Source organism: Aurantimonas sp. E1-2-R+4 (assembly GCF_036549515.1).
Lineage (GTDB): Bacteria > Pseudomonadota > Alphaproteobacteria > Rhizobiales > Rhizobiaceae > Aurantimonas > Aurantimonas coralicida_A.
On sequence record NZ_JAZHLK010000026.1, the window covers coordinates 1 to 55,617 of the forward strand.

Here is a 55,617-nt window from a genome sequence, read left to right on the forward strand (position 1 = left end):
GTGCCCTGGGCTCGTCGTCCTCCGCCTGAAAACGCGCGGGACAGAAACGCCTCCAGATCTTCATTGCTCGAAAAACCGTCCTGTGCGGCGTGCGAAGCGTAGGCGGGGCCGTCTGCGAAATCGCGATAGAACCGCTCATGCGGGCGCTCGGCTCCGCTGGCGTCGATTTCGCCCGCATCGAAGCGCCGGCGTTTTTCCGGGTCCTTGAGCAGGTCGTTTGCCGCCGAGAGGTCCTTGAACCTGCTCTCAGCCTCCTTGTCGCCCGGATGCAGATCCGGATGGTGCTTGCGCGCCAGTTTCTTGAACGCGGCCTTGATCTCCTTGCTGGTCGCGGAGCGGTCGACGCCGAGGGTCTCGTAAGGGTCCTTCATGCAACTGATTCCATGCCAACCATGCTTCGAATGCCCGTGTTCTTTATCGGTACTGCGCAACGCTCCGACGCCTCTGTTGCGGCGCCGATGGATGGCAGGCTCAAGCCGCCGCAGTCGGCAACTTGTCACGCACCCATTGCACGATCTGATTGGCCGACATCGCGCCCGAGGTTCTTGCCGTCTCCCGCCCATCCAGGAACAGGATCATCGTCGGAATGCCGCGAATGCCGAGGCGAGAGGCGGCTCCCTGTTCGGCTTCCGAATTGAGCTTGATCATGCGGACCCGCGGCTCCAGATCGCGCGCCGCGGCCTCATAGGCGGGCGCCATCGCCAGACATGGTCCGCACCAGGGGGCCCAGACATCGACGAGAACCGGCACGGTGCCGCGCGCGATCTGGCGGTCGAAATTCTCAGCACCGACATCCTCGGGATGGCCGGCGAACAGCTTCGCCCCGCATTTCCCGCATTTGGCGCCGCTGGCCGATCGCGACGGCGGCAAGCGGTTGACGCCGCCGCACTTGCTGCAAACCACACGGGTCTTGGTCATTCCGCTCTCCCTCCGCCTGGTTGGGTGCGATCTTCGCCCTGAAACGTCACCCGGCCGGCGCTCGCGCGATCGAGTCCTCCCATGATGTTGAGGAGTGTCGACTTTCCCGAGCCGGACGGACCCAGCATGACGACGAATTCGCCGGCCTCGAGTTCGGCGTCGACGCCGCGCAAGGCCCAGACCTCGACACCGCCGGTCCGGTAGACCTTGGTGACCCCCTGCATCTGGAAGACTGAAGTGACGCTGGCCATGCTGATCAGCCTATCGGTCGCGCGGCCTCGGCACGTTGACCTCCGTCAATTCCAGTTGCCGAGCGGCGCATCGGGCTCGCGGAAGCTCGCGTCTTAGCCGGACATCGCCCTGAGCGTGATCGCGAGCGCATATCGTCATTCACCGATCTCCAGAAGAGCCCGTCGTCGCAGAATGCGGATATCGCGCGAATCGACCAGCTCGATGAGCCGCTGTTCCTTGAGCCTGGTGAACGTCCGCGATACCGTCTCGATGGTCAGGCCGAGATGGTCCGCGATATCCATTCGCGACATCGGCAGATGGACGTGCTCGAGGTCGCCCTGCCGCTCGGCCATCTCGGCGAGGAAGCTCGCAACGCGTTCGAAGGCGGAGTGCCGAGCGAGCACTAAAAGATACCGTTGAGTCGTTCTCAGGCTCTGCAACGCCAAAGACAGTATGTCTGGATCGACACCATCACTGGTCGAGAGATGACGGCGGCAGATCCCGATGGCATTGATCGCCTCGGCAAAGAATTCTCGCTCCACGCCGGCTTCGAAGCCGAACGTTTCGCCAGCCAGATGGAATGCGATGATCTGCCGGCGGCCATCGGCCAGCAAGCGATAGACGCGAACCGCGCCGAACTCGACCCGGTAGAGATTGCCGGCCGGATCGCCCGCGGCGTAAATTTCCGCGCCCGCCTGGAAGAAGCTGACGATCTGCGGGCGGGGCGATGCGGCAGCAGATGGAAACGCCGGGTGATCGATCGTGAAGGGATGCGACCGCAAGGGCGCCTGGGCGAGCGTGGAAGCGAGCATTGTTGTTTCCCTTTCCGTTCTGGTGGGGGAAACCATGGCGCCGATCATGGTTGCGCGAAATTCGGTTATGTCCTTAGGGGAATTACGTAGCCTCAACGCGTTGCCGGACTTCCGGCAATGTTTTCAAGCTTTTGAATCAAAGCGTTGGGGCGAAGGCCGCACGTGATTTCACAGTGGCCTTGTTCAACCGCAAGGACCGAGAACTCCGCCGAACCGGGCTCGAGCTGGAAGGCCGCCCTCGGCGCGGCTCCCAGCACCGACTATCCGGCGATCATCACGCGCTTGCCGGGACCGGTTCTGGGTTCCTCCGCATTGATCCCGTGGCGGCATCTGGTGTTAGGTCTGGGCGTTCGATGATCCCAAACCATAATCGGAGAAACCAATGCACCAGGAAGGCGATTGGCAGATTGCAAAGGGGTCCATCCTCTTGGGCAGTGTACCCGAGGATGTCGCCGACATGATCCTGGCGCGGTCCGACGTCCGGAAGTTTGGCCGATCGGCGACGATCTTCCTGCAGGGCGATACCGCCAACAGCGTCTATATCGTGCTGGAAGGATGGGTGAAGCTGTTCCGGATCGCGCATAACGGGGCGGAGGCGGTGGTCGGAACCTTCACCAAGGGCCGAAGCTTCGGCGAGGCGGTGGCGTTTCGCGGCGACGTCTATCCGGTCGCCGCCGAGGCGGTCACCGATTGCCGGCTGATGCAGGTTCCCGCGGCAGTGGTGCTGCAGATGATGAAGTCGCAGCCGGAGCTTTGCATCTCGATGCTGGCGGCGACCTTCAAGCACCTGCACGCGCTGGTCGAACAGGTCGAGCAACTGAAGGCCCAGACCGGCGCGCAACGGCTGGCCGAATTCCTGCTCGACCTCTGCCACGTCGCCGAAGGCGCATGCACCGTGATCTTGCCCTACGACAAGGTGCTGATCGCGGGGCGGCTGGGCATGAAGCCCGAAAGCCTGTCCCGCGCCTTCGCGCGATTGAAGCAGAACGGCGTGGCGATCAGCCACAATCACGCAGCCATCGCGGATGTCGGACGGTTGCGCGGCTTTGTCGAAGAGGATCGCGCCGATGCCTGGAGCAAGGCCCAATGAGCGGGCGATTCGAGGCAGTCATCGCCGCGATCGACAGGGCCAATTCCGCCGATCCGACGCTGGAAGCGGAGACGCGGGAACCGGCGGCGCTTGTCTATGGCCGGCGGATGTCAGGGGAGCTCGACCGAATCTGCCCGGATGCGTCCGAGCATTTGCGGATTGCGGCGCGCGGACAGCACATCGAGCGTTGGAAGCTGCCGCGAAGCGCGTATCCCGACAGCCGCGAGGGCTATCACGCCTGGCGGAAAGCGCAGGCGCTGGCGCATGGCGCGCGGGTGGCGGAATTGATGATCGCGGCGGGCTATTGCGAGGCCGACGGGGCGCGTGTGGCGCAGATGCTGCGCAAGGAGGGGATCAAGCGCGACCCGGAGGTGCAGATGCTGGAGGACGTGATCTGCCTGGTGTTCCTGCGCTGGTATTTCGCGGATTTCGCCGCCAGGCACGACCATGAAAAAATCTTCGGCATCGTCGCCAAGACCGCGCGCAAGATGTCGGCCAAGGGACGCGCGCGCGTCGCCGCCGAATTCGATCTGCCGCCGGAGCTTGCGCCCGCGCTTGCGGTCTGAGGAACTGGCGGGCGGCGGCAAGGCAGGTCAAGAACTGCCCCGTCTTTGGTTCGTGCGCCTCTCAACGATCACAGGTCAAAGGATTGCTTCGAGCGATACGTTCGGATGGGCCTGCAGGACCGTTTTGATCGCATGGCGGGGCATCAGGCAGAAGGCGGTCGACAGGCCGTCGGCCAGCGCCGCGCTGTCTGCCGCTACCGACACCAGCCGCCAGCGGGCTTCGGCGTGCCCCGTCCGCGGATCGAGGATGTGACCGACGCGGCCGGCCTTGTCCAACGGCGTGCCGAGCGGCGCCGAGGTAGCCAGCGCGCGATCGCCGAGCGGGACCTCGCCGACGATCTCGCCGTCCGGCGTCGCGATCGCGGCGCGCCAGGGCGTTCGATCGGGGCGGCGGCCGAGAGCGGCGATCTCGCCCATGTCGATCAGAACGTCGGTCAGTCCGCGTGCGCGGACCAGCGCCGCCACCCGGTCGGCGATGTACCCTTGCGCGATGCCGTTGAGCGTCAAAGCCATGCCGTCGCGCCTGAAGCCGACCGCGTCCGGGCTGTGACGCAGATGCACCCAACCCGTCCGTTTCCTGGCCTCGGCAATCTCTTCGGCTTCGAGCCGCCGTTGCTCCTGCGCGGCCAGAGCGTGCAATTGCCATAGGGGCTGGATCGTCGGATCGAAGGCGCCGCCGGTCACGCGATGGAGCGAATCCGACAGGGCGAGGAGTTCGACCAGCTCGGCGGGCGGAGTATCCAGCCGTCCTTCAAGGTTCAGGCGGGCCAATGCCGAACCGGCGCGATACAGGCTGAAGATTCCCTCAAGCCGGTCGATCTCGGCCTGTGTCGCGGCAAAGATCTCGTCGGCGGCGTCACCCTTTATTCCGACCAGTGAAATGGAGGCCTCGGCGCCCAGTGCCGCGCCCCGCCAGCGTGTCATCGGCGCCCCGGCTAGAGCTTCACGAGGCAGGGCGGCGGCGGCGCAGATCGTCATGAAGCGGCGCCGGGTCAGGCATGGTGTCATGGTGAGTTCTCCCGCGCGGTCGGGGCCGTCGGACGGGCGCGTCGCTTCAGCACCAGGCAGGTGTTCGGATCGTGGTAGATCGTCTGGCAATGCAGGCAAAGCACGCATTCATTGGGATTGATCCGACCGATCGGATCGATGGCGCCAACCATGCATTTGGTTTCGCAAAGCCGGCATTCCCGTCCGCATTGGGGGCGGCGGCGAAGCCAGTCGAACAGCTTGAGCTTGGCCGGGATCGCCAGCGCCGCGCCAAGCGGGCAGAGATAACGGCAGTAGAACCGCTCGATGAACAGTCCCGCGACGAGAAGCGCCACGACGAAAAGAACGAAGGGCCAGGCCCGCATGAAGCGCATCGACATGGCGGTCTTGAAGGGCTCGATCTCGGCCAGCACCAGCGCCTGATCCATCGAATAGAACGACAGGCCGAGGATGGCGACGAAAGCCGTGTACTTGATGGCCCAGAGGCGCTCGTGAACGCCGAACGGCACCGCGATCTGCGGAATGCGGAGGCGCTTGGCGATCTCGTTGGTCAGCTCCTGCAGCGCGCCGAAGGGGCAGAGCCAGCCGCAATACACACCGCGGCCCCAGAACAAGAGCCCGAGGGCGACGAAGCCCCAGAGCATGAAGATCACCGGATCGATCAGGAAAGTTTCCCAACGAAAGCCGGTCAACAGCGATTGCAGGAACGCCACCACCTGAACAACGGACAATTGCCCACCGGCGATCCAGCCCAGCCAGACCAGTGTCACCGAAAGGAATGTGATCCGGCCCCAGCGCCAGAGCGCGGGGCGGCGCACGAACGCCTCCTGCAGGAAAAGGATCACCGCGAGGGTGGTCAGCATCAGGCCGACGCCGACGATCTCGAACCGCTTGCGCTGCCAGGCCGAGACCCACAGCGGCTCGGTTTCCGGCGCCATCTCCGGCGGCAGAAGAAACTGGGCCGGTAAGGTATAATCGACCGATATGCCCATCGAGACAGGTTCGCCGCCGGTGTCGCGGCTCGCCGTCACCTCGACCCGGAACGATAGGGCCGGATCGAAGCGGCCGGCAGGCAGCCGGAAGAGACTCATTTCCTTGACGTCGGGTGCGCCGGCGGCCGCGAGGCGGTCGATCCGGAGATAGTCCCCGCTTTCGAAGGTGATGGTTTTCTCATCCTGAATCACCGCGATCCGGTCGAATTCACCGGTGCGACGCCAGTCTGTGCCCCGATGCGAATGCAGGCCGCGAGAGGCGACGAACAACGCCGTCTCGCCGGGGCCCAATACCGCCATCGCCCGGGTGAAAAGCGCTTGGCCGAGGAGGTTTCGCCCGATCGTCGGCGGGTCGAGAATCCCGACCCAGAGATCGAGGAACGGCGCCTCGCCCGGCGGTGGCGGCATCTTGGCGGCGCTCAGCGCCACGCGCGCCTGATCGAGACTGACGGTGGTGCGCGCGAGCGCCCCTTCGGCCAGCAGCGCATCCCAGGACATCGGTCTGAAGCCGATCTGGTCGATCGCCGTTCCCCGCCCTTGCGCCAAGGCAAGCGTGCGGGCGGTCCGCAGAATGGCGTCGCGGATCACGCCGGTCGACACGGTCGCGCGCGAAATCACATCCGGAAGGTCGGGACGGTCGGCGAAGTCGATGGTCGGCTGGCGAGTCAGATCGACACCGGCAAAGCCGTCGACATAGTCGGCGATGTCCGATTCAGAAATTCCCAAGGTCAGGACCGGTTCGCTTTGACGGATGAGCCGGGCGCCCGCGATGCGGCCGTCGCGCGTCACGGCGACGAGAATATCGATCGGCCGCCCCGAATAACCGACGGATTCGGTGATTTCCCAGGTCGAGGCGATGTGGCCGATCAGGCCGTCCGGTGTCGTGACCGACCAGCCGGGCACCGCCCCCTCCTCGCGCGTCAAGGCAAGGGGACCGTCACGAGCGAACAGGCGGGCGGCCAACGCCAGATCGGGTTTTGCCGCCGCCTCCTCGCTTTTGACTTGCAGCAGGCCATCGGCCAGCGCGCCATCTCCCAAACCCGGGGAGGCGAAGGCCATGACGAATATGATCAAGGCCTGCCTCAGCCGCATCACTGAACATCCTTTCGCTTTTCGCCACGATGATGCCGCTTCCCCATCGGCACCTTGATGAAAGTCAAGGAACGTCGTCGGCCGGGGGGGCATCTTCCGCTTTGAACCTACCCGCCAACGGAGGCCGCCCCATGAAAACCATTCGCGAAACGCGGAGCTTGAAGCTCTTAGCCAGCATCGCGTTGCCGCTTGCGCTCGCGGCGACGGGCGCTGCCGCACAGGAGAAGCCGAAGGGGCATGGCGATTCGCCAGCCGCGAAATACGTCTACAGCGCCACCTCGCTCGGCGAGATCGGCGTGGAAATCCCGGGTCTCAAGCCTGACGATCCGGTCATCACCCAGGACGAATTCAATACGGCCGCCACGATTTACTTCGAACGCTGCGCCGGCTGCCACGGCGTGCTGCGCAAGGGCGCGACCGGCAAGGCGCTGACCCCCGACATCACCCGCCAGAACGGCTACGAATATCTGCGGGATTTCATGACCTACGGGTCGCCCGCCGGCATGCCGAACTGGGGCACCTCAGGTCAGCTCTCCGAAGAGCAGATCGACATGTTGGCCCGTTACCTGCTGATCGAGCCGCCGGCGCCGCCGGAGTTCGGCATGCCGGAGATGCTCAAGACCTGGAAGGTCCTGGTCGCGCCGGCGGACCGGCCGACGGAAAAGATGAACGACATCGATATCGACAATCTGTTTTCCGTGACCCTGCGCGACTCTGGCCAGATCGCGCTGATCGACGGCGCGACCTACGAGATTCACACGGTGATCGACACCGGCTACGCGGTGCATATCAGCCGCATCTCGGCCTCCGGCCGCTATCTCTTCGTCATCGGCCGCGATGCCAAGGTCAACATGATCGACCTGTGGATGGAAACGCCGGCGACGGTGGCCGAGATCAAGATCGGCGCCGAGGCGCGCTCGGTCGAGACCTCCAAGATGGAGGGCTGGGAAGACAAATACGCCATCGCGGGCGCTTATTGGCCGCCGCAATACGTCATCATGGACGGTGATACGCTGGAGCCGAAGAAAATCGTCTCGACGCGGGGCATGATCTACGACAGCCAGGAATATCACCCTGAGCCACGCGTGGCGGCGATCGTCGCGTCGCACTACCGCCCCGAGTTCATTGTGAACGTCAAGGAGACCGGCAAGATCCTGCTGGTCGACTACTCCGACATCAAGAACCTCAAGGTCACCGAGATCGAGGCCGAGCGGTTCCTGCACGATGGCGGCTTCGACTCCACCAAGCGCTATTTCCTCACCGCCGCGAACGCGCGCGGCAAGGTCGCGGTGATCGACACCAAGGAAGGCGAGCTAACCGCGTTGCTGGAGACCGGCGGTCAGACCCCGCATCCCGGCCGCGGCGCCAATTTGAACCATCCCGTCTACGGGCCGGTCTGGGTGACCTCGCATCTCGGCGACGAGACCATCGCGCTGATCGGGACCGACCCGGAAGGACATCCCGACAACGCCTGGAAAGTGGTGCAACAGCTCGAGGGGCTGGGCGGCGGTTCGCTGTTCGTGAAGTCGCACCCGACCTCGAACCATCTTTATGTCGATGCGCCACTGAATCCCGACGCTGAGGTGACCGCCTCGATCGCGGTCTTCAAGGTCGACGAACTCGACAAGGAAGAGCCCGAATACACGGTGCTGCCAATCGTCGAATGGGCGGGCATCGCGGAAGGCCAACCCCGCGTCGTGCAGGGCGAGTTCAACAAGGCGGGTGACGAAATCTGGTTCTCGGTCTGGAACGCCAAGGATCTGGAATCCGCCATCGTGGTCGTCGACGACAAGACGCTGGAGCTGAAACACGTGATCAAGGATCCGCGGCTGATCACACCGACCGGCAAGTTCAACGTCTTCAACACCCGCCAGGACGTCTACTGACGCGCGCCCGGGGCGGCGGCACACGCCGCCCCAACTCGATCAGTCCGGGAGAAAGCTATGAAGACGCGTGGACGGGTGTTTCTGGTCGGGGCGGGTCCAGGCGATCCGGAGCTTTTGACGTTGAAAGCGGCGCGCGTGCTGGAACTGGCGCATGTCGTGGTCCATGACCGCCTGGTGTCGCCCGAGGTGCTGGCGCTGGCGCCGCCGACGGCTCGGCTTGTCCCGGTCGGCAAGGCGCCGACCTCCCATCCGGTGCCGCAGGAGCGTATCAACGAAATCCTCGTCGAGCTGGCACTCGAAGGGCAGACGGTGGTGCGATTGAAGGGCGGCGATCCTTTCATCTTCGGTCGCGGTTCGGAAGAGGCCGAAGCCTTGCGGGCAGCGGGAATCCCGGTCGAAATCGTCCCCGGCATCACGGCGGCGCAGGGGGCGGCCTCCGTCACCGGTGTGCCGCTGACCCATCGCGGGCTGGCGACAGGCGTGCGCTACGTGACCGGACACTGTCGAAGCGACAGGCCGCTCGACCTTGAATGGCTGGGATTGGCGGACACCCAGACCACGCTGGTCGTCTATATGGGGGCCGCCAACATCGCCGAGATTTCCGAACGGCTGATCGCGCACGGCATGCCCGTGGCGACGCCCGTGCTGGCGATCGCCAATGCGACGACGCCGCGCGAGCGGCGGCTGACCTCCCGTCTGGACCGGATCGCCAGCGACATGGCCGAGGCGCGTCTCACCGGCCCGGTGCTGTTTCTGATCGGCGATGTCGTCTCGCTTTACCGCTCGTCACCCGCCGAAATGTTCACGCATCTTGCCGCCGTTCATGCGCCGTTGGCTCATGCGTGAGGTTCTGGTGGCCCTTTTGCTCGTTATCGGGGCACCGGCCTTGGCGCAGGAGCTGCCGCCGGGCCGGGCGGCCGAACTTGAGCGTTTGGTGCTGCAGGATTGCGGCTCATGCCACGGAATGACGCTGAAAGGCGGGCTCGGACCGGATATCCGCGCCGAGACGCTGGCCGGGACGCAGCCCGACGGGCTTGTCGCCATCATTCTCGATGGCGTTCCGGGAACCGCGATGCCGCCCTGGCGCCCGCTCCTCAGAGATGAAGAGGCGGCCTGGATCGCCGGCTATCTCTTGGACGGAGGCAACGAATGAGCCGTGGCTTTTCCCTTGGCCTGATCATGCTGGCGTCGATTTCCGCGGTCTTCCTTGGCGTTGCCCAAGCGCAGGAGCCCCGCGCCACCGGCGATCTGGGCGTGGTTGTAGAACGGGCCTCGGGCTCGCTGCTGATCATCGACCAGTCCGAGCACGCCGCGATCGGGCGGGTCGAGGGCCTGGGCGATCTGTCCCATGCTTCGGTAGTATTCTCGGCGGACGAGCGTTTCGCCTTCGTCTTCGGCCGCGACGGCGGGCTGACCAAGGTCGATCTGCTGACCCAGTCGATCGCTGGCCGCGTCGTGCAATCGGGCAACGCCATCGGCGGCGCAATTTCCGACGACGGGCAACTCGTCGCGGTCTCGAACTACGAGCCGGGCGGCGTGCGCGTCTTCGATGCCGAAACGCTGGAGAGCGTCGCCGACATCCCGACCGGGTCGAAGACCATCGGCCTGGTCGACGCGCCGGGGCGGCGCTTCGTCTTCACCCTGTGGGACGCGGGGGAGACGTGGATCGCGGACTTTTCCGGTGAGGAGCCGGCGATCACCCGGATCGGCGGGATCGGGACGAACCCCTATGACGCGCTGATCACCGGCGACGGGCGGCACTACATCGCGGGGTTGTTCGGCGAGGACGGGCTGACGGCGCTCGATCTCTGGCAGGAACCGCCGGTTCCGCGGCGGATTCTGTCGGGCTACGGAAAGGGCAAGGAACCGCTGCCGGTCTACAAGATGCCGCATCTGGAAGGCTGGGCGCTGGCGGGCGACCGTTTTGTCCTGCCCGCCGTCGGACGACATGAAGTGCTCTGGGTCGACAGCCGGACATTGGCTGAGGTGGGGCGCACAGCCACCCATGGCCAGCCAGTCTTCGCCGTCGCCCGGCCGGACGGGCGCCAGGTCTGGGTCAATTTCGCCCACCCCTTGAACGATACGATCGAGGTAATCGATACGCTTTCGGGCGAGGTGATCCACACGCTGACGCCGGGACCCGCCGTCCTGCACATGGAGTTCACCGCCCGCGGTCACGAGGTCTGGGTCTCGGTCCGCGATGCCGGGCGTGTGGACATCTACGACGCGCGCAGTTTCGAGAAGCTGGGCGAGATCGCGGCGGAGAGCCCGTCGGGGATTTTCTTCACCGCGCGCGCCCACCGGACGGGGCTCTGAGCGATGAGCTTGACCGTCGACATCATCGACCGCGCGCTGCTCGACAATTGGCAGCGGGATTTTCCGCTGGTACCCCGGCCGTTTGCCGCGATTGCCGAGCGGATGGACCTTCGCCAGAAGGACGTTCTGAGCCGGCTCGCCGAGATGGAGGCCGTTGGCGCAATCAGCCGCGTCGGCGCCACCTGCCGGCCGGGCACCGCGGGCGCGAGCACGCTGGCCGCCGTCGCTGCTCCCGAATGGCGGATCGACGAGATCGCCGCCCTCATCGGCGGCGAGCCGGGCGTGAACCACTCCTATCTGCGCGAGAACCGCTGGAACATCTGGTTCGTGGTGACCGGCCCCGATCGGCTCCATGTCGACGCGACGCTTGACCGCATTCGTGCGCGCACGAAACTTGAGGTCCTCGATCTGCCGCTGGTGCGCGCGTTCAATGTCGATCTGGGCTTCTCGCTCGACGGCGCCGGCCACGTGCCGCCGGCGCGCGAACATATCGACGCCGGCGTACTGGAACCGGAGGACCGGCCGATCATGCAGGCGCTCTCGACCGGCCTGGCGCTGGTGCCCCGTCCTTTTGCCGAATTGGGCCGCGCGCTCGGTCGGTCCGAGGCGGACGTGCTGGCACGGGTCAAGGCGCTTGCCGCGGCCGGTATCCTGTCGCGGATCGGTGTGATCGTGCGCCATCGCGCACTCGGCTGGCGATCCAATGCCATGGTGGTCTGGGAGGCGGACGAGGCCGATCTGGGCCGCATCGGACCTGCGCTGACCGCCGTGCGCGGCGTCACGCTCTGTTATCAACGGCGCGCGGCGCCCGGCGTCTGGCCCTATACGCTCTACTGCATGATCCACGCCCGCAGCCGCGACGAGGCGATGGCGGTGCTCGATCGCGCCAGCAGCGAGGTCGGCCTTCAGGATGCTCCGCATCAGGTGCTGTTCAGCATTCGCTGCTTCAAGCAGACGGGAGCGTTGGTGGCGTCCACGGAAGGAGCAGCGGCATGAAGCGCTCCGCGCTCGAACTCGACGCGACCGACCGGCTGATCGTCAACGCTTTGCAAGAAGGGTTTCCGCTCACGCCGCGTCCCTATGCGGAGGCGGCGACGCGGCTCGGCCTGAGCGAGAGCGAGCTGATGTCGCGGCTGGGACGCATGCGCGAAACCGGCGTGATCACGCGCTTCGGCCCGTTCTACGACGCGGCCGCGATCGGAGGGGCCTTCTGCCTGTGCGCGATGGAGGTCCCGGCCGAGCATTTCGAGGCCGTGGCGGATGCGGTCAACGCCCATCCGGAGGTCGCGCACAATTACCAACGCGAGCATCGTCTCAACATGTGGTTCGTGCTGGCGACCGAAACGGCGGAGGCGGTCGAGGCCGTCGCCGATGAAATTGAGGCGGAGACGGGGATTGCCGTGCTGCGGTTTCCGAAGCTGCAGGAATTCTTCATCGGTTTCAGGGTGGCGGCATGAGCATCGACGCGATCGACCGCGGGATCATCGAGGCCACCCAGGCGGGGCTTCCGCTGACGCCCGCGCCCTATGCCGCGATCGCGGCGGAGTTGGGACTGGACGAAGCTGAGGTGATCGCGCGCATGACGGCCATGCGGGAACGCGGCGTGATCCGCCGCATCGGGGCAGCGCCCAATCATTACGCGCTCGGCATGACCGCCAACGGTATGACGGTCTGGGACGTGGAGGACAGCGCCGCGGCGCGGATTGGCGCCGAGGTGGGCGCGCTCGACTTCGTCTCGCACTGCTATCTGAGGCCCCGCGCGCAACCCGTCTGGCCTTACAATCTCTTTGCCATGGTGCATGGCAGCGATCGCAACCAGGTCGAGGCGAAACGCGAGCGCATCGCGGCATTGCTCGGTCCCGCCCGCCGCAGCGGCGACATCCTCTATTCGACCCGCATCCTGAAGAAAACCGGTCTGCGGCTCGGCCGCAAAGGAGGGCGCTGATGTTCCGCCTCTCGCATTATATGCGTCAACTGGTCGACCCGACCCCGGTGCGCGCGCGCCGCGGGCCGGTCAAGCCGGTGGTGATCTGGAACCTGACCCGGCGCTGCAACCTGCGCTGCCGCCACTGTTACACCAGTTCAGCGGATGTGGCGTTTCCCGGAGAACTGACCCATGAGCAGGCGATGGGCGTCTTGGAGGATCTCGGCGATTTCGGTATCCCCGCGCTGATCCTTTCCGGCGGAGAACCGCTGGCCCGCCGCGACGTCTTCGAGATTGCCGAGCGGGCGCGGCAGATGAAGATGTATCTCGCGCTCTCGACCAATGGCACCGCCATCGTCGGCGCGACGGCCGACCGGGTGGCCGAGATCGGCTTCGACTATGTCGGCATCAGCCTCGACGGGATCGGCGAGACCAACGACTGGTTCCGGGGCAAGGTCGGCGCCTTCGACGAGGCGCTGGCGGGCGTGCGGGCCTGCAAGGAGCGCAACATCAAGGTCGGCCTGCGCTTCACCATCACCGAGGACAACGCCCATCAGTTGTCCGAAATGCTGGCGCTGGCCGATGCGGAAGGGGTGGACAAGTTCTACCTGTCGCATCTGGTCTATGCCGGACGGGGCGACAAGCACCGCGGCGAGGACGTTGGCTGGTCGCGGACGCGCCATGCGATGGAGCTTCTGATCGATCGCGCGTGGGTCGCGGCGGCCGAAGGCATGCCGCTGGAGATCGTCACCGGCAACAACGACGCTGACGCGGTCTATTTCCTGCGCTGGGCCGAACGCCTATTCCCGGCCGAGCGGGTCGCGCATCTGCGCGCGCATCTGGAGGCCTGGGGCGGCAATTCCTCCGGTCTGGGCGTGGCCAACATCGACCCGCAGGGCAACGTGCATCCCGACACCTATTGGTCGGACTACACCATCGGCAGCGTCAAGGAGCACCGCTTCTCCGAACTGTGGACCGGTGACGACCCGATGCTGGCGCAGCTCCACCGCCGTCCGCGCCCGCTGAAGGGCCGTTGCGGGGCTTGCGCCTATCAGAGCGTGTGCGGCGGCAATACTCGAATCCGTGCATTGCAGCTCACAGGCGACCCCTGGGCCGAGGATCCTGCCTGCTACATGAGCGACGCTGAGATCGGGGTCAAAGCGGGTGGGCGCCTGACTGTCACGCCGTTTCGGGGAAAGAGCCATGATCCGGTTCATCGTTTTCACTAGCCTGCTGCTGACGGCCTTCGCCGGGGCGGTGCAGGGCGAGCCGCGGGCGCAGTATTCGCGGTATTGCGCCGAATGCCACGGCGCCGACCGACTCGGCGGCACCGGGCCGGCGCTGATCCCGGAGACGCTGAAACGCATGCGCGGGCCGAAGCTTGGCGTAGTGATCGCCGAAGGCCGCGCCGCGACGCAAATGCCCGGCTTCGCCGACACCCTGAGCCCGGACGAGATCGCCGCTCTCGGCGATTACCTGACCACGTCGCTGGCGAAAATCCCGGACTGGGGTCCGGGGCAGATCGAACAAACCCGGACGCTCGACCCGGACTATGTGCCCGTCACGGCCCCGGCCTTCGACGCCGATCCTTTGAACCTGTTCCTCGTCGTCGAGACCGGCGATCATCACGTCAGTGTCGTCGACGGGGACAGCTTTACGGTGCTGGATCGCTTCCCGACGCCCTTTGCCGTGCATGGCGGGCCGAAATTCACGCCCGACGGGCGGTTCGTCTTCATCATGTCGCGCGACGGTTGGGTGCAGAAATACGATCTGTGGAGCCTTGCCGAGATCGGCCGTGTCCGCGCCGGGTTGAACAGCCGCAACATCGCGATCTCCAAGGACGGCAAGCATCTGGCGGTGGCGAACTATCTGCCGCGCACCCTGACCATCCTTGCGACCGCCGATTTGTCGGTGGAGAAAGTCTTTGAGGTGGCGGACAAGGACGGCACGCCCTCGCGGGTATCCGCCGTCTATCAGGCGCCGCAGCGCGACAGTTTCATCCTGGCGCTCAAGGATGCGCCGGAGATTTGGGAAATCGCGACCGATCCCAATGCCGCACCGGTCTATGAGGGCTATGTCCACAGTTACGAGAAGGGGATGGTCGAAGCGATCGCGGGGTCCGAGGGGCTGTTCGCGCTGCGCCGGATTGCGGTGACGAGCCCGCTCGACGACTTCTTCTTCACGCCGGATTATCGCCACCTGATCGGCGCGGCGCGCGACGGCGAACGCGGGGTGGTGGTGAACCTGACCGTCGGTCGCGAGATCGCGGAACTGCCGCTGCCCGGCCTGCCGCATCTCGGCTCGGGCATCTCCTGGATCAGAGACGGCCGGCGGGTGATGGCGACGCCACATTTGAAGCAGGCGCGGCTGTCGGTCATCGACATCGAGACCTGGCAGGTGGTCAAGACGATCGAGACCCTCGGTCCCGGCTTCTTCCTGCGCAGCCACGAAAACAGCCGCTATGTCTGGGCCGACGTGTTCTTCGGCCCGAACCGCGACGCGATGCATGTAATCGACAAGCAGACGCTGGAGATCGTCAAGACCCTGCGTCCGGTTCCCGGCGCCACCGTCGCCCATGTCGAGTTCGATCGGGACGGCAAGTATGCGCTGGTCAGCGTCTGGGAGGATGAGGGCGCGGTCATTGTCTACGATGCGCAAACGCTCGAGGAAGTCACCCGGTTGCCGATGAGAAAGCCCTCGGGGAAGTACAATGTCTGGAACAAGATCAGCTTTTCGGATGGCACCAGCCACTGAGTCGCGCGCCGCGCTCATCGTCGCGCACGGCTCCCCCTCGGCGCCCGGGCGGCCCGAGGAGGACCTGCACGCGCTGGCCGATCGTGTGGCGGCGAGGCTTCACGGCTGGACCGTGCGGGGCGCGACGCTCGCCGGTCGCGGCACGCTCAAAGCCACGCTCGACACGCTCGGAAGCCAGCAGGTGTCGATCTATCCATTGTTCATGTCGGACGGCTGGTTTGTCAGCCGCGAGTTGCCGCGGCGGATCGGCGAGCTCTGCGACGGCGCCTTCGCGATGCTGTCGCCGCTAGGCCTCGATCCGTCTCTGCACGCGTTCTGCCTCGATTGCGTGCGCCGCGCTGCGTCGGAGCGAGATTTATCGCTGGAGGAGACCACGATCCTTCTCGCCGCGCATGGATCGCCGTCGGATCCCCGGCCACGCGAAGCCGCCGAGAAGGCCGCGCGCTTTATCGCCGCCGCCGGGCTGTTTCGCGACGTTCGCGTCGGCTTCGTGGACGAGGTTCCGTATCTTGCCGAGGCGGCGCGGCTCAATGGCCCGGCCCTGTGCCTGCCGTTCTTTGCCGGGCATGCGGGGCATGTCGATGTCGATTTGCCCCGGGCTCTCGCCGAAGCGGCCTTTCCTGGCCCGATGCTCGATCCCGTGGGGATGCGGCCGGAGATCGCGCAGATCGTCGCGGCCGCGCTGTCGATGCATGCCGCGCGGATCGCGGCTTGAAAGCCTCCGCCGCTGACCACCGTAGGTTGGCATAATCGGTTTTTCGTCTGTTCCCGGAGCCGGCAATCGCCTCCCGCCGTAGCTGGCCATGTTCATGCCCACCTTCGCCTTCGGTGCCGCGCTCAGGCGCTTTCGGCACGAGAATTTCCAATACTTGACTTTCGTCAAGCCGCCGCTGCCCGGGCGTCGGTATTCTTGAAAGGTCTCGATTCGAGGTCCTTAGGGAAGGTTCTGCAATGGCCGACGAACAGGAAACCCCGCGCCCGGAGCGTATCCCATTCATGCAGCAGCTTCTCGACAACCCTTTCCTGCTGCTGGTGTTCGGGATCACCATCCCCACGGTTCTTTATCTGATCTGGGGCGTGATGGAGATCGTCACAATTCCGCTCGCCCAATAGGAGTCCAACATGGCCATAACTCCTCCCCAGAACCGAATTTGGTGGAACGAGCCGATCCACAAGATCGAGTTGAGCTGGATTGTCATCGCCTTCCTCTGGGGTCTGTTCATGTTCTTCTTCATGATCGCCTGGCACTTCATCGGCGACCAGAACCTTGCGAATGAGACCTACCGGATCAACCCGGACAAATATGTCGAAAAGGTCGAGGCGTTCGCCGAACAGTGGCAGGTCGGCGAGGAGGAGGGCGTGCCGGTGGTCCGCCCGCCGGCCGGTGAGGAGGTCTATTTACTCGCGCGTCTCTGGGAGTGGTGGCCGATTCTCGAGCTGAAGAAGGACCAGAGCTACCGCATCCATATGAGTTCGGCCGACTGGCAGCACGGTTTCTCGCTGCAGCCGACCAACATCAACATCCAGGTCCAGCCTGGATACGAGCATGTCATCACCCTGACGCCGACCGAGGCGGGGGAGTTCGGCATCGTCTGCAACGAGTATTGCGGCATCGGTCATCACCAGATGACCGGCCGGATTCGCGTGACTGAATAAAGGAGAGCGCCATGACCACGATCGATGCAGGCATCGCGCCGGGCGCTTTTTCCGAGGCCGTGTTCCGCAAATGCGGCTACACCGGGCTGAAGGTGGACGTCGCCGCTCAGCGACTGATCAAGGCCAATGCGGTGGCCGCCGTCGTCTTTCTCATGCTCGGCGGGCTGATGGGGGTGGCGGTGGCGCTGACCCGCTGGCCGGCGGTGCATCTTCTGCCGGCCGAGTGGTTCTATCTGGTCCTGACCGGGCACGGCGCCAATGTGCTGCTCTTCTGGATCATATTCTTCGAGATCGCGATTCTCTATCTAGCCTCGGCGGTTCTCCTGAACTCGCGTCTCGCGGCACCCAAATTCGCCTGGCTCGGCTTCGTGCTGATGATCGTCGGCGCGTTGATGGCGAACTACGCGGTGCTGCGCGGCGACTCATCCGTGATGTTCACCTCCTACCCGCCGATGATGGCGTCGTCCTGGTTCTATCTATCGCTGATTCTCTTCTCGGTCGGCGCACTGATCGGGGTCGCGGTCTTCTTTGGTACTCTGGTCATCGCCCGCGCCGAGCGCACCTATGAGGGATCGATACCGTTGGTCACCTTCGGCGCACTGACCGCGGCGATCATCGCGGTATTCACCATCGCCTCCGGCGCGATCATCCTGATCCCGACCTGGCTCTGGTCGCTCGGGCTGATCTCGAATATCGATCCGCTGATGTACAAGGTGATCTGGTGGGGCATGGGCCACTCCTCGCAGCAGATGAACGTCTCGGCGCATGTTTCGGTCTGGTATCTGATCGCGGCGCTGGTGGTGGGGGCGAAGCCCTTGTCCGAGAAGGTCAGCCGGACCGCCTTTTTGATGTACATCCTGTTCCTGCAGCTCGCCTCGGCGCACCATCTGCTCGCCGAGCCCGGCATGAGCGCCGAGTGGAAGATCATCAACACCTCTTACATGATGTATCTGGCCGTCATGGGCTCGATGATTCACGGACTGACTGTGCCCGGCGCGATCGAGGCGGCGCAGCGGCGCAACGGCTTCCGGAAGGGCTGGTTCGAGTGGCTGCAGAAGGCGCCCTGGGGCAACCCGGCCTTTTCGGGAATGTTCCTCAGCCTCGTCATGTTCGGCTTCATCGGCGGCATCTCCGGCGTCGTGCTCGGCACCGAACAGCTCAACGTCCTGATGCACAACACCATCTATGTGCCCGGCCATTTCCACGGCACGGTCGTCGCCGGCACCACGCTCGCCTTCATGGCGGTGACCTATCTGTTGTTGCCGCTCATCTTCCAACGCGAGGTCATCTGGCCGAAGCTGGCGAAGTGGCAGCCCTATCTGTTCGGCATCGGCGCCGGAGGCATCTCGCTGTTCATGATGGGGGCGGGCACCCTCGGCGTCGCGCGGCGGCACTGGGACATCACCCTGACCGATGCAGCGCATGCCTTCGAGTATGCGCCCGGTGCCTTCCTGATGATGGGGCTGAACGGCATCTTCGCTCTCATCGCGGGCGTGGGCGGCGCGCTCTACATCCTGATCACGGTTGGCACCGTGTTCTTCGGCAAGAAGCTCGACACCGCAGGAGCGCAGCCGATGCACTTCCCGCTGCACGCACAGGGACCGTATGCGGCATCGCACTACGGCAGCGAGGGCACGGTCAAGCTGCCGGGCACGATCGTTTTGGTGACGATCTTCTTCGTCTCCTTTGTGCTCTACTACTTCGTCAACTGGAAGTATCTGTCCGACCTCTGGCTGTTCCGGTAAGGGCGAAGCGATGCTGGCCGCGCTCCGCATAACCGGTTCGATCCTGAAGCTGAGGATAGGCTTCGCCGTCGCGCTGGCGGCGCTGGCCGGGATGCTGGCCGGCGAGGGCGCGCTCTCGCCAGTTCAGGCCAGTGTCTTCCTGCTCGCGGTCCTCGGCGCTAGCGGGGCGGCCGGCGCCTTCAACCATTACTGGGAGCGCGAGAGCGACCGGGACATGCGGCGGACCCACGCCCGGCCCTTCGCCAGCGGCCGCCTGAAGCCCGGTCCGATCTGGCCGGTGACCTTCGCCGGCCTGCTGCTCGCCTCGCTGGTCATGGCCTGGTCGGTCGGAGGTTCACTGGCGGCGTTCTGGCTGTTTCTCGGCGCCATCACCTATGGCTGGGTCTATACCGTATGGCTGAAGCGGCGGAGCGTGTGGAACATCGTGGTCGGCGGCGCGTCCGGCAGTTTCGCCATCCTCGCCGGCGCGGCGGCGGTCGGCGGCGAAATGCAGGCGACGCCGGTGATCCTCGCCCTCGTCATGTTCTTCTGGACGCCGCCGCACTTCTGGTCGCTGGCGGCGGCGAAGGGCGACGACTATCGGCGGTGCGGCGTGCCGATGCTGCCAGTGATCGTGTCCGAAAAGGTATGGGCGCCGATCATCCTCGGTCACGCAGCGGTGTTGCTGGTGCTCTCCCTCTTACCGCTCGCCACCGGCATGGGTCTGGTCTACGGCGTCTTCGCGCTGGCCGGCGGCGGGCTGTTCCTGTGGCGCTCGGCCCAGCTCTGGGCGGCGCCGTCGCGGCAAACCGCGATGGCCAATTTTCGCGCTTCGCTCGTGCAATTCGCGCTGCTTGTCACGGGCGTCTATCTCGACGCTGCGGTCCGATGGGCGACCTGATCCGCCGCTTTGTCGGTATTGCGCTCCTGTTCGCGGTGGCCATACCGCTCCGGGCCGAAGGCGCCGAGAGTTTTGATCCGATCGCGGTGGTAGCCGCGAGCGAGGCGGCGTTGGGCCGACTCGTGGGCGACTACACGCTGGTCGACCGTCATGGCGCGTCGCTCCCGCTGGCCGAGCTTCGCGGCCGGCCGCTGGTGGTCAGCATCGTCTATACGAGTTGCTCGTCGGTCTGTCCGCCGACGACGCAGCGGATAATCGAGGCGGTCGAGGAGGCGCGTCGCGTCTTCGGCGCGCAGCAATTCTCGGTGCTGACGCTCGGCTTCGACGCCCGCAACGACACGCCGTCCCGGCTCGACGCCTTCGCCAAAACACAGCGTATTCCCGAGGCGGACTGGCGGCTCGCCAGCGCCGACGCGGCGACGCTGCGGCGGCTTCTCGCCGATGTCGGTTTCAGCTATCGCGCCGCCGCCGGCGGCTTCGAGCATATCACCCAGACGACGATCCTCGACGCAGAGGGACGCGTCTACCGCCATATCTATGGCGACGACTTTCCGATCCAGATGCTGCTGGAACCGCTCAAGGACCTGATCTACGGCACGAGCCTGCGCGGGATCACCCGCGAGGGCCTGATCGATCGGATCAAGTTCATCTGCACGACCTACAACCCGGCGACCGGCGTCTACGAATTCGACTATGCGATCGGCTTCGGCATCGTGCTCGGCGGGCTCTCGCTGATCCTGACGGGGATCGTCATCCTGCGGCTCTGGCTGGGCAACCGGCGGCCGGTGGGGCGATGTCGGGACGAGGTATGAGAGCCGTCGGTACTACCCTGAGCCGCGGCTTCGACCGGGTCGAACGGGCACTCGACGCCATCTTCGGACCCGAGTGGAATCCGATGGCCCAGCTTGGCACGCTCGGCTGGTTCCTGTTCTGGATCGTCACGGCGACCGGGGTCTATCTCTTCATCTTCTTCGATACCGGCGTGGTGAACGCCTATACGTCGATCGAGTGGCTGACCAACGACCACTGGTTCCACGCCGGCATTGCGCGCAGTTTTCACCGCTACGCGTCCGATCTGATGATCGCGGTCATGCTGGTTCATCTGGTTCGCGAGTTCGCCAGGGGGCGCCATCGCGGCGCGCGATGGTTCTCCTGGATCACCGGCGTGCCGCTGATCTGGCTGGTCTATATCTCCGGCATCACCGGCTATTGGCTGGTCTGGGACCGCCTGGCGCAATACGTCGCCATCGCCAGCACCGAGCTGCTCGATTGGCTGCCCATCTTCGGCGAGCCGATCGCGCGGAATTTTCTCACGCCCGAGGCGTTGAGCGGGCGGTTCTTCACCCTCCTGGTGTTCCTTCATATCGCGGTGCCGCTGATCCTGTTGCTGGTGATGTGGATCCATATCCAGCGGATCACCAATGCCCGGACCGCGCCGTCGCGGGAACTCGGCGGCATCGTTCTGGCCGGCCTTTTGATCGCCTCGCTGCTGCTACCCGCCCGCTCGCAAGCCGCGGCCGATCTGGCGATGGTGCCGGCGCAGGTCGGTATCGACTGGTTCATCCTGCCGCTCTATCCGGTGATGGATATGGTGCCGGCGGGCGCGATCTGGGCCGGGTTGGTGCTCTTCAGCGTCGGAATGTCGGCCCTTCCCTGGTTGCCGCCCAAGCCCCGTCCGGCGCCGGTCGAGGTGTTCCTCGACCATTGCAATGGCTGCAACCGTTGCGTCGAGGACTGCCCCTACGGCGCGGTCACACTGGTGCCGCGCACCGATGGCGCGCCGTTTCCCCACCAGGCCGAAGTCGACCCCGATCGTTGCGTCGCCTGCGGTATCTGCATGGGGTCATGCCCGTCCTCGACGCCGTTCCGCCGCTCCATCGATCTGGTGACCGGGATCGACCTGCCCGACCTGCCGCTGAAGATGGTGCGCGAGCAGGTGATCGAGGCCGCTGTGGCGCTGGAAGGGGCGGGACGGGTGCTGACGCTGGCCTGCGCCCATGGCGCGGCGGGAAGGGATCTGCCGGGACGGGTCGTGCTGCCTTGTGTCGCCATGGCCCCGCCATCGCTGATCGACTTCATCCTGTCCCGCGATCTGGCCGATGGCGTGGCGATCGCCGGTTGCGCCGAGCGAGAATGCCAGCATCGCTTCGGCATCGAATGGACCGAGCAACGCATCGCCGCGACCCGCGATCCCTATCTGCGCGCCCGGGTGCCGCGCGCCCGGCTGGCGACGGTCTGGGCGGGGCCGACGGAAACGGCGCGGCTTGCGCGCGAATTGGCGACCTTCCAGGATCGTCTCGCCGCGCTGCCAGCCGATGATGCTTTGCCAGCGGGAGCGACGCGGCAGTTCCCTCAGTCGATCGAGGAGGTCGACCAATGAGCCGGGTTCGCCGCCTGATCCTCGGCAGCGCTGTGACGGCGGTGGTCGCCACTGGCGCCGCGTTTTTTTCGGCCGCGCCGACATGGCGGAGCCTGCCGGAAGGGACCGGCGTGGTAAAACTCAGCTTCACCCATGGCGGCGCGCGTAACTGCCGACAGCTCGACGCAGAGGAACGGGCGAGATTGCCGGCGAATATGCGCAAGCGTGAGATCTGCGATCGCGAGCGCGCGGCGCTTCGGTTCGAACTCGACATCGATGGTGAGCCGGCGCTTCGCGCCGAACTGCCGCCGAGCGGCCTGGCCGGCGACGGCCCGGCTCGGGTGTACCAGCGTTTCCCGCTTGGCGCGGGGGATCATGAAATCGCCGTCCGCCTGGCCGACACTGGGCGCGCCGAGGGCTTCGACTACGAGGCCGCGCGCCGCATTACCCTAACGGCGGAGCAAAATCTCGCCATCGACTTTCGCCCCGAGCAGGGCGGCTTTGTCTTCAACTGATTGTTTGTGGGAGGAGTACCGATGCCTCGGATGGAGTGGAAGGACAGCTATAGCGTCGGCGTTCCGGCCGTCGATCACGAGCACAAGGAGCTGATCGATCTCGTCAACCGGCTTGGCGACGCGCTGACCGGGGACGGCGATGCGGTCGCCGCCTTCGGCGATCTGCTGCGCGGGATATCTGCTCATTTCGCGCTGGAGGAGAAGTTCATGCGCGAGCACGACTACGACCAGATCGCGCAGCACAAGGCCGATCACGAGCGGCTGCTCGACGAGTTGCGGGATATCATGAGCGATTACGAATCCGGCACCGGGCCTCAGGCCGACCGGCTGGTCGCGGCACTGGATCCCTGGTTCACCGAGCACTTCAAGACGCATGACGCCCGGCTCCATTCCCGCCTCGGCCAGCATCCGCATTGACGGGTGGGCCGCAGGAGACCGCACGTCATGATCCATTGGGCCAAGGCCACCTGCCGGGCCCACCAAAATCTCCGCAAGTCATTGCAATTGCCCGACGGCCGTCGACATTCGGACCGGGCCCCGTCCGACATGCTTCACATGGATGAGGATTCCCTTCCTCTGCCCAACCCTGTGACCGTGCAAAACGGGTCTACCAATATGTGCGGCGCGTCCCCGACGATGTGGCGGACACATGTGTCGCGCAGCCGATTCAACGACGCCAAAGACGCGGCTGTCTCGGGAAGGCGCGTCTTCGTGCGGAAAAGTAGGTCGATGACGACGAGCTGGAACGGCGGCGCCGGACCTTCCGATCGCCGTCGAACCCGGCGACCGGGCGGCGCGGCTTATGATCAGATTTGTGCCCAGGAGGTCCTTCAGGCGGATGAGGGGGCAGGCGGATGAGGGGGGGCGATTTCACGATCCTGCAGCCGGTCAAGACATGAGATGGCCGGACCGGACGCTGGTCCGCGCCCGCAGGCATGTCGCCAATTCCGATGCTACCCAGCCAATGTGGATCGAAATCCGCATGCGACATCGTCGCCGGCAGAGGTTCCCCGCGCAAATGGGTGGTATCCCACGCATTTGTCAAACTTGCTTGCCATCCTCAAGCACTCCTCTTAGGCTCCGTCCCAACAGCTGCCGGGCAGCGCTGTCGATTGAGGGCGTAGCCCATTTCCCACCGCAACCCTTGGGGCCGTCGAATAGGGCGGGCACTCCAAGACAGAAGGATGAATGCGATTATGCTGGCCGAACTGAGGAACCTCACCATCGCGGGTGCGATGACGTTGTCCGCACTGACGGGATTGGCATCGTCCACCCAGGCTCAGGAATATCCCGAGCGTGCGGTCGAGTTCATCGTTCCCTGGGGACCTGGGGGCGGCAGCGACACGCTGATGCGTATTATTGCCAACAACGCCGAGCCATTTCTCGGTCAGCCGCTCGCGGTGATCAACATGCCAGGCGTTGGTGGCACCGTCGGCCTGACTGAGGCCAGCAAGCGCGAGGCCGATGGCTACACGATCAGCCAGGTGCACGAAGGCCTGCCGGTCGCCAACAAGACCGGCCTGACCGATATCAACTGGGATACGTTCGACCCGATCGCGCTGATGACGTCGTCGCCGCAATATCTGGTCGTGCGCGCCGACAGCCCCTGGAAGACGTTCGAGGAGTTCGTGGCCTACGCCAAGGAGAACCCCGGCGAGATCAAGACCGGCGTCACGCTCGGCGGCGTCCCGCATCTGCACGCGGCGATGATCGAGGACGCGGCGGGTATCGAGCTGTCCTATGTCGGCTACGAGGGAACCGGCGAGCGTATCCGGGCTCTCGTCGGCGGCAATCTCGACGCGGCCATCGGCGATGTTTCTTCATCACTGGAATTCGTCAAGAACGGCGATCTGCGTTTCCTGGCGACCGGCGCGGCCGAGCGCCTGGAGGCCACGCCCGACGTTCCGACGCTGAAGGAACTGGGCCATGATCTCGAACTGACGATCACGCGCGGGATCGTGATGCCCAAAGGGGCGCCGGAAGAGACGCGCAAGACCCTCGAATCCGCGCTGGAGAAACTGTCCGAGGATGCGGCGTTCGTCGAGCAGATCAACAATGCCGGCGCCGAGGTCGATTTCCGAGGCCAGGAAGAATACCGGACCTATCTGGAAAAACTCGACGCGACGATCGACCGCCTGGTGGGCCGTCTCGCGGGATGATCACTCCAGACAAGAAAATTTCTGACGGGGGTGCCATGTTTGCGGCATCCCCGCAGGTTTCCGACGAGGAGGTCGCCGGCGAAGTCGCCAAACTCGCTTCCTACGTCGTCTTCCTGATCGTGGCCACCGGCCTGTATGTCGCCGCTATCGGCCTGCCGGTATCGCGATGGGAGCCGCTAGGGGCTGGTGCGTTCCCGAAGCTGGTGATGGGGCTGCTCGCCGCCTTGTGTCTGGTCGCGATCTTTCTGTCGGCCAGACGTTTGTCGCGTTGGGGTCTGCCGACAGGCTGGGCTGCCCGCATCCGCGCCTTCGCTTTTTCGCACCGTCTGGTCATCCTGGTTTTTCTCGCTTTCGGCCTCTACCTCGCCGGACTGAGGACGCTCGGCTTCTCGATCGCGACCTTCCTTTTCCTGCTCGTCGCGCAATTGATCGCGGCGCCGCGCGACCGACGGACGATCGTGACCGCGCTTTTGGTTGCCATCGTCTTTTCCTTTGGCCTGAACTGGCTGTTTGCCGAAGGCTTTACTGTTTTTCTGCCCCGCGGCCTGTTGGGCTGAGCGGGAGGGACACCGTAGATGGACGATTTTCTGCTCGGGCTCGTCCAGGTGTTGGCGCCCGACACGCTTCTCTACATGGCGCTTGGCTCACTGGCGGGCATCATCGCGGCAGCGATACCCGGCTTCACCGTCACCATGGCAATCGTGCTGACGCTGCCGCTGACCTTCACCATGCCACCGCTGCAGGGCATCTCGGTGATGCTGTCGGTTTATGTCGGCGGTTACACCGGGGGGCTCATCTCGGCGGCGCTGCTCGGCATTCCCGGCACGCCCTCGTCGGTCGCCACGACCTTCGACGCCTTTCCAATGGCGCGCAATGGAGAGCCGGGCCGCGCCCTCTCACTCGGCGTGTGGGCCTCGTTCTTCGGGACGATCATCTCCACCCTCGTGCTGATCGTCGCCGCGCCGCCGCTGGCGATCGTTGCCGTTCGGTTGGGGCCTTGGGAATATTTTTCGCTGATCGTCTTTGCCCTGACGATCGTCGCCAGTCTGGTCGGTGCGTCGTTGCTGCGCGGATTGATCGCCGGCGTCATCGGCCTCGCGATCGCTGTGATCGGGCCCGACCCGATGATGGGGCGGCCGCGCTTCACCTTCGATATCGAGATGCTGGCGCCCGGGCTACCGTTTCTCGTGGTTCTCATCGGCATCTTCGCGATCAGCCAGTTGATGAGCGAACTCGAGAATCCCACGGCGGTCAAGACGAATGCCGCGTTGATCTCGGGCCGGATCGATTTCCACACATGGACCGTCATGAAGGAGGTGCTCAGCCGCCCGGGGAACCTCCTGAGGTCCTCGCTGCTCGGCGTTTTCGTCGGCGCCGTGCCGGGAGCCGGCGGTTCGATCGCCAATCTTTTGACCTACGATCAGGCCAAGCGGGCCTCCAAAACCCCGGAGAAATTTGGCACCGGTATAGCCGACGGGGTCGTCGCTTCGGAAGCCGGCAACTCCGCCACCGCCGGCGGCGGCCTCATTCCGATGATCGCGCTCGGCATTCCCGGATCGGCGGTTGACGCGATCCTGATGGCCTCGCTGATGGTGCATGGGGTCAGCGTCGGCCCGCGTCTGATCATGGAACATGGCGACCTCGTCTACGGCATGTTCATCGCCATGGTGGTGGCGAGCCTGATGATGCTGATCATCTGCATCACCACGATGCGGTTCTTCCTTCGCGTCACGGAAATTCCGAAGTTTGTGATCGTGCCCGTCGTCACGGTCTGCTGCGTGGTCGGCGCATTCGCGCTCAACAATCGCATCACCGACGTCTATCTGCTCGGCTTCGTCGGATTGCTGGGCTATGTCCTGAAGAAGCTGGACTACCCCTTGGCCCCGCTGGTGCTTGGCGTGATCCTCGGCCCGATAGCGGAAACCAATTTGCGCCGCGCCCTGATGAGCGATGCCGATTGGACGACCTTCTTCACCCGCCCGATCTCGGCCTTTCTGTTGGTCGCTGCGGTTCTTTCGATCGTCTGGAGCGCTCGCGCTTACATGAAGGGTCGCAAGAGCATGCTGGCGCCGAGTTCATCCTGACGTCCGGCAATATTACCCGCGAGGAAACCTGACCCATGCAATATCGCCATGACCCACTTTATGCGTCCCGCCGCTCGCCCGTCTTCGCCCGCAATGTCGTCTCGACCTCGCAGCCTCTGGCCTCGCAAGCGGGTCTCTCGATGCTCGCCAAGGGCGGCAACGCCGTTGACGCGGCAATCGCGGCGGCGGCCGTGCTCGTCGTGGTCGAGCCGACCGGCAACGGACTTGGCAGCGACGCCTTCGCGATCCTGTGGGACGGCAAGGAACTGCATGGCCTCAATGCGTCCGGCCGCAGCCCGGCGGCATGGACGCCCGATCGCTTCGCCGGAAGCGATGCGATGCCGTTGCGCGGCTGGGAGAGCGTCACCGTTCCCGGTGCCGTCGCCGCCTGGCACGACCTGTCGGCGCGGTTCGGCAAACTGCCGTTCGAGGCACTGATCGAGCCGGCGATCGGTTATGCCGAGAACGGCTTTCTGGTTTCGCCGATCATCGCCGAGCTCTGGGCGATGGGCGGTGAAATTCTCCACAAGCAGCCGGGCTTCGCCGAACATTTCATGCCAGGTGGACACACGCCTGCCGCCGGCACGCTGTTTCGCAGCGACGATCTCGCGCGTTCCCTGCGGCTGATCGCCGAGACCAAGGGCGAGGCGTTCTATCGCGGCGAACTCGCGGCCCGCATCGCGGCGTTTGCCAAGGAGCATGGCGGCGCCATGACCGAGGACGACCTTGCCGCCCACGCAAGCGATTGGTGCGGAACGATCCATCAGCGCTTCGGCGAGGTCGATCTGCACGAAATTCCGCCGAATGGTCAGGGCATCGCCGCCTTGATGGCGCTCGGCATTCTCCAGCACCTTGGCATCGAGCGTTTCGAACCCGACAGCGTCGAGGCGCTGCACCTTCAGATCGAGGCGATGAAGCTCGCCTTCCGCGACATGTGGACGTTCGTCGCCGATCGCGAGCACATGCGCGAGATCGAGGAAACCCATCTTTTGGACCAGAGCTATCTGGCGGATCGGGCAAAGCTGGTCGACCCGGATCGGGCACAGGATTTCAAGGCCGGCGCGCCGAAGCACGGCGGCACCATCTGTCTGTCGGCGTGCGACGAGAACGGCATGATGGTCTCGTTCATCCAGTCGAATTATTCCGGCTTCGGCTCTGGCGTGGTCGTGCCGGGAACCGGGATCAGCCTGCAAAATCGCGGACATGGGTTCTCCTTGGCGAAGGGACATCCGAACGAGGTCGCCGGCGGCAAGCGGCCGTTCCATACGATCATTCCGGGCTTCGTGATGAAGGACGGTCAGCCGTTGATGAGCTTCGGCGTGATGGGGGGGCCGATCCAGGCGCAAGGGCATGTGCAGATGGTGTTGCGCACCCAGCTCTGGGGGCAGGATCCGCAGACGGCGGTCGACGCGCCGCGCTGGCGGGCAATGGAGGGTCTCGAAGTGGCGATCGAGGCAGCGGCCGGCGACGACGTGCTTTCAGCCCTCGAGGCGAAGGGGCATCGCGTGGTCCGCGAAACCGGCGATGCCGTCGCCTTCGGCTTTGGCGGCGCGCAACTCGTCCATCGCGTCGCGGGTGGTTATGTTGCGGGCTCCGATCCCCGCAAGGATGGCCAAGCGGTCGGCTTCTAGAGATCGAGCCTTAACACGTGGTTTCGCCGGAAATCTGTCCTTGGCGCATCGCGTCGCGGCAAGGTCCCGCCGATGCCACGCTGGATTATCGAACGGCCGGTGACGTTTCGGCTTTTGCCCGGCGCGGCCGTGCCGCCGCCAACATCGGCCCGTAGACGACCGCGAAGCCGAGCAAGGCGATGCTCCAGCCGGCGCCCGCAAGGCTGAGAAGCGGCAGTGCGAATTCCGGTGTGAGTGCCGCAGCGATGCGCGCCAGCGCGGCGATCAGCATGGCGGCGTAGAGGATGATGGTCGCGGGAGACGCATTGAGCGACCGGCCGGTGTGGCCAAGGCTCGCGCGGGTCATCACCGCGAGCGTCATCGTGCCGATCGCACCGATGGTCCAGCTGTGGATCGCGGCGCTCGCCGGTATGATGTCGGGCCAGGCGACACCAGCGGCGAGCAACCCGAATCCGGCCGGAACGAAGGCGTAGGCGATGTGCATGATGAGGAGGATCGGCTCGCGCCAGGTCGGCCAGCCGCGCCAGCGGAGGAGACGGACAATCAGCAGCGCAGCGGCCAGCAGCGCCAGCCCGGCGGTGACGATCGCCTCGGGAGCGACGACCCAGGCGAGCAGCGCCACCACGGTCGCGCCGATGGCGAGCGCGTCGGGTCGGCCGAAGGATGAGGGCAGGGGCTTGGCACGCTTGACCAGCCAGTTACGGGTGAAGCTCGGGGTCACTCTGCCGCCGACCAGCGTGATCAGCGCGATCAGTGCGGCGATCGAAAGACGCAGCGCGAGATCGGTCGGATCTCCACGCAGAATCGCGACATGGAAGAGAACGTTCCCGGCGAGCAGCGCCCCGACAAGCACCAGCACGCGGAGGTTCCGCCAATTGCTGCCGGCGATGATCTCGCGGGCGGCGAAGCCGATCACGGCGACCAGAAACAGGACATCGATCACGGCGGCGGCCGCGAGGCCGATCCAATCGGCGCCGAGCATGGCGAGGCGGCCGAACACCCAGATCACGACCAGAAACAGGAGCGGCCCACCCTTGACCGGAAAGCGCCCGGTCCAGTTGGGGATGGCGGTGAAGAGGAAGCCGCAGATCACGGCCGCGGCATAGCCGAAGATCAGCTCGTGCGCGTGCCAGGCAAGGTCGCCATAGGCATTTGAAATGTGAATCGAGCCGCGATAGGCGAGGAGCCACAACGGCACCGCCGCCCCGCCCCATAGGGCCGCCAGCAGAAAGAACGGGCGGAAACCGTAACTGAGAAGCGGCGGCATCGACATCGGGCGACCTCGATTAGGGGTTCAGGAAGACGAGCGGGTCGACGCCGAAGAGCCAGAAATGGCCGCCGGCGAGAAACGCGACATAGAGCGCCAGTCCGCCGAGAATTCCGGCGAGCGTCGACATGTCGGGAGATAGACCGACCCGGCCGTTCAGAACGGCGGCGAACGGGATGATCGATGTGCGCGCAGCCAAGGTGTTCCATCGATAGGGTCCGAGCCGGGATTTCGCCCGCTTGTCGGCGAGGCCGAACCCGACCACGGCGTAGAGCGCCAGCCCGCCGAACAACGCGACCGAGACCATGTCGCCGTTCACCGCGACATGCGACAGCGCCCAGAGCAGGAAACCCCACAGCACCGGATGACGGGTCACGGCGACGATGCCCGGCCGGGCCGGGTCGAACACGCCGCCTCGCCATGACACCGACAGCGGATTGGGCTGGAGCAGCCCGGCGACGACAAGGATGAAGGCGAACGGCATGGCGATCAGCGGAATCAGCACCAATTCAGGCGTTAGCGGCCACAGAAACAGCGTCGGCGCCGAGCGTGCGGCGGCAATCAGCCAGATCAGCAGGAGAAGGGAAGCGAGGGAGTAGAGGACGAGATAGGTCCGGCGACCGAGCGTGCGGATGGCGAAGCCGCGCAGATGCGGCGCCGCCGGCACGAGATGGGCGGTCATGAACAGGACATAGGCGAGGGCGAACTGAACCACGGCGGCGCTTCTACAGGAAGATATACATCGCCACGGCCAGGCTGGCGGCGCCCCAGACACACATATTGACGAAGGACCGGAACAGCCCTCCGTCCTCCTCGATGCTGATGCCGCATTTGCGGAGCATGAGATTGCCGGGAAATAGAAATACGTCCAGCAGGATGTGCAGAAATCTCATCGCTTCGTCCTCATTTCCGCGACGCGGGTGCCATCCACGGGGCCGATGACAAGTCGCTCCTGCCGCGCGGGCGTCGCCTTTTTCGAGTGGGCGTGGCGCGCTGGTCCGGCTGGTGACGCCGTGCTCGATGCCAAAAGATGCGCTGCCAATCCATCTTTTCAAAGGATATTGCGCCGCCGCGATTAAAGCAATACCGTACATGCATCTTTTGGAGAATTCCCGTGCGCCTGACCCTTTATACGGACTACGCCTTGCGGCTCCTGATGTATCTGGCGGTGAAGCCGGATGCGCTGGCGACCATCCAGGAGGTCGCCGAGGCCTATGGGATCTCGCGCAACCATCTGATGAAGATTGCCCAGGAACTTGGACGGGGCGGTTTCGTCGAAACCGTCAGGGGGCGGGGTGGTGGCCTGCGGCTCAGGACCGACCCCGCCAGCATCGTCATCGGCGATGTGGTCCGGGCAACGGAGGATGATTTCCGTCTCGTCGAGTGCTTCGATCCGACCCGCAATCGCTGCGTCATCACCGGCCCGTGCCGGTTGCGGGGCGCTTTGGTTGAGGCGCTCGACGCCTATCTCGCGGTTCTCGACCGCTTCACCCTCGCCGATCTCGTCGTCGCTCGCACGCCGCTCCAGGACATCCTCGGGCTTCCGGTCGACCCGGGCGGTCCGGGCAAGGCCGCGCCCGCAACCGCTGCCCCGGGGTAGCGGGCGGCATCGCTCATTTAGTAGCGCTGGCTTGGCGCTTTTCCAGATACGCCTTCAGTGCGGCGGCGTTGTTGTGGGCAGTGTCCTTCGCAGCGTAGACGAGCGTCACGCGGCCCTTTGCGAGACGGTCACGCAACGCCTGTACCACCTCGGGGTTGGCGTCGAGTTCCTTGGCGTAGCGCCGTCTGAATTCGTCCCATCTGGCGGCGTCGTGGCCGAACCAATCGCGCAAGGCCTCGCTTGGCGCGATGTCTTTTGCCCAGTCATCGAGCTTCAAGGCATCCTTGGAGACCCCGCGCGGCCACAGGCGATCGACCAGGACGCGCTGGCCGTCCGACCGGCTCGGCGTGTCATAGGCCCGCCGCACCCAGAGGCTGGTCATCCACGCGTCTCGGGCCGGGCGATCTGGCCTTTTCCGGTGACGATCACATCCATGGGGATGTCGTAGGGCTGCGGGTAGATCGTCGCGATTTGCATCGTCGGCAGGCCGACGCCGATCACCAGCGGTTTTCGCGGCTGCGCCGCCAGCGTGCGGTCGTAAAAACCGCCGCCGTAGCCGAGCCGGTAGCACTGGGCGTCGAAGCCGACCACCGGCGATAGCACTACGTCGGGCGTCAGTTCCTCACCATCGGCGGGGATCGGGATGTTCCAGACGCCACGCTCCATTCGCCCTTCCGGCGTCCATCGCCGGAAGATCAGCGGCTGGCCTTTGGCCACCACCACCGGCAAGCCGATATGGGCGCCGCGTTCATGCATGGAACGCATCCAGGGCAACAGGTTGAGTTCGCCCCGGATCGGCCAATAGAGGCTGACGACGAGCCCGGGCCGCACATCGACCAGCCCGTCGAGCTCGGCGGCGACCTCGTCGGCGACGCGGCTGCGCTCGTCGACGGCCGTCGCCAGGCGCATCGCGATCAGCCGCTCGCGCTCGGCCTTGCGCCAGCGCGCGAGGTCGGCCGCGGCCGCCGCGTCGCCCGCGACAAAGCCCTCCGGGGTTTCCCGCAGCTCATGGGCAAAACAGGGCGGTGAGGCGAATTCCCCCGGCTGATCGTTCTCCTCGGTCATCTCAGTCCTCCCTCGTGGATCAGCTTCTGTCGGCAGCAGTGCCGGATGCGAAAGCGCGTCAGCTCCTCATCGAACCGCCTTGTAGGCATGCCAGGTGGCATGGCCGAGAAGCGGAAACACGACGATCAGCCCAAGCAAGCCGGTCAAGGCGGATACCAGGAACAGGGCGACGACGATCGCGCCCCAGGCGAGCATCACCGGCAGATTGTTCCAGACCAGGGCCATGCTGGTTCCCATCGCGGTGAAGGCGTCGCTACGCTCGTCGAGCAGCATGGGGATCGAGAATGCGCTGATCGCGAAGGAGAAGGCGGCGAACAGCCCACCGGCGATCGTGCCGACGATCAGCATTCCCCAACCGCTCCAGGTGGTGACCAGCATGGGGATAACGTTGTCGAAGCCGGGGAAGGGCCGATAACCGAAGAACAGCGCGTAGACGATCACCGCGGTGCGCATCCATACCAGCATCAACAGACATAAAAGAACGCCGATGAACAAAATCTGGCCGCCGGATTTCGCCTCAACGAGGAACATCCGCTTCATCGTCACCGGCTCGTTCCGCTCCAGCGACCGGCTCTTCTCGTAGAGACCAATCGCCAGCAGCGGACCGACGATCATGAAGCCGGCCAAGGCGGGGAAGAGCACAAAGCCCCAATCCAGAGTGAAGATTCCCCAGACCACCAGAAGGGAAACCGCCAGGACTCCGACGCCGTAGAACAGGCTGAGACCGGGACGCACCGTCAAATCGCTCCAGCCGCGTCGTAGCCAGTCGAGAGCGGCGGATGCCGGCAGATCACGCCGCCACCTCGCGCCCTGCGTTACGCTGCTTGTCACTTTCGCCGCGTTCATCTTTGCCTCCCGTTCGACTTGTTGGTTTCGCGGATCTCCTTCAGCAAGCGGACTTCGCCGCTCGATAGCGTCCCGAATCCGAACCGTTCTCCTTCAGATGAGAAACGCATTCGGGTTGGGACGCGAATGCCACGTAGACAAGATGCACGTTGACCCCCACCAGAAGCAAGACGCCCGCAGAAACGACCAGCCCGATCAGCCATTTCGCTTTGCGAGCGCGCGTCATCATCGGCTTTCCTTTCGCCTCAAGGTGCCTCGCCGCCGAGGGAGTGGACATACAGCGCGAGAATCTTGATGTCAGCGGGACTCAAACGGTTCTCCCAGGTCGGCATGTGGCCCTGCCGTCCGCCGTGGATCGTGGTGATGATGGTTTGGAGATTGCCGCCATAAAGCCAGGTCCGGTCGGACAGATTGGGCGCTCCGAGATCCCGCGAGCCCGTGGCGTCGTCGCCATGGCAGGCGGCGCAATTGGCCAGGAAGACGTCTTTTCCGGCCGCGATCTTTTCGGCGTCCCTGGAGGTCGAGGCAGCGGGATCGCTCAGCGACAGAACATAGGCCGCCACATCGTTGATCTGCGTGCGATCCAGCATCTGATCGCGTCCGAACGCCGGCATCTGGGCGAGCCTGCCTTCGTCATGCGGCGAGTTGATGCCAACGCGCATGGTTTCGGCGATCGTCTCCGGCTCGCCGCCCCAAAGCCAGTCATCGTCGGTCAGGTCGGGATAGTTGGCGGCGCCCTTGGCGTCGACGCCGTGGCAGGCGGCGCAATTGTCGCCGTATAGCCGGGGGCCGGTTTCCTGAACGATCCGTATCAGCGTCGGATCGGCCTGGATCTCGTCGTAGCTCGACGATTCGATCCGGGTCACCCACGCCGCCCGCTCGACCTTGGCCTCTTGCAACTGATCGGTGACGATCTCACGCTGGTCGATCCCGAGAAGACCCTTGGTGTAGGTCGAGCCCAATGGCCATGCCGGCATCAAGAACCACCACAGCACCGCGAAAGTGGCGGTGGCGGCAAGAAAGAACAGGACCACCCGCGGCACTGGCGTGTTGAGTTCCTTGATGCCGTTCCACTCGTGCCCAGTAGTCTCGCGCCCGGTTACCGGATCGTATTCGCCTACGTCCATGGCGTATCGTCCTTATCGAGGATGTCCTTCTTGGCCTTGTCGAACCGCTTCTTGTTGGACGGCCAGAAGACGTAGACCAGGACGCCGATCGACAGTGCGATCAGGTAGAACAGGCCCCAGCTCTTGGAGAAGGCGACGACGGTGTCGTGATCGAGATCCATGCTCCCTACTCGCTCGCGGCCGCTGTTTGCTCGTGGGCGGCATTGGTGAGCCGGCCGAGAATCTGAAGATAGGCGACGAGCGCGTCCATCTCGGTGACTTCCGTCGCGACCCCGTCGAAGGTGCTGATCGTCGTCGCCGCGCCGTAGCGTTCGGTCACGCCGGCGGCGTAGCGCCCGTCCGGCGACGCCTGACCGACCGCGTCCACCGCGGCGTTCTTCACCATCTCGTCGGTGTAAGGCACACCGACCCGCTGCTGCGCCTTCAGGTGCAGGGGCAGATCATCCAGTTCCAGCCCCGTGCGCATCAGCCATCGATAGGCCGGCATGTTGGACTGCGGCACGACATCGCGTGGGTTGGTCAGATGCGCGACATGCCAGAAGTCCGAATATTTGCCGCCGATCCGCGCCAGATCCGGACCGGTCCGCTTCGAGCCCCAAAGCATCGGGTGGTCGTATTGCGATTCGACGGCCAGGGAATAAGGGCCGTAGCGCTCCACGTCGTCGCGCAGTGTGCGGATCATCTGCGAGTGGCACGCATAGCATCCCTCGCGGATGTAGATGTTGCGGCCGGCCAGCTCCAACGGCGTATAGAGCCGCATGTCGGGCGCCTCCTCCACGGTCTCGTCGATGGTGAAGAGCGGGGCGATCTCGATGAGGCCGCCGATGCTGGCGACGACGATGATCGCGATGACGAAACCGATGGCGGTCCGCTCAAGCTTGCGGTGAAAGAACTCAGCCATGTCCGATCACTCCGCCGGTTGGAAGGCGCCGGGGGCGGCGGTGCGGGTGGCAGGCGTATCCTTGGCTTCGTCCGCGACCGCCAGCGGCGCGTGGCGGATCGTCATCCAGATATTGTAGGAGCCGACGATCGCGCCGATCAGGAACAGCAGGCCGCCGAAGGTCCGCGCTATGTAATAGGGGTACATGGCAAGAAGGGAGTCGAGGAACGAATAGGCGAGCGTGCCTTCCTCGGTATAGGTGCGCCACATCAGGCCCTGGATGATGCCCGAGTTCCACATCGCGAAGACGTAGATGATGGTGCCGGTGAGGGCGAGCCAGAAGTGCCATTCCACCAGCGCCGCCGAATACATGCGTTCGCGCTTCCACAGCCACGGAACGACGCTGTAGATCGAGCCGAAGGTGATCATCGCGACCCAGCCGAGCGCTCCGGCATGGACGTGGCCGATGGTCCAGTCGGTGTAGTGGGACAGCGAATTGACCGGGCGGATCGCCATGAACGAGCCCTCGAACGTCGACAGTCCATAGAACACGGCCGCGACCATCATGAAGCGCAAGGTGGCGTCGTCACGCACCTTGTGCCACGCCCCGTTCAAGGTCAGCAGCGCGTTCCCGGCCGAGGCCCAGGACGGCACCAGCAGCATGATCGAGAAGGTCATCCCCAGCGTCTGAACCCAATGGGGCAGGGCCGTGTAATGCAAATGGTGCGAGCCCGCCCACATATACATGAAGGTGATGCCCCAGAAGCTGATGATCGACAGCCGGTAGGAAAAGATCGGCCGGCCGGCTCGCTTCGGCAGATAATAATACATCATGCCAAGGAAGCCGGCGGTCAGGAAGAAGGCGACGGCGTTGTGGCCGTACCACCATTGCGTCATCGCGTCCTGGACGCCGGAAAAGGCCGAATAGCTCTTGGCATGGGCAAGCGACAGCGGGATCGCCAGGTTGTTGACGATGTGCAGGATCGCGACGACGACGATGAACGCCAGGAAGTACCAGTTGGCCACGTAGATGTGCGGCTCTTTGCGCCGCGCCAGGGTGCGGATGTACAGAACGAGATAGGTCACCCAGACGATGACCAGCCAGATGTCGGCGTACCATTCCGGCTCGGCGTATTCCTTCGACTGCGTCACGCCCATGAAATAGCCGGTGACCGCCATGATACAGAACAGATTGTAGCCGAGCAGGACGAACCACGGGCTGATCTGGCCGGCCAGCCGGGCGCGCGACGTGCGCTGCAGGACGTGGAAGGACGTGGCGATGAGGCCATTGCCGCCGAAGCCAAAGATGACCGCCGTCGTATGGGCGGGACGCAGCCGCCCGAAACTCGCCCAGGCGGCGTCGAAGGTCAGGTCCGGCCAGGCCAGCAGGGCTGCGACCCACACGCCGATGAACATGCCGAAGACGGCCCAGGCCATGGTCAGGACGATGCCGACCTTGCTGGGATCGTCGTAATATTGGGAAAGCCGCCCTGCGTCCGGCTCCGGGCTGTCGTGGTTGGCAAGGAGCAGCAGGATCATCGCCGTGGCCGCGACCAGCACTAGTGCGCCGTGAATCCCGAGCGGATCGGCGCGACCTGCCGCCGCCATCGTCAGTCCGACAGCGGCCAGGACCGCCAGAATGACGATCGAAAGCTGTCGCTCGTTCCGGGTCAGTTGCGAGATCATTTCGCCATCGCCTTGTCGGTGCGGGAGCACCGTTGGTCATCGGTTCAAAAAAGATGCATTGATCGTATATCTTTAAATTTTGCCGACGACAATCCGAGAAAGTACGGATTTCCATCTGTTCACCCTCGTGAAAAACGAAGCCGGATGCCAAAATCCCCATTCGGTCTGGGAGTTTTGAAGTTTCTTCGCCATTCCCAGCGTGACGTTATACCGCATATCTCCAGAACCTGGGGACCGTTTCGGGGGCTCTCTGCATCGAACCCGTAGCGGCATCAGGTGTCAGGTCCGGGCGATCGTCGGTCCCGAACCATACTCACGCCGCCATTGCGGAGATCACACGATTGCGCGGCTTTCGTCTCCGTCGCCGGCGGCGATCGTATAGGCCTCGTCGAACCAGTGTTCCTCGAGATTTGCCCCGTCGCCGATCCGATCGACGACGGCGAAGAGGCCGGGCTCGTGGAGCGGGGTCAGGACGCCGTGCCAAATGCCGCGGTGAAAATTGACGCCTTGGCCGGGCCGGGTGAGGAACCCGCGCGGCTGACCTGGACGGCCGCCGTTGTCCTCGGCGACGATGACCAGGAAGGGATGCTCGGCCATCGGCAGGAACGCCTGCGAGCCGTCCGGGTGCCGCTCGACCATTTCCAGGGAATAGGGCAGGGCCCGGGGCTCGGCCTTGAACAGGCTGATACCGGCGCGGCCGTCCGAGAAGTCGAGCCGGGCGCGGTCGTGCCATCGGCCGCAAAGCCCCTGGTTTATCAGCCTGTCCGGCTCGCCCGCCGTATCCAGTACGTCGCCGAACGGCGCGAAGGCCGCCGCCGTCAACGGCTCGGTCGCGATCCGCCGGCTCATCGGCGCTGTCCGCCGAAGTCACCCGGCAGGCCGAGCCGCGCGTGGCGGTTGACGTCCTTGTAGAGGAGGTAACGGAACGGGCCGGGTCCACCCGCGTAGCAGGCCTGCGGGCAGAAGGCGCGCAGCCACATGAAGTCGCCCGCCTGGACCTCGACCCAGTCCCGGTTCAGCCGATAGACAGCCTTGCCTTCCAGCACATAGAGCCCGTGCTCCATGACATGAGTCTCGGCAAACGGGATCAGCCCGCCGGGTTGGAAGGTGACGATGGTCACATGCATGTCGTGGCGCATGTCGGCGGGATCGACGAAGCGGGTCGTCGCCCAGGCGCCGTCGGTGTCCGGCATCGGCGTCGGGGGAATGGCGTTCTCGTTGGCGAAGATCGGGTCTGGCGCTGCGATACCATCGACCGCTTCGTAGGCCTTGCGGATCCAATGGAAGCGGACGGCCGAGTCGCGGTTGTTATGCGCAGTCCAGTCGCTACCCGGCGGAAGATAGGCGTATCCGCCCGGTTCGAGCACATGTTCTTCGCCGCGGAGCGTCAGGCTCAGTTGCCCCTCGACGACGAAGATCACGGCTTCGGCCCCGGCGTCAGGCTCCGGCCGGTCGCTGCCGCAACCCGACGCGACCTCCATGATGTATTGGGAGAAGGTCTCGGCAAAACCCGACAGAGGGCGGGCGAGAATCCAGGCCCGCGTCCCGTCCCAAAAGGGTAGCGCGCTGGTGACGATGTCGCGCATGGTGCCGCGAGGGATGACCGCATAGGCCTCGGTAAACACCGCGCGGTCGGTCATCAGTTCAGTCTGCTTCGGCAAGCCGCCCTGCGGCGCGTAATAGCTGCGTTCGGCCAACGGCCTCTCCTTCATTCGGGTAGCATGGTCGAAAGGCGAAGGCGGGCAATGCGCTCGACCTGCCGACACGCCTCGGAAAATTCCGTATCGCGGTCGTTGTCGACGCGGCGCTCGAAGGCGGCAAGGATGCCCGCCTTGTCGTAATCCCGCACGGCGATGATGAACGGGAAGCCGAATTTGTCGACATAGCGCTGGTTCATCTGCGTGAAATTGGCGCGCTCGGCATCGGTCAAGGCATCGAGGCCGGCGGAGGCCTGCTCGGCGGTGGACTCGGCGGTCAGCCGCTTCGCCGCTGCCAATTTTCCGGCGAGATCGGGGTGGGCCTTGATGACGGCCAGACGTCGCTCTGGCTCCGCCGCGCGGAACACACGGGCGAGGGCGTTGTGCAGCCCGCTCGCGCTGTCATGCGCAGGCCCGAGTTCCAACGCGTGGGCGCCCTCGGCGATCCAGGGCGAATGCTCGAACATGCCACCGAAGGCCGCAACGAACGCCTCGCGGTCCATCTCGGACGGCCGATCGAAGGAAACGGGCGGATGATGCTTCGCCCAATGCCGCGCGATGTCGATCCGCCGGGCGAACCAGACATCGGCATGGCCGGCGGCGTATTTGAGGAAGCGCTTGAGTGCCATGACCCGGCCCGGTCGCCCGACCAGGCGGCAATGCAGACCGATCGACAGCATCTTCGCGCTGTCGACCTCGCCCTCGGCATAGAGCGCGTCGAAGCTGTCCTTCAGATAGGCGAAGAACTGATCGCCGGAATTGAAGCCCTGTGGTGAGGCGAAGCGCATGTCGTTGGTGTCGAGCGTGTAGGGGACGATCAACTGGTCGCGGCCGCCGGTGCGCAGCCAGTAGGGCAGGTCGTCGGCGTAGCTGTCGGCGACGTAATCGAAGCCGCCTTCCTCCGCCGCCAGCCGCACCGTGTTCTCCGAGCAGCGGCCGGTGTACCAGCCGCGCGGCCGCTCTCCTGTCACCTCGGTGTGGAGGCGGATCGCCTCGTCCATGTGGGCACGCTCGTCCTCGGGACTGAAGTCCTTGTACTCGATCCATTTGAGGCCGTGGCTGGCGATCTCCCAGCTGGCTTCTTGCATCGCAGCGACCTGGTGCGGCGAACGTGCCAAAGCGGTTGCGACGCCGTAGATGGTCAGCGGAATCTCCATGCCTGTGAACAGCCGGTGCAGCCGCCAGAAGCCGGCGCGCGCCCCATATTCGTAGATCGATTCCATGTTCCAGTGGCGCTGGCCCGGCCAGGCCGCGGCGCCGACGATCTCGGACAAAAACGCTTCTGACGCCGCGTCGCCGTGCAGGACGTTGTTCTCGCCGCCCTCCTCGTAATTGAGGACAATCTGCACGGCGATCCGGGCGCCGTTCGGCCACTTCGGGTCGGGCGGCGTCGGCCCGTAACCGGCCATATCGCGTGGGTAACGTATCAAATGCGGCTCCTTGGCTCGGTCGCGAGTTCCATCATTATGCCGAAACCGCGGGGCGCATCGTCACATAATCCACGAAACAGTTCGCGGGTACGCCGCACCGCGCCGTGCCGCGGCCGGTTCATTCGAACTCTCCCAGGATCTCGTGCTGCGCCTCGATCTTCTCCAGATAGTCGCGGCCGGGTTTTCCAGATTTCTTGAACGTCTCCAGCGCCAGCAGGCGGATGACCGCGAGGACGCCCGAATAACAATCGAGAGGGTAGGAGCTTTCCACCGGGCAGACGATCGTCCACCGCGCGTAAGCCGGCGTCACCCGCGCCGATGGGTCGGTGATGAGCAGCACTTTGACGCCGCGGCCCGACAGCGCCTCGAGATAGCGCTTGAGCTTGCCGACGATGCGGCGGATGGCGACGACCAGGACGACATCATCCGGCCCGAGATCGGCGATGCGTTCGGCGACCGTCTCGCCGGCGCCGGGTATCAAGCGGGTGCGCTCGCGAAACTGGATGAACTGCCATCGGGCATAGCCGGCAAAGTAATGGCTGTTCCGGAACCCCATGAAGCCCAGATTGCGCGCCTGCCAGAGCGCTGCGGCGATCTCGTCGAGCCGCGCCGGGTCCAACCCTTCCAGCGCCAGACGAACCGTCGCCATTTCCTGCTCGGCGAACCGTGCGATCGGATCCGCGGGCGCGTCCCCGCTTTCGGGGGAGCGCCCCGACGCCAGGAACAGCGGCGAGCCCCAGTTGCGCGCCTCGCGGGCCGCGACGCGCATGTCGTCATAATTGTCGAACCCGATGCGCTGCACGAAGCGCGTGACGGTGGAGTTCGAGACGCCGGCCAGCTTCGCCAGTTCGGATGCCGGATACATGCTGACCTCGCCGGGCGACTCCAGGACGAGATCGGCGACCTGACGCTCGCGGGAACTCAGGCTTTCATATGACCGATGGATCGATTCCACGAACGGTTTCATCGGCTCCTCGTCTCCCTTTCGGCGACACAGACTACGCACGGAAGTCTGTGGAAACTCATTTCCATAAATATTGACATACTGGAAATCATCTTGCAATCTCGCGTGCAATGCGGGCTTGGACGCAGAGGGAGAGCGCGGACAAAACGCGCGTCGCCAGGCGGGTCGGGAGGAGATTTGAGATGACCGACAACCAGTTTCGCATCGCGTCACAGGATGGCGCGCTCTACAATGAGGATTTGGCACCGCTTGCGCCGGAAGAGCGCAAATGGGGTGCCTTCGAGATCTTCAACGTCTGGAACAACGACATCCAGAGCCTGTTCGGCTACACGCTGGCCGCCTCGCTTTTCTTCACCTACGGGCTGAATGGCTGGCTGACTTTCGCCGCCATCGTCGTGGCGGGCTTTATCGTGATGGCGCTGGTCAACCTGACTGGCCGCGCGAGCGTGAAGTACGGCGTGCCCTATCCGGTCATGGCGCGGGTCGCCATGGGCGTCCAGGGCGCCAAGTTCCCGGCTCTGGTTCGCGGCATCGTCGCGATCTTCTGGTACGGGGTGCAGACATACTTCGCCTCCACCGCCGTGGCGCTGCTCCTCACCTCGCTTTTCGGCGGCGGTGACGGCGCGACCCTTCTCGGCATGACGACGGTGGGATGGATCTCCTATCTGATCGTTTGCGTGTTCCAGGTCGGGCTGTTCATGATGGGTATCGACTGGGTCGGCCGTTTTCTCAACTGGGCCGGCCCCTTCGTCTACATCGTGATGATCGTTCTGCTTGCGGTGATCTGGTGGCAGGCGGGCGGAGCGCTGCTCACCGAGGTCGGCAACATCTTCCAGGCGCCGGGTGAGACCGAGCGCTCGACGGTCGGCGCCTTCATCGCGATCGTCGGCACCATGATCGCCTATTTCGCCGCCGTGGTGATCAATTTCGGCGACTTTTCGCGCTTCGTGAAGACCGAGGGCCAGATGCGCGCCGGCAATTTCTGGGGCCTGCCGGTGTCGATGGCGTTCTTCTCGTTCATCGCTTTGTTCATCACCGCCGGCACTGTTGTGCTGTTCGGTGAGCGGCTGACCAACCCCGCCGACATCGTCGAGCGGGTCGACAACATCTGGCTGACGATCATCGCGGCGATCACCTTCTTCGCCGCCACCGTCGGTATCAACCTGGTGGCGAACTTCATCCCGCCCGCCTATGATATCGCCAATCTCGCGCCGTCGAAGATCAGCGCCAAGACGGGCGGCATCATCACGGCGGTCATCGCCTTCTTCATCGGCGCGTTGTGGGTGTCCGTGATCAGCAATATCGGGATCGCCGCCTTTGTCGATACGCTCGGCGCGTTCCTTGCTCCGCTCTACGGCATCCTGGTCGCCGACTACTATTTGATCCGCAAGCAGCGCATCAATCTGCAGGATCTGTTCTCCAGTGATCCGAGTGGGAATTACTATTACGATTCCGGCTGGAACAGGAAAGCGGTCATCGCTTTCGCCATCGCGGCGGTGTTTTCGGTGGCGACCGTCTGGATGCCGGCGCTTGCCGCGCTGTCCGGCTTCGGCTGGCTCATCGGCGCTCTGCTCGGCGGCGGCCTGCATCTCGTGATGATGCGAAAGGTCGACGAGATCGAGACCAGCCTGAGCGACGTCTCGGATTTTCGCTGATCCGTTCATCCCCGGTCCTGACGTACTCAAGGCCGGGGAAGACATTGCCGGCACCCTACGCCGGATTTAACGCAGACGGGGTGCAAGTCAGTCGTACGGCCCGCCAAACTTACCGCTAAAGCCGAAAGGCCGGGCCAGCCTTGTCGAATGATCTCACGACGCAGTGAAACGAAGGCCAGTTTGATTGTCACAGCCGCGCCTCAATCGACGTCTGTCGCTGGGGCTCTGCCGCCGATCTTTGCGGTGACCTCGTCAGCCGCGCGTTTCACCACCGGACCGAGTTCGGCGATCTTGCCATCGGGAAACCTGACAGTGGGGCCGGACACGGAGATGCCGGCGATGGCCTCGCCGAAGCCGTTGAAGATCGGCGCGGCGATGCAGCGCATCCCGAGATAGCGTTCCTCGTCGTCGAACGACCAGCCGCGCACCCGTGTCGCTTCGAGATTGGCATAGAGCGCATGGGGTGATGTCAGGGTCTTCGGGGTGAATTCGGGCAGGCCCCGTTTTTGCAGGATCGTCTCGATCTCGTCGCGCCCCATATTGGCCAGCAGCGCCTTGCCGATGCCGGACGCGTGCAGATGACCGCGGGTGCCCGGTCGGAAGAAGGCCCGGATCGGATTGTGCGACTCGACCTGGCTGAGGAACACCACCTCGCCTTTGTCGGCAATGGCGAGGTTGGCGGTTTCCCCGGTTTCGTCCATCAGTCGCCGCATGAATTCGCGCGCCGCCTCGAGCAGATTGGTGCCCACCAGATAGGCGTTGCCGACCCGGAAGGCTTCGATGCCGACCGACCACTCCTGGGCGGAGCCATTAAATTCAGCAAAGCCATGTTTCTGCAAGGTCGCCAGAATCCGATGCGCGGAGGAGGGCGGCATGCCGAGTCGCAGCGCGATATCGGTCAGCGTCAGGCCGCTATCCTTCGCCAATGTCCGCAGCAGCGTCAGCCCTCGATCCAGGGCCTGAACCGGAGCGGCCTGCTCGCCGATCGGCTGGGTTCGCGGACGGCCGCGCGACCGTCTTGGGAGATCGTCCGCCTTGTTCATGATCGCTCCTCCGCGGCCCACCTGCCGAAATCCCACCCCATCTTGGCATGAAAAATATTTTTGGCAAAAAATTCGATCTCCAGAATGAAAAAACATAAGCATCGGAAAACTATAAAGAAAATATCGCAAATATGCACTATCGGAAATCATTTTCAGAAAAATTGCAAATTCTGCAAGCCTCGTTAGTTTGGGATATGCCTATTGTCAGGGAGAGAGAGATGACCGGTCAAAACCCCGTTTTCATACCTGGTCCGACCAATATCCCGGATCGCCTGCGGTTCGCGCTGTCGGGTCAGACCGAGGATCATCGATCGCCCGATTTCGTCGGCATTCTTGCCCCTGTCCTGAGCGACCTGAAAAAAATCTTCAAAACCACGAGCGGCACCATCATCACCTTTCCGGCCAGCGGCACGGGCGGATGGGAGGCGGCAGTCACCAACACGCTGTCGCCTGGAGACAAGGTTCTCGCGGCCCGGCACGGCATGTTCTCGCACCGCTGGATTGACCTTTGCCAGCGCCACGGCCTCGACGTCGAGATCATCGAATGCGAATGGGGGCAGGGGGCGCCCGCCGACCTGATCGGTCAGCGTCTCGCCGCGGACAAGGCCAATGCGATCAAGGCCGTGCTAGTCACCCACAACGAGACGGCGACGGGCGTCGTCAGCGATGTCGGCGCGGTCCGCCGCGCGATGGACGGTGCGGGGCATCCCGCCATGCTCTATGTCGATGCCGTTTCGTCGCTGGCCTCGATGGATTTCCGTATGGACGAATGGGGCGTCGATCTTGCCGTCTCGGGTTCGCAGAAGGGTTTCATGCTGCCGACCGGCATGGCGATCGTCGGCGTCAGCAAAAAGGCGATGGACGCCGTCGCGAGGGCCAAGTGCCCGCGCTGCTTCTTCGACTTCCGTGACATGGCCGGCGCCAATGCCAAGGGCGGCTTTCCCTACACCCCGCCGGTGCAACTGATCCAGGGATTGCGCAAGAGCCTCGACATGCTGCTGGAGGAGGGGCTGGACAATGTGTTCGCCCGTCATGCCCGCATTGCCGAGGGCGTCCGCCGTGCGGTCAATGCGTGGGGGCTTCGCGTTTGCGCGCAGGCACCTCATCTTTATTCCGATACGGTCACGGCGGTGCTGGTTCCCGCTGGCTTTAACAGCGACACGCTGACCAATCATGCCTACGATGCCTATGACGTCTCGTTCGGTGTCGGCCTCGGGCAAATGGCCGGCAAGGCGTTCCGGATCGGACATCTGGGTTCGCTGACCGAGGTGATGGCGCTGTCGGGTCTTGCCACGTTGGAGATGGCGATGAAGGATCTCGACTATCCGATCACGCTCGGCTCGGGCGTCGCCGCGGCGCAGGAATATTATCGGTCGACGAAGAGCGCCGCGCTCTCCAAGGCCGCGTAAGGACGGACAACGGACATGGACACCAAAGTGCGCGAAGCGGACATACCGACATTCGACGACGTCATGGCGGCGCGGGAGCGGATCGCGCCCTATATCCATCGCACGCCGGTGCTGACCTCCAGCTATTTCAATGAGCTCAGCGGCGCCGAGTTGTTCTTCAAGTGCGAGAATTTTCAGAAGGCCGGGGCCTTCAAGGCGCGCGGTGCCTCGAACGCGGTGTTCGGCCTGTCGGAAGACCAGGCGCAAAAAGGCGTCGCCACGCACTCTTCGGGCAATCATGCCCTGTCGCTCTCCTATGCGGCTGGCCGGCGCGGCATCAAGGCGATCGCGGTCATGCCGCGAACCGCGCCCGAGGCCAAGAAGGCCGCGGTGCGCGGCTATGGCGGCGAGGTGCGAGAGTGCGAGCCTTCGACGGCGGCGCGCGAGGCGATGCTGGAGGAAGTCGTGGCCTGCACCGGGGCGGACTTCGTGCATCCCTATAACGATCATCGGGTGATCGCCGGGCAGGGCACCTGTTCGCTGGAGCTTCACGAGGAGGTGGGACCGCTCGACGCCGTGGTGGCGCCGATTGGCGGCGGCGGCATGATCTCCGGGACGTGTCTCACCATGTCCCATACGTCTCCATCGACCAAGGTCTACGCGGCCGAACCGAAGAACGCCGACGACGCTTATCGCTCGTTCCATGCCGGCGAGATCATCGAGGATGATGCACCGCAGACCGTGGCCGACGGGTTGAAAGTGAGCTTGCGCCCGCGGACCTGGCATTTCGTCTCGAATTACGTCGCCGACGTGCTACTGGCCACCGAGGAAGAGATCATCGAGGCCATGTACCTGACGTGGCAACGCATGAAGATCGTGATCGAGCCAAGTTCGGCCGTGCCGCTGGCGACGATCCTGAAGAACCGCGACTTGTTCGCCGGCCAGCGGGTCGGGGTGATCCTGACCGGCGGCAATGTCGATTTGAAAAAGCTGCCCTGGATGCAGAGCTGAGGGAGAAAAGCCATGAACGCACCGATCAAGATCGACGACTTTGAGGTTGGCTACAACATTCCCGCGGCAGTCGGCATGCGCGAGGATGAGATCCAGACCCCCTGCCTGATCCTCGACCTCGACGCGCTTGAGCGCAACGTCGCCAAGATGGGCAAGTTCGCCAAAGACATGGGCGTGCGGCATCGCTCGCACGGCAAGATGCACAAATCGGTCGACGTGCAGAAGCTGCAAGAGAGCCTCGGCGGCTCCTGCGGCGTATGCTGTCAGAAGGTGAGCGAGGCTGAGGCCTTCGCCCGCGGCGGCATCAAGGATGTGCTGGTGTCGAACCAGGTTCGCGACCCGGCCAAGATCGACCGCCTCGCGCGCATCCCGAAGCTCGGCGCGCGCACCATCGTCTGCGTCGATGACGTCGCCAATGTCGCCGACTTGTCGGCGGCTGCGCAGAAGCATGGCACGACGATCGAGTGCCTCGTCGAAATCGACTGCGGCGCTGGCCGCTGCGGCGTAACGACAACGCCGGCGGTCGTGGAGATCGCCAAGGCGATCGACGCCGCGCCGGGCCTGAAATTTTCCGGCATTCAGGCCTATCAGGGCGCGATGCAGCACATGGACAAATACGAGGACCGCAAGGCCAAGATCGACATCGCCGTCGCCATGGTGAAGGACGCCGTCGATGCGCTGAAGGCCGAGGGCCTCGCCTGCGACATCGTCGGCGGTGGCGGCACCGGCAGCTATTATTTCGAAGGCAATTCGGGCGTCTACAACGAGTTGCAATGCGGCTCCTACGCCTTCATGGATGCCGATTACGGCCGCATCCTCGACAAGGACGGCAAGCGGATCGACCACGGCGAGTGGGAGAACGCGCTGTTCCTCCTCACCTCGGTGATGAGCCACGCCAAGGCGGACAAGGCAATCTGCGACGCCGGGCTGAAGGCGCAGTCGGTCGACAGCGGGCTGCCGTTCATCTACGGGCGCGACGACGTCAAATACGTCAAATGCTCGGACGAGCACGGCGTTATCGAGGACCCAAACGGGGTCCTGAAGGTCAACGAGAAGTTGCGTCTCGTGCCGGGCCATTGCGACCCGACCTGCAATGTTCACGACTGGTATGTCGGCGTGCGGAACGGCAAGGTCGAAAGCCTGTGGCCGGTCACTGCCCGCGGCCTGGCATACTGAGGACGACGTATGTTCATCGTTTCCGAGGAAAGCTGCAAGAAACTGGTCGGCCGCGCCGACGCCTTCAAGGCGGTCGAGGCGGTGTTCGCCGCGATGGCCAAGGGCGACGCGTATAATTTCCCGGTCATCCGCGAGGCGATCGGCCATGCCGATGCGCTTTACGGCTTCAAGTCCGGCTTTGATCGCTCGGGCCTCGTGCTCGGTCTGAAATCCGGCGGCTATTGGCCGGGCAACGCCGCCAAGGGGCTGACCAATCACCAGTCGACGGTCTTCCTGTTCGACGCCGATACCGGGCAACTCAAGGCGTTGGTCGGCGGCAATTATCTGACGGCGATCCGAACGGCGGCGGCGAGCGCGGTGTCCATCGCCCATCTCGCGCGCCCCGACGCCAAGGTGCTGGGCATGGTGGGAGCCGGCCATCAGGCCGCGTTCCAGCTTCGCGCCGCGGCCGAACAGCGGTCGTTCGAAAAAGTGGTCGCGTGGAACTTTCACCCCGAGATGCTGCCGGCGCTGGCCGGGGTCGCCGAAGAGATCGGCCTGCCCTTCGAGGCGGTGGAGCGCGAACGGCTCGGCGCCGAGGCGGACGTCATCGTCAGCATCACCTCCGCGCATGAGCCGTTGATGATGCGCGACTGGGTGAAGCCGGGCACCCATATTGCCTGCATGGGCACCGACACCAAGGGCAAGCAGGAGGTCGATCCGGCGCTGGTCGCAGCGGCCACGCTGTTCACCGACGAGATCGCCCAATCAGTGACGATCGGCGAGTTCCAGCACGCCGTCGCCGCGGGACTGGTCAAGGAGGAGGCGATCACCCCGCTCGGAGCGGTGATCAACGGCACTCATCCGGGGCGCACGTCCGACGACGAGATTACCCTGTTCGACGGCACCGGGGTCGGCCTGCAGGATTTGGCGGTGGCGTCCGCCGCCGTCGAGCTCTCGCGGCGATCCGGCGACGCCACCGAAGTGGCGCTCTGAGGTCAGGCGCCCCTGGCGTTGCGTGCGAGCCTATTCGATGATGCGGATGAGCGCGCTGGAGACGATGTCGCTACCGCCAACCTCCTCGCAATGCGATTCGAAGGTCGAGTTGCCGCTGAGATCGACGGTGTAGCCGACGATCTGGGTGCAACCGTCACCGGTACTGGAATTGCCGCGGTATTTGAGATCCCCCGCCGGCATATAGACGGCGCCTTGCAGGATGGAGTCGGATGTACCGGCGACGGTGTGGGTGATGCCCGTTTGGTCGCGTCCGCCAAAGAACAGGATGCCCGAGAACGGTCCGCTCATCGGCGCCGACAGGTTCATCCGGGTGTTGCCTCCCAACTTCAGCCCGGCGCCGTTCGTCAGGTAGAAGGTGACGCCTAAGCCGACGAGACCCGCGGTAGCGGGATCGACACTGCCGCCGTTCACCGTGAAGTCGCCACCCTCTATGATGTAGAGACCCGGCTGAAAGACGACGTCTCCCTTCATGCTGAGACCGTTGCAGAAGCGCATTGCGGCGACGCCGCTGGGATGGTTTTCGACCGGCGTCAGCGTCGTCGACGCATTGGGCTTTCCGACATTCTTGCTTTGGCAAGTCCCCTGGACGACTGGTTCGGCCACCGACGCATAGGGGTCGGCCACGGCCGCAGCATATTCCTTCGGCTGGTCGCAATCGGTCAGATCGAGAGCCGCGGTGGTCACGGTCGCGCCTACCGAATAGATGCACCCGGTCGACAGGGTCGCCGCGCCCTTCATTAGAAACGCGTCCGATGCGTTGGAATTGGAAGCGACGTCGCAGCCGGTCAGGCTGAGCGATGTCGAGCCCGATACGGTTACCGCTCCCGGCGCGGATGGTGACAAGGCCAGGATGCACGCTCTTGCCGTTTCGTTGATTTTGGCGACCGCCCGGGCGCCGATGTCGACGGGCTCGTTGCTGAACATGGCCGAAAACAGTCGTGGCTCGATCTGTGAAAGCAAGACCTCGACTGTATCCGGATCGCCGGCATTCGGCCCGGTCGCGACCGGCGAATTGACGATGAAATTGCCGGACGAACCCGAAAAGCCGGTTTGGTTGGCGATATAGAGCGCGGCCGTGCGCATCCCGTCGGCGGTGTCTCCGGAACGCTTGCGGACGGCCGCGGCGTGGACGGCCACGTCGGCCGCGTGCTGCAATTCGCGCTGGGTCATGTACCAATAGCCCGTCTCGACGCCGAGACCGATGCCGCCGATGACGACCGGAAACATGATGGCCGCGATCACCGACGTGCTGCCGATCCGATCGCCGACAAACCGTTGCAATGCTTCGCCCGCAAGCCGGCGGACGCGGCCGGTTCTCAAGCGCGCGACGGGTGCCGGCGGGGCCGCCCCGGCACGGTGCTGATTGTTCTTGGGCGTGCTCAGAGCTTTTTGCATGGTCATTGCGCCTGCATGACCCGAATAATCGCCGGTGTGATGATGATGGCGAAAAGGACGGGAAGGAAAAACAGGATCATCGGAACGGTCAGCTTCGGTGGCAGCGCGGCGGCTCGCTTTTCCGCCTCGCTCATGCGCATGTCGCGGTTTTCCTGGGCCAGCACGCGCAGGGCCTGACCGACGGGCGTGCCGTAGCGCTCGGCCTGGATAAGGCTGGTCACGACGGCTTTTACCCCGTCGAGGCCCGTACGCAGACTGAGATTCTCGAACGCCTTGCGGCGATCCTGGAGATAGGAAAGCTCCGCCGTCGTCAGGTTCATCTCCTCCGCGAGCTCGATGGATTGGACACCGATCTCCTCGGACACCTTGCGGAATGCGCCCTCGACGCTCATGCCGGATTCCACACAGATCAGCATCAGGTCGAGCGCCTCGGGCCAGGCCCGGCGGATCGACGTCTGCCGCTTGGTCGTCCGGTTCTTCAAAAGAATGATCGGAAGGTAATAGCCGAAATAGCCGGCCCCCAGACCGATGGCGATCTTAGGAAGCAGTGGTGTCGCTTCACTGAGGAACATCACCATGTAACCGAGGGCGGCGACGAACATGGCGACTGGAGCGAGGATGCGCGCGGCGAGGAAACCGACCACCGGTCCTCGGCCGCGATAGCCGGCCCGCGCCAACATCCGGGCGATCTCGCCGTCCCCGACCTGTTCGGACAGATTGAAGTGATTCACGATGGCCTGATAAAATTTCTTGGGCGGCGCCCGCAGCAGCAGCGGATCCTTGCGATCGGAAAGATGGGAACGTTCGCGCAGGCGAATGCGCTCTCTTTCCTCGCCCACCTGCCGCATCCGCTCGCCGAGGGTATCGCGGGCGAGATACGGCCAGCTTACCAACAGGATGGCGGAAAAGCTCGAGAACGCCGACAGAAGGGCGATGACTGGTTTCGGGTCGGTCGGGATGAATGAGAAGTCCATCATCATCCTCAGAAATCGAAATTGATCATTTTGCGCATCACCAGGATGCCGAACATCATCCACACGGCGCTGCCGGCCAGGACGATATTGCCGAGGGTCTCCGTGAACAGCAGCGAGATGTAGTCGGGGGTGGTGACGTAGACGAGGCCGGCGACGATGACCGGCAGGGAACCGATAATTCCCCCCGAGGCCTTGGCTTCGGAACTCATCGCCTTGATCTTCGCCTGCATCTTCTTGCGCTCGCGCAGCACCTTGGAAAGATTGCCGAGGGCTTCCGCCAGACTTCCGCCGCTGCGGGCCTGGATGCCGATCACGATGGCGAAGAAGTTGGCCTCCGAGAGCGGCACCCGTTCGGCAAGGCGCTGCACGGCCTCGTCCATGGGGACGCCCAGGGTCTGATCCTCGACGACCGTCTTGAATTCGCTGCGCACCGGGTCCTGCGCTTCCGTCGCGATGATCTTCATGCAATCGCTCAGCGGCAGGCCGGATTTGATGCCGCGCACGATGACGTCGACGGCCGACGTGAATTCCGCCGTGAAACGCTTGAAGCGGCGGTTGCGTCGAAAATTGACGAAGAGGTGCGGCAGAAACAGGCCCCCGGCGATCGCGAACCCGCCGGCCGCAAGCGGTTCGCCTCCCACCGCCACAACGACGAGGAAGGTCACGGCGGCGGCGGCGGCGCAAACCACATAATAGGTTCGTTTCGACCAGCTGAGCTCGGCTTGCCGCAAGCGCACGATCAGCTTGGGCTTCGATTTGTTTCGCTTCGCCTGGCTCTTCTGCTTTTCCTCGATCTCGCGCAGGGTCTCCTCGACGGATCGTTTGCGGCGGGCGTTCTCGGAGTTGCGGTTGGGCCCGGCCACCGCGGGACCGCTGGTGGCGATCGCGGTGAAGCGGCTGTCGTAGGCGCGTCGCTTGGCGCCGCCGGGATAGACGAAGGAAAGCAGTAGGCCACCACTGCAGAGCGCCGCGAGAGCGTAGATCAAATTGGTCGGGGAAAGGCCGTCATACAACATGGTCAGGCGGCCACGGCGCTCTGCTCGGCGGCGTCGAGGGCGGCCGCGAGGCGCTTATCCTCGTTGTAGTAGCGGGCGCGATCCCAGAATCCCGGCCGTCCAACCCCGGTCGAACGGTGACGGCCGAGCACCTTGCCGTCGGCGTCCTCGCCGACCATGTCGTAGACGAACAGATCCTGGGTGGTGATCACGTCGCCCTCCATGCCGAGCACTTCGGTGATGTGGGTGATCCGGCGCGAGCCGTCGCGCAGCCGCGCGGCCTGGATGATGACGTCGACGGAGCCGACGATGATCTCTCGGACGGTGGTCGCCGGTAGCGAGAAACCGCCCATTGCGATCATCGATTCCATGCGCTTCAANTGATGACGTCGACGGAGCCGACGATGATCTCTCGGACGGTGGTCGCCGGTAGCGAGAAACCGCCCATTGCGATCATCGATTCCATGCGCTTCAAGCATTCGCGCGGCGAGTTGGAGTGGATCGTGCCCATCGAGCCGTCATGGCCGGTGTTCATCGCCTGCAGGAGATCGAACACCTCGGGTCCGCGCACCTCGCCGACGATGATCCGCTCGGGACGCATGCGCAGGCAGTTCTTGACCAGGGCCCGCATGGTGATCTCGCCCTCGCCCTCGATATTGGGCGGGCGGGTTTCCAGCCGGACGACATGCGGCTGCTGCAACTGCAGTTCGGCCGAATCCTCGCAGGGGATGATGCGCTCGTCTTCGTCTATGTAGCGGGTCAGGCAGTTGAGCAGCGTCGTCTTGCCCGAGCCGGTGCCGCCGGAAATGACGACGTTGCAGCGCACCCGGCCGATGATCTGCAGGATCTGCGCGCCCTCCGGGGAGATGGCGCCAAACCGGACCAGATCATCGAGCGTCAGCTTGTCCTTCTTGAACTTGCGGATCGTCAGCGTCGGTCCATCGATCGCCAACGGCGGCGCGATGACGTTGACGCGGGAGCCGTCGGCCAACCGCGCATCGCAGATCGGGCTCGACTCGTCGACGCGACGGCCGACCTGGCTGACGATCCGTTGGCAGACATTGAGCAGTTGCTGGTTGTCCTGAAAACGGACGTCCGTCTCCTGCACCTTGCCGTTCACCTCGATGAAGATGCGGTTGCGACCATTGACCATGATGTCGGCGATGTCGTCGCGGGCGAGCAGCGGCTCCAGCGGTCCGTAGCCGAGCACGTCGTCGCAGATTTCGCCGACCAGCGCCTCCTGCTCGGCGATGCTGATCTGAACCTTCTTCGCCGTGATGATGTCATTGACGACCTGGACGATCTCCTCGCGCGCTTCGTCGGTCTTCATGGTCGACAGGACGGACACGTCGATCGCGTCCACCAACGCGTCGAAGATCTCTCGCTTCAGGGAAAAGTGCTTTTCGCCGCGCGGCTGCTTTTCCGGGCGCACGACCCGCGGCGGCGTGATGGCGGTTTCGCTGGTGGGGATGACGCAAGCCACAGCGTCGTCGTTGGACGCGGCTGGAGTGCTCTCCTCTTCCGTCTTCCTGCCGAACATGGTTCCTCCGCAGCGATACGCTATGGCGGCCTGACGTCCGAGGATGGGGTCACGTCCATTGTGACGCCTGAAGCCGTGTGTCGGTTGCGCCGCACTTGCGGCGAACCGGCCGTCTCAGGATCTCGAAGCGGTCATCGCCTGACTGGGGGGATGCTATCGAACCACGATTGCAGCGCCGTAAAATCGATCGACGCAATTGTAATCAATAGCGAATAAATCGGGGCGGAATGCACCCAGCGGCGCAAGGGGCTGCGGTCAGTTCAGCGGAATGCGACGGGACACGCTCAGCGTCATGCCGTTTGCCGACACCCCCGGAACCACGAACTCAAAGGGATAGGTGATCGCGACCGTGCGAAACGACACGCCCGCTTCCGCAGCCGTGCCAAAATCAATTTGAAGAAGGTCGGGGCGGTTGCCGGTGAAGGATGTGCGGATTGTCGAATCCAGATCCGGATTTGGAACCGTCGCGTCGTTAAGAACGGAGCGAACCGCGAAATCCGCCGCGAAGGCGAGGTCGTTGCGGACATTCAGGGCCCGCCCGAATTCGACGACGCCGAGCGAAATAAGCAATAACGGAAAGCATATGATGGCGAATTCGACGGCCGTCGCACCCACATCGTCGTTTCGAAAGCGGTTCCGCAGGCTCATCGTACCTGCACCTGAATCTGCGGCCGGAAGTTGAGATCAGGAATGATCCAGCCGCTGTAAGTCTTTGTCCCGCCAATTTGATAGAAGCTGTAGGTCGGCGCTGATCCGGCGCAACTGGTCGAGGCGGGCACCGCGACGTCGGGCGCTTCCGGGCAGGCGTAATAGCGCGACACCGACATCACCAGATCGGGGGCGACCGCGGGGTCTGTCGGGGGCGGAAAATTCGGCGTGGCGGTGGCCGTCATGACGTCGATGACACGCTGCTCACCCGGGTCGGCCATAGCGGTCTGGGCGCCCGCGCGCAGGACGTGGTCGATCGCCATTCGTTCGTTCAACGCCAGGCCGAGATCCGCCGTCGCGATGAGAGCGAAGAACAGGATCGGTGCGAAGAGAGCGAATTCGACCGCCGAGACGCCGTCCCTGCCGGCCATCAGCGCCTGGAAGCGATCCGCCGATCGCCGGAGACGAGGGCGGCTGCGTCGTCGGTCCCGGGAAAAGGGCGGCAGAGCGCGCATCGCGGTTCAACGCCTCCCGACCAAGCGCGCGGCAAGAGCATTGATGCCTTTCCTCGCGGGCCGCGACACCGCCTTGCCGCTGATCAGGGAGTGTGCGAGTTCGTCAAACGAGCGGGCCACGGGCGAACGGGCCGATGTTTCCCCGATCATGCGACCGTCATTGGCTGCGTTGCCGAAAAGCGCCGGGTCGAAGGGGATGCTGAGGCTGGGCTCGAGCGCGACGGCAGTGGCAAAGGCCGGAGCCTTGATCTCCGGGCGTTTCGGGATGCCGATCTGGTTCAGGACCAGCTTGGGAGGGCTGTCATGCGGCCGGGTGGACCGCAGGAATTCGATGACGCCCTTGACGTTGCGCATATTGGCGAGGTCCGGCGCAGCGGTGATGACGACGTCGTCCGCGTCGGTCAGAAGCCGTTTGACCCAGGCGGTCCACATATGGGGAAGGTCGAGGATCGTCAGCCTGGCGCTCGATCGCGCGATGTCGATGAGGCCGTTGAAATCCGTCTCCCGCAGATCGTAGGCGTTCGTCAGCGCGAGCGGCGGCGTCAGGATGCTGAGCCGTTCGCCACGCTGCGTCATGATCCGCTCCAACAGCACGTCGTCAAGCCGGTCGGCGTCGCTGATCGCGTCCATGACCCCCTGTGCCGCCTCGATGTTGAAGTCCAGGCCGGCGGTGCCGAAGGGTAGATCCATATCGATCAGAAGAACGTCGGAATCGAAGGACGAGGCCAGCGACCAGGCAGTATTGTGCGCCACGGTCGATGAACCGACGCCCCCACGCGCGCCAAAGAAGGCGCAGACCTTTCCAAGCTTCTGCGCGCCAGCGCTTTTGTAGAGGCGGCCGATCGTGGCGATCAGCGACATTACGTCCAGCGGGGCGACGACATATTCGTGGATGCCCTGCTCGATCAGTTCCCGGTAGAGCGTGATGTCGTTGCGGTGTCCGATCACGATGACTTTGGTGCTGGTCAGGCAGACATCGGCCAGCGCGTTCAGCCCTGCGAACAGCGCGGCATTCTCGGCCGTCGTTTCAACGATGATGAGATTGGGGGTCGGACCCTTGCCGTAAAGCTCGATCGCAGCCGGCAATCCGCCGCCATGGACCGTCAATCGCGTCCGTTGCAG

At 64.5% G+C, this 55,617-nt stretch carries 58 protein-coding genes and 1 pseudogene (1 of these 59 only partly in view); 30 read left to right on the plus strand and 29 right to left on the minus strand.

Features of this window, described 5'->3' with window-relative positions; genetic code table 11:
• From VQ045_RS12845 to VQ045_RS12860, 4 genes are all read right to left on the minus strand, one after another.
• The coding region (locus VQ045_RS12845) for a DnaJ domain-containing protein (protein WP_331830372.1) at window positions 1-371 on the minus strand (371 nt) is incomplete at its 3' end.
• A gap of 100 nt (window positions 372-471) precedes the next feature.
• Window positions 472-918 carry a thioredoxin TrxC gene (gene trxC, locus VQ045_RS12850; protein ID WP_331830373.1) on the minus strand — a complete coding sequence of 149 codons (447 nt, stop codon included), beginning with the start codon at window positions 916-918 and terminating at the stop codon, window positions 472-474.
• A complete protein-coding gene (locus VQ045_RS12855; RefSeq protein ID WP_331830374.1) occupies window positions 915-1,169 on the minus strand; it encodes an ATP-binding cassette domain-containing protein in 255 nt (84 codons plus the stop codon). Before VQ045_RS12855 ends, trxC begins: the two co-directional genes overlap by 4 nt.
• A gap of 135 nt (window positions 1,170-1,304) precedes the next feature.
• Window positions 1,305-1,961, minus strand: a complete 657-nt coding sequence (locus VQ045_RS12860) for a helix-turn-helix domain-containing protein (RefSeq protein ID WP_331830375.1) — start codon at window positions 1,959-1,961, stop codon at window positions 1,305-1,307.
• 382 nt (window positions 1,962-2,343) lie between these two features.
• On the opposite strand from VQ045_RS12860, the gene VQ045_RS12865 reads away from it, so the two are divergent.
• Both VQ045_RS12865 and VQ045_RS12870 read left to right on the plus strand, forming a co-directional pair.
• Window positions 2,344-3,051 (plus strand): Crp/Fnr family transcriptional regulator, encoded by a 708-nt coding sequence (locus VQ045_RS12865; protein ID WP_331830376.1) that lies wholly within the window; start codon window positions 2,344-2,346, stop codon window positions 3,049-3,051.
• Window positions 3,048-3,617: a DUF4202 domain-containing protein gene (locus tag VQ045_RS12870; RefSeq protein ID WP_331830377.1), complete on the plus strand. Its 570-nt coding sequence runs from the start codon at window positions 3,048-3,050 to the stop codon at window positions 3,615-3,617. Before VQ045_RS12865 ends, VQ045_RS12870 begins: the two co-directional genes overlap by 4 nt.
• Before the next feature lie 75 nt (window positions 3,618-3,692).
• Here VQ045_RS12870 and VQ045_RS12875 read toward each other — a convergent pair whose 3' ends face one another.
• Together VQ045_RS12875 and VQ045_RS12880 are read right to left on the minus strand one after the other, a co-directional pair.
• Complete coding sequence (locus VQ045_RS12875) at window positions 3,693-4,625, minus strand: FAD:protein FMN transferase (RefSeq protein WP_331830378.1); 933 nt, start codon at window positions 4,623-4,625, stop codon at window positions 3,693-3,695.
• Window positions 4,622-6,688, minus strand: a complete 2,067-nt coding sequence (locus tag VQ045_RS12880) for a 4Fe-4S binding protein (protein ID WP_331830379.1) — start codon at window positions 6,686-6,688, stop codon at window positions 4,622-4,624. Before VQ045_RS12880 ends, VQ045_RS12875 begins: the two co-directional genes overlap by 4 nt.
• A 131-nt stretch (window positions 6,689-6,819) precedes the next feature.
• On the opposite strand from VQ045_RS12880, the gene VQ045_RS12885 reads away from it, so the two are divergent.
• The 22 genes from VQ045_RS12885 to VQ045_RS12990 all read left to right on the plus strand — a co-directional run bounded on the left by VQ045_RS12885 (window position 6,820) and on the right by VQ045_RS12990 (window position 28,597).
• On the plus strand, window positions 6,820-8,574 hold the full coding sequence (locus VQ045_RS12885; protein WP_331830380.1) for a cytochrome D1 domain-containing protein: 1,755 nt from the start codon (window positions 6,820-6,822) through the stop codon (window positions 8,572-8,574).
• A gap of 57 nt (window positions 8,575-8,631) precedes the next feature.
• A complete protein-coding gene (cobA, locus tag VQ045_RS12890) occupies window positions 8,632-9,420 on the plus strand; it encodes a uroporphyrinogen-III C-methyltransferase (protein WP_331830381.1) in 789 nt (262 codons plus the stop codon).
• A gap of 7 nt (window positions 9,421-9,427) precedes the next feature.
• Window positions 9,428-9,727, plus strand: a complete 300-nt coding sequence (locus tag VQ045_RS12895; protein ID WP_327647086.1) for a c-type cytochrome — start codon at window positions 9,428-9,430, stop codon at window positions 9,725-9,727.
• Window positions 9,724-10,890: a cytochrome D1 domain-containing protein gene (locus VQ045_RS12900; RefSeq protein ID WP_331830382.1), complete on the plus strand. Its 1,167-nt coding sequence runs from the start codon at window positions 9,724-9,726 to the stop codon at window positions 10,888-10,890. The genes VQ045_RS12895 and VQ045_RS12900 overlap by 4 nt, the downstream gene beginning before the upstream one ends.
• A 3-nt stretch (window positions 10,891-10,893) precedes the next feature.
• Window positions 10,894-11,886, plus strand: coding sequence for a siroheme decarboxylase subunit beta (gene ahbB, locus VQ045_RS12905; protein WP_331830383.1), 993 nt, complete (start codon window positions 10,894-10,896; stop codon window positions 11,884-11,886).
• The gene (locus VQ045_RS12910) at window positions 11,883-12,347 is read left to right on the plus strand and encodes an Lrp/AsnC family transcriptional regulator (RefSeq protein WP_327626196.1); all 465 of its coding nucleotides are present in this window, start codon (window positions 11,883-11,885) and stop codon (window positions 12,345-12,347) included. Before ahbB (VQ045_RS12905) ends, VQ045_RS12910 begins: the two co-directional genes overlap by 4 nt.
• On the plus strand, window positions 12,344-12,835 hold the full coding sequence (ahbB, locus tag VQ045_RS12915; protein ID WP_327624217.1) for a siroheme decarboxylase subunit beta: 492 nt from the start codon (window positions 12,344-12,346) through the stop codon (window positions 12,833-12,835). Before VQ045_RS12910 ends, ahbB (VQ045_RS12915) begins: the two co-directional genes overlap by 4 nt.
• Window positions 12,835-14,043 (plus strand): heme d1 biosynthesis radical SAM protein NirJ, encoded by a 1,209-nt coding sequence (gene nirJ, locus VQ045_RS12920; protein ID WP_331830384.1) that lies wholly within the window; start codon window positions 12,835-12,837, stop codon window positions 14,041-14,043. Before ahbB (VQ045_RS12915) ends, nirJ begins: the two co-directional genes overlap by 1 nt.
• On the plus strand, window positions 14,018-15,568 hold the full coding sequence (locus tag VQ045_RS12925; protein WP_327647078.1) for a cytochrome D1 domain-containing protein: 1,551 nt from the start codon (window positions 14,018-14,020) through the stop codon (window positions 15,566-15,568). The genes nirJ and VQ045_RS12925 overlap by 26 nt, the downstream gene beginning before the upstream one ends.
• Window positions 15,552-16,283, plus strand: coding sequence for a sirohydrochlorin chelatase (locus tag VQ045_RS12930; protein WP_327647077.1), 732 nt, complete (start codon window positions 15,552-15,554; stop codon window positions 16,281-16,283). The genes VQ045_RS12925 and VQ045_RS12930 overlap by 17 nt, the downstream gene beginning before the upstream one ends.
• 236 nt (window positions 16,284-16,519) lie before the next feature.
• Entirely contained in the window at window positions 16,520-16,681 is a 162-nt protein-coding gene (locus tag VQ045_RS12935) for a hypothetical protein (protein WP_327624213.1), read from the plus strand.
• A 9-nt stretch (window positions 16,682-16,690) separates the two neighbouring features.
• On the plus strand, window positions 16,691-17,224 hold the full coding sequence (locus VQ045_RS12940; protein WP_327624212.1) for a hypothetical protein: 534 nt from the start codon (window positions 16,691-16,693) through the stop codon (window positions 17,222-17,224).
• A gap of 11 nt (window positions 17,225-17,235) precedes the next feature.
• Window positions 17,236-18,969, plus strand: coding sequence for a cbb3-type cytochrome c oxidase subunit I (locus tag VQ045_RS12945; RefSeq protein WP_331830385.1), 1,734 nt, complete (start codon window positions 17,236-17,238; stop codon window positions 18,967-18,969).
• Between the two features lie 10 nt (window positions 18,970-18,979).
• Window positions 18,980-19,849, plus strand: coding sequence for a heme o synthase (cyoE, locus tag VQ045_RS12950; RefSeq protein ID WP_331830386.1), 870 nt, complete (start codon window positions 18,980-18,982; stop codon window positions 19,847-19,849).
• On the plus strand, window positions 19,837-20,661 hold the full coding sequence (locus VQ045_RS12955) for an SCO family protein (RefSeq protein ID WP_327647076.1): 825 nt from the start codon (window positions 19,837-19,839) through the stop codon (window positions 20,659-20,661). The genes cyoE and VQ045_RS12955 overlap by 13 nt, the downstream gene beginning before the upstream one ends.
• Entirely contained in the window at window positions 20,658-22,229 is a 1,572-nt protein-coding gene (locus tag VQ045_RS12960) for a cytochrome b N-terminal domain-containing protein (RefSeq protein ID WP_331830387.1), read from the plus strand. Before VQ045_RS12955 ends, VQ045_RS12960 begins: the two co-directional genes overlap by 4 nt.
• Window positions 22,226-22,723, plus strand: a complete 498-nt coding sequence (locus VQ045_RS12965) for a hypothetical protein (RefSeq protein WP_327624207.1) — start codon at window positions 22,226-22,228, stop codon at window positions 22,721-22,723. Before VQ045_RS12960 ends, VQ045_RS12965 begins: the two co-directional genes overlap by 4 nt.
• A 21-nt stretch (window positions 22,724-22,744) precedes the next feature.
• The gene (locus VQ045_RS12970; protein WP_327624206.1) at window positions 22,745-23,140 is read left to right on the plus strand and encodes a bacteriohemerythrin; all 396 of its coding nucleotides are present in this window, start codon (window positions 22,745-22,747) and stop codon (window positions 23,138-23,140) included.
• A gap of 767 nt (window positions 23,141-23,907) precedes the next feature.
• Entirely contained in the window at window positions 23,908-24,882 is a 975-nt protein-coding gene (locus tag VQ045_RS12975) for a Bug family tripartite tricarboxylate transporter substrate binding protein (protein ID WP_327624205.1), read from the plus strand.
• Window positions 24,883-24,917: 35 nt separating this feature from the next.
• Window positions 24,918-25,439: a tripartite tricarboxylate transporter TctB family protein gene (locus VQ045_RS12980; RefSeq protein WP_331830388.1), complete on the plus strand. Its 522-nt coding sequence runs from the start codon at window positions 24,918-24,920 to the stop codon at window positions 25,437-25,439.
• An 18-nt stretch (window positions 25,440-25,457) separates the two neighbouring features.
• The gene (locus tag VQ045_RS12985) at window positions 25,458-26,966 is read left to right on the plus strand and encodes a tripartite tricarboxylate transporter permease (protein ID WP_327647073.1); all 1,509 of its coding nucleotides are present in this window, start codon (window positions 25,458-25,460) and stop codon (window positions 26,964-26,966) included.
• A gap of 35 nt (window positions 26,967-27,001) precedes the next feature.
• Window positions 27,002-28,597, plus strand: coding sequence for a gamma-glutamyltransferase family protein (locus tag VQ045_RS12990; RefSeq protein WP_331830389.1), 1,596 nt, complete (start codon window positions 27,002-27,004; stop codon window positions 28,595-28,597).
• 85 nt (window positions 28,598-28,682) lie between these two features.
• Here the strand turns inward: VQ045_RS12990 and VQ045_RS12995 are convergent, their stop codons facing one another.
• From VQ045_RS12995 to VQ045_RS13005, 3 genes are read right to left on the minus strand one after another with little or no spacing between them, the layout of a single operon-like run.
• Window positions 28,683-29,870: an NnrS family protein gene (locus tag VQ045_RS12995; RefSeq protein ID WP_331830390.1), complete on the minus strand. Its 1,188-nt coding sequence runs from the start codon at window positions 29,868-29,870 to the stop codon at window positions 28,683-28,685.
• Between the two features lie 13 nt (window positions 29,871-29,883).
• Complete coding sequence (locus tag VQ045_RS13000; protein WP_331830391.1) at window positions 29,884-30,579, minus strand: NnrU family protein; 696 nt, start codon at window positions 30,577-30,579, stop codon at window positions 29,884-29,886.
• A 10-nt stretch (window positions 30,580-30,589) separates the two neighbouring features.
• On the minus strand, window positions 30,590-30,757 hold the full coding sequence (locus VQ045_RS13005; RefSeq protein ID WP_327624199.1) for a hypothetical protein: 168 nt from the start codon (window positions 30,755-30,757) through the stop codon (window positions 30,590-30,592).
• Window positions 30,758-30,978: 221 nt separating this feature from the next.
• Between VQ045_RS13005 and VQ045_RS13010 the strand changes: the two genes are divergently transcribed.
• The gene (locus VQ045_RS13010) at window positions 30,979-31,464 is read left to right on the plus strand and encodes an Rrf2 family transcriptional regulator (protein ID WP_331830392.1); all 486 of its coding nucleotides are present in this window, start codon (window positions 30,979-30,981) and stop codon (window positions 31,462-31,464) included.
• A gap of 13 nt (window positions 31,465-31,477) precedes the next feature.
• On the opposite strand, the gene VQ045_RS13015 is transcribed toward VQ045_RS13010, so the two are convergent.
• The 12 genes from VQ045_RS13015 to VQ045_RS13070 form a co-directional block, all read right to left on the minus strand.
• Window positions 31,478-31,846, minus strand: coding sequence for a DUF488 domain-containing protein (locus tag VQ045_RS13015; protein ID WP_327624197.1), 369 nt, complete (start codon window positions 31,844-31,846; stop codon window positions 31,478-31,480).
• Window positions 31,843-32,529 (minus strand): 5-formyltetrahydrofolate cyclo-ligase, encoded by a 687-nt coding sequence (locus VQ045_RS13020; RefSeq protein ID WP_327647064.1) that lies wholly within the window; start codon window positions 32,527-32,529, stop codon window positions 31,843-31,845. The genes VQ045_RS13015 and VQ045_RS13020 overlap by 4 nt, the downstream gene beginning before the upstream one ends.
• Window positions 32,530-32,595: 66 nt before the next feature.
• Entirely contained in the window at window positions 32,596-33,375 is a 780-nt protein-coding gene (locus VQ045_RS13025) for a DUF2189 domain-containing protein (RefSeq protein WP_327647062.1), read from the minus strand.
• Window positions 33,376-33,415: 40 nt separating this feature from the next.
• On the minus strand, window positions 33,416-33,601 hold the full coding sequence (locus VQ045_RS13030) for a hypothetical protein (protein WP_327624194.1): 186 nt from the start codon (window positions 33,599-33,601) through the stop codon (window positions 33,416-33,418).
• 19 nt (window positions 33,602-33,620) lie between these two features.
• Window positions 33,621-34,502, minus strand: a complete 882-nt coding sequence (ccoP, locus tag VQ045_RS13035) for a cytochrome-c oxidase, cbb3-type subunit III (protein ID WP_331830393.1) — start codon at window positions 34,500-34,502, stop codon at window positions 33,621-33,623.
• Window positions 34,493-34,663 (minus strand): cbb3-type cytochrome c oxidase subunit 3, encoded by a 171-nt coding sequence (locus VQ045_RS13040; RefSeq protein ID WP_331830394.1) that lies wholly within the window; start codon window positions 34,661-34,663, stop codon window positions 34,493-34,495. The genes ccoP and VQ045_RS13040 overlap by 10 nt, the downstream gene beginning before the upstream one ends.
• 5 nt (window positions 34,664-34,668) lie before the next feature.
• On the minus strand, window positions 34,669-35,403 hold the full coding sequence (gene ccoO, locus VQ045_RS13045) for a cytochrome-c oxidase, cbb3-type subunit II (RefSeq protein WP_331830395.1): 735 nt from the start codon (window positions 35,401-35,403) through the stop codon (window positions 34,669-34,671).
• A 6-nt stretch (window positions 35,404-35,409) separates the two neighbouring features.
• Window positions 35,410-37,068: a cytochrome-c oxidase, cbb3-type subunit I gene (gene ccoN, locus VQ045_RS13050; RefSeq protein WP_331830396.1), complete on the minus strand. Its 1,659-nt coding sequence runs from the start codon at window positions 37,066-37,068 to the stop codon at window positions 35,410-35,412.
• Window positions 37,069-37,401: 333 nt separating this feature from the next.
• Window positions 37,402-37,917 (minus strand): ureidoglycolate lyase, encoded by a 516-nt coding sequence (locus VQ045_RS13055; RefSeq protein ID WP_331830397.1) that lies wholly within the window; start codon window positions 37,915-37,917, stop codon window positions 37,402-37,404.
• Window positions 37,914-38,765 (minus strand): bifunctional allantoicase/(S)-ureidoglycine aminohydrolase, encoded by an 852-nt coding sequence (locus VQ045_RS13060; protein WP_442879865.1) that lies wholly within the window; start codon window positions 38,763-38,765, stop codon window positions 37,914-37,916. The genes VQ045_RS13055 and VQ045_RS13060 overlap by 4 nt, the downstream gene beginning before the upstream one ends.
• An 11-nt stretch (window positions 38,766-38,776) precedes the next feature.
• Window positions 38,777-40,192, minus strand: coding sequence for an allantoinase PuuE (gene puuE, locus VQ045_RS13065; RefSeq protein ID WP_331830412.1), 1,416 nt, complete (start codon window positions 40,190-40,192; stop codon window positions 38,777-38,779).
• Window positions 40,193-40,313: 121 nt separating this feature from the next.
• Complete coding sequence (locus VQ045_RS13070; protein WP_331830399.1) at window positions 40,314-41,162, minus strand: MurR/RpiR family transcriptional regulator; 849 nt, start codon at window positions 41,160-41,162, stop codon at window positions 40,314-40,316.
• A 179-nt stretch (window positions 41,163-41,341) separates the two neighbouring features.
• Here VQ045_RS13070 and VQ045_RS13075 point away from each other — a divergent pair, with 179 nt between their 5' ends.
• The gene (locus VQ045_RS13075) at window positions 41,342-42,814 is read left to right on the plus strand and encodes an NCS1 family nucleobase:cation symporter-1 (RefSeq protein ID WP_331830400.1); all 1,473 of its coding nucleotides are present in this window, start codon (window positions 41,342-41,344) and stop codon (window positions 42,812-42,814) included.
• A gap of 200 nt (window positions 42,815-43,014) precedes the next feature.
• Here VQ045_RS13075 and bhcR read toward each other — a convergent pair whose 3' ends face one another.
• Window positions 43,015-43,857: an HTH-type transcriptional regulator BhcR gene (gene bhcR, locus VQ045_RS13080; RefSeq protein WP_331830401.1), complete on the minus strand. Its 843-nt coding sequence runs from the start codon at window positions 43,855-43,857 to the stop codon at window positions 43,015-43,017.
• A gap of 218 nt (window positions 43,858-44,075) precedes the next feature.
• On the opposite strand from bhcR, the gene bhcA reads away from it, so the two are divergent.
• The 4 genes from bhcA to bhcD are packed head-to-tail and all read left to right on the plus strand — an operon-like array spanning window position 44,076 to window position 48,407.
• Window positions 44,076-45,266, plus strand: a complete 1,191-nt coding sequence (gene bhcA / locus VQ045_RS13085) for an L-aspartate--glyoxylate aminotransferase BhcA (RefSeq protein WP_331830402.1) — start codon at window positions 44,076-44,078, stop codon at window positions 45,264-45,266.
• Between the two features lie 15 nt (window positions 45,267-45,281).
• Window positions 45,282-46,256 (plus strand): beta-hydroxyaspartate dehydratase BhcB, encoded by a 975-nt coding sequence (gene bhcB, locus VQ045_RS13090; protein WP_331830403.1) that lies wholly within the window; start codon window positions 45,282-45,284, stop codon window positions 46,254-46,256.
• A 12-nt stretch (window positions 46,257-46,268) separates the two neighbouring features.
• Window positions 46,269-47,432, plus strand: coding sequence for a 3-hydroxy-D-aspartate aldolase BhcC (gene bhcC / locus VQ045_RS13095; protein ID WP_331830404.1), 1,164 nt, complete (start codon window positions 46,269-46,271; stop codon window positions 47,430-47,432).
• A gap of 9 nt (window positions 47,433-47,441) precedes the next feature.
• Entirely contained in the window at window positions 47,442-48,407 is a 966-nt protein-coding gene (bhcD, locus tag VQ045_RS13100) for an iminosuccinate reductase BhcD (RefSeq protein WP_331830405.1), read from the plus strand.
• Between the two features lie 30 nt (window positions 48,408-48,437).
• On the opposite strand, the gene VQ045_RS13105 is transcribed toward bhcD, so the two are convergent.
• The 7 genes and pseudogenes from VQ045_RS13105 to VQ045_RS13135 all read right to left on the minus strand — a co-directional run.
• Entirely contained in the window at window positions 48,438-49,823 is a 1,386-nt protein-coding gene (locus VQ045_RS13105) for a pilus assembly protein TadG-related protein (RefSeq protein ID WP_331830406.1), read from the minus strand.
• A gap of 2 nt (window positions 49,824-49,825) precedes the next feature.
• Window positions 49,826-50,797: a type II secretion system F family protein gene (locus VQ045_RS13110; RefSeq protein ID WP_442873083.1), complete on the minus strand. Its 972-nt coding sequence runs from the start codon at window positions 50,795-50,797 to the stop codon at window positions 49,826-49,828.
• A gap of 8 nt (window positions 50,798-50,805) precedes the next feature.
• The gene (locus tag VQ045_RS13115) at window positions 50,806-51,813 is read right to left on the minus strand and encodes a type II secretion system F family protein (protein WP_327624175.1); all 1,008 of its coding nucleotides are present in this window, start codon (window positions 51,811-51,813) and stop codon (window positions 50,806-50,808) included.
• 2 nt (window positions 51,814-51,815) lie between these two features.
• A pseudogene (locus tag VQ045_RS13120) lies at window positions 51,816-53,332 on the minus strand (CpaF family protein).
• A 255-nt stretch (window positions 53,333-53,587) separates the two neighbouring features.
• Window positions 53,588-53,980, minus strand: a complete 393-nt coding sequence (locus tag VQ045_RS13125) for a TadE/TadG family type IV pilus assembly protein (RefSeq protein WP_331830407.1) — start codon at window positions 53,978-53,980, stop codon at window positions 53,588-53,590.
• Window positions 53,977-54,411: a TadE/TadG family type IV pilus assembly protein gene (locus VQ045_RS13130; RefSeq protein WP_327624172.1), complete on the minus strand. Its 435-nt coding sequence runs from the start codon at window positions 54,409-54,411 to the stop codon at window positions 53,977-53,979. Before VQ045_RS13130 ends, VQ045_RS13125 begins: the two co-directional genes overlap by 4 nt.
• 90 nt (window positions 54,412-54,501) lie before the next feature.
• Window positions 54,502-55,617, minus strand: the 3' portion of a protein-coding gene (locus tag VQ045_RS13135; protein ID WP_331830408.1) for an AAA family ATPase. Its footprint extends 165 nt past the window's final position; 1,116 of the gene's 1,281 nt are visible here — the last part of the coding sequence; its start codon lies beyond the right edge, outside the window — the gene reads right to left on this strand; its stop codon occupies window positions 54,502-54,504.

Bases quoted from the DNA above. Each gene is read 5' to 3' on its own strand.
- VQ045_RS12865 (WP_331830376.1), top strand. From the start codon at position 2,344: ATGCACCAGGAAGGCGATTGGCAGATTGCAAAGGGGTCCATCCTCTTG.
- VQ045_RS13125 (WP_331830407.1), bottom strand. From the start codon at position 53,980: ATGAGCCTGCGGAACCGCTTTCGAAACGACGATGTGGGTGCGACGGCC.
- VQ045_RS12935 (WP_327624213.1), top strand. From the start codon at position 16,520: ATGGCCGACGAACAGGAAACCCCGCGCCCGGAGCGTATCCCATTCATG.
- VQ045_RS12940 (WP_327624212.1), top strand. From the start codon at position 16,691: ATGGCCATAACTCCTCCCCAGAACCGAATTTGGTGGAACGAGCCGATC.
- ccoN (WP_331830396.1), bottom strand. From the start codon at position 37,068: ATGATCTCGCAACTGACCCGGAACGAGCGACAGCTTTCGATCGTCATT.
- VQ045_RS13130 (WP_327624172.1), bottom strand. From the start codon at position 54,411: ATGGCCGGCAGGGACGGCGTCTCGGCGGTCGAATTCGCTCTCTTCGCA.
- bhcR (WP_331830401.1), bottom strand. From the start codon at position 43,857: ATGAACAAGGCGGACGATCTCCCAAGACGGTCGCGCGGCCGTCCGCGA.
- VQ045_RS13055 (WP_331830397.1), bottom strand. From the start codon at position 37,917: ATGAGCCGGCGGATCGCGACCGAGCCGTTGACGGCGGCGGCCTTCGCG.
- VQ045_RS12910 (WP_327626196.1), top strand. From the start codon at position 11,883: ATGAAGCGCTCCGCGCTCGAACTCGACGCGACCGACCGGCTGATCGTC.
- bhcB (WP_331830403.1), top strand. From the start codon at position 45,282: ATGGACACCAAAGTGCGCGAAGCGGACATACCGACATTCGACGACGTC.
- VQ045_RS13040 (WP_331830394.1), bottom strand. From the start codon at position 34,663: ATGGATCTCGATCACGACACCGTCGTCGCCTTCTCCAAGAGCTGGGGC.
- VQ045_RS12975 (WP_327624205.1), top strand. From the start codon at position 23,908: ATGAATGCGATTATGCTGGCCGAACTGAGGAACCTCACCATCGCGGGT.
- VQ045_RS13025 (WP_327647062.1), bottom strand. From the start codon at position 33,375: ATGAACGCGGCGAAAGTGACAAGCAGCGTAACGCAGGGCGCGAGGTGG.
- ccoP (WP_331830393.1), bottom strand. From the start codon at position 34,502: ATGGACGTAGGCGAATACGATCCGGTAACCGGGCGCGAGACTACTGGG.
- VQ045_RS12860 (WP_331830375.1), bottom strand. From the start codon at position 1,961: ATGCTCGCTTCCACGCTCGCCCAGGCGCCCTTGCGGTCGCATCCCTTC.
- VQ045_RS13070 (WP_331830399.1), bottom strand. From the start codon at position 41,162: ATGAAACCGTTCGTGGAATCGATCCATCGGTCATATGAAAGCCTGAGT.
- VQ045_RS13115 (WP_327624175.1), bottom strand. From the start codon at position 51,813: ATGTTGTATGACGGCCTTTCCCCGACCAATTTGATCTACGCTCTCGCG.
- VQ045_RS12995 (WP_331830390.1), bottom strand. From the start codon at position 29,870: ATGTCGATGCCGCCGCTTCTCAGTTACGGTTTCCGCCCGTTCTTTCTG.
- VQ045_RS12990 (WP_331830389.1), top strand. From the start codon at position 27,002: ATGCAATATCGCCATGACCCACTTTATGCGTCCCGCCGCTCGCCCGTC.
- VQ045_RS12960 (WP_331830387.1), top strand. From the start codon at position 20,658: ATGAGAGCCGTCGGTACTACCCTGAGCCGCGGCTTCGACCGGGTCGAA.
- VQ045_RS12900 (WP_331830382.1), top strand. From the start codon at position 9,724: ATGAGCCGTGGCTTTTCCCTTGGCCTGATCATGCTGGCGTCGATTTCC.
- VQ045_RS12980 (WP_331830388.1), top strand. From the start codon at position 24,918: ATGTTTGCGGCATCCCCGCAGGTTTCCGACGAGGAGGTCGCCGGCGAA.
- VQ045_RS13075 (WP_331830400.1), top strand. From the start codon at position 41,342: ATGACCGACAACCAGTTTCGCATCGCGTCACAGGATGGCGCGCTCTAC.
- VQ045_RS12945 (WP_331830385.1), top strand. From the start codon at position 17,236: ATGACCACGATCGATGCAGGCATCGCGCCGGGCGCTTTTTCCGAGGCC.
- VQ045_RS13105 (WP_331830406.1), bottom strand. From the start codon at position 49,823: ATGCAAAAAGCTCTGAGCACGCCCAAGAACAATCAGCACCGTGCCGGG.
- ccoO (WP_331830395.1), bottom strand. From the start codon at position 35,403: ATGGCTGAGTTCTTTCACCGCAAGCTTGAGCGGACCGCCATCGGTTTC.
- VQ045_RS12930 (WP_327647077.1), top strand. From the start codon at position 15,552: ATGGCACCAGCCACTGAGTCGCGCGCCGCGCTCATCGTCGCGCACGGC.
- cyoE (WP_331830386.1), top strand. From the start codon at position 18,980: ATGCTGGCCGCGCTCCGCATAACCGGTTCGATCCTGAAGCTGAGGATA.
- VQ045_RS13030 (WP_327624194.1), bottom strand. From the start codon at position 33,601: ATGACGCGCGCTCGCAAAGCGAAATGGCTGATCGGGCTGGTCGTTTCT.
- ahbB (WP_331830383.1), top strand. From the start codon at position 10,894: ATGAGCTTGACCGTCGACATCATCGACCGCGCGCTGCTCGACAATTGG.
- trxC (WP_331830373.1), bottom strand. From the start codon at position 918: ATGACCAAGACCCGTGTGGTTTGCAGCAAGTGCGGCGGCGTCAACCGC.
- VQ045_RS12925 (WP_327647078.1), top strand. From the start codon at position 14,018: ATGATCCGGTTCATCGTTTTCACTAGCCTGCTGCTGACGGCCTTCGCC.
- VQ045_RS12885 (WP_331830380.1), top strand. From the start codon at position 6,820: ATGAAAACCATTCGCGAAACGCGGAGCTTGAAGCTCTTAGCCAGCATC.
- VQ045_RS12965 (WP_327624207.1), top strand. From the start codon at position 22,226: ATGAGCCGGGTTCGCCGCCTGATCCTCGGCAGCGCTGTGACGGCGGTG.
- VQ045_RS13020 (WP_327647064.1), bottom strand. From the start codon at position 32,529: ATGACCGAGGAGAACGATCAGCCGGGGGAATTCGCCTCACCGCCCTGT.
- VQ045_RS12855 (WP_331830374.1), bottom strand. From the start codon at position 1,169: ATGGCCAGCGTCACTTCAGTCTTCCAGATGCAGGGGGTCACCAAGGTC.
- ahbB (WP_327624217.1), top strand. From the start codon at position 12,344: ATGAGCATCGACGCGATCGACCGCGGGATCATCGAGGCCACCCAGGCG.
- VQ045_RS12955 (WP_327647076.1), top strand. From the start codon at position 19,837: ATGGGCGACCTGATCCGCCGCTTTGTCGGTATTGCGCTCCTGTTCGCG.
- VQ045_RS12880 (WP_331830379.1), bottom strand. From the start codon at position 6,688: ATGCGGCTGAGGCAGGCCTTGATCATATTCGTCATGGCCTTCGCCTCC.
- VQ045_RS13015 (WP_327624197.1), bottom strand. From the start codon at position 31,846: ATGACCAGCCTCTGGGTGCGGCGGGCCTATGACACGCCGAGCCGGTCG.
- VQ045_RS12870 (WP_331830377.1), top strand. From the start codon at position 3,048: ATGAGCGGGCGATTCGAGGCAGTCATCGCCGCGATCGACAGGGCCAAT.
- cobA (WP_331830381.1), top strand. From the start codon at position 8,632: ATGAAGACGCGTGGACGGGTGTTTCTGGTCGGGGCGGGTCCAGGCGAT.
- VQ045_RS13005 (WP_327624199.1), bottom strand. From the start codon at position 30,757: ATGAGATTTCTGCACATCCTGCTGGACGTATTTCTATTTCCCGGCAAT.
- VQ045_RS12970 (WP_327624206.1), top strand. From the start codon at position 22,745: ATGCCTCGGATGGAGTGGAAGGACAGCTATAGCGTCGGCGTTCCGGCC.
- bhcD (WP_331830405.1), top strand. From the start codon at position 47,442: ATGTTCATCGTTTCCGAGGAAAGCTGCAAGAAACTGGTCGGCCGCGCC.
- nirJ (WP_331830384.1), top strand. From the start codon at position 12,835: ATGTTCCGCCTCTCGCATTATATGCGTCAACTGGTCGACCCGACCCCG.
- bhcC (WP_331830404.1), top strand. From the start codon at position 46,269: ATGAACGCACCGATCAAGATCGACGACTTTGAGGTTGGCTACAACATT.
- VQ045_RS13110 (WP_442873083.1), bottom strand. From the start codon at position 50,797: ATGGACTTCTCATTCATCCCGACCGACCCGAAACCAGTCATCGCCCTT.
- bhcA (WP_331830402.1), top strand. From the start codon at position 44,076: ATGACCGGTCAAAACCCCGTTTTCATACCTGGTCCGACCAATATCCCG.
- VQ045_RS12985 (WP_327647073.1), top strand. From the start codon at position 25,458: ATGGACGATTTTCTGCTCGGGCTCGTCCAGGTGTTGGCGCCCGACACG.
- VQ045_RS12875 (WP_331830378.1), bottom strand. From the start codon at position 4,625: ATGACACCATGCCTGACCCGGCGCCGCTTCATGACGATCTGCGCCGCC.